The organism is Donghicola tyrosinivorans, from assembly GCF_003003355.1.
Classification (GTDB): domain Bacteria; phylum Pseudomonadota; class Alphaproteobacteria; order Rhodobacterales; family Rhodobacteraceae; genus Donghicola; species Donghicola tyrosinivorans.
Genome location: NZ_PVTQ01000002.1, coordinates 222,061 through 277,658 on the forward strand (window position 1 = coordinate 222,061; position 55,598 = coordinate 277,658).

Annotated in this window: 54 protein-coding genes (2 of these 54 only partly in view); 22 read left to right on the forward strand and 32 right to left on the reverse strand. The window is 60.0% G+C overall.

The features are described from left to right. Positions 1 to 668, forward strand: partial view of an ATP-dependent DNA helicase gene (locus tag CLV74_RS03580; protein ID WP_106262849.1) — the end only. It extends 865 nt beyond the left edge of the window; 668 of the gene's 1,533 nt are visible here — the last part of the coding sequence; its start codon lies beyond the left edge, outside the window; its stop codon occupies positions 666 to 668. Between the two features lie 78 nt (positions 669 to 746). Here the strand turns inward: CLV74_RS03580 and CLV74_RS03585 are convergent, their stop codons facing one another. From CLV74_RS03585 to trpS, 11 genes are all read right to left on the reverse strand, one after another. After that, complete coding sequence (locus tag CLV74_RS03585) at positions 747 to 1,508, reverse strand: TIGR02186 family protein (RefSeq protein WP_106262850.1); 762 nt, start codon at positions 1,506 to 1,508, stop codon at positions 747 to 749. A gap of 1 nt (position 1,509) precedes the next feature. Further along, positions 1,510 to 2,421, reverse strand: coding sequence for a sulfite exporter TauE/SafE family protein (locus tag CLV74_RS03590; protein WP_106262851.1), 912 nt, complete (start codon positions 2,419 to 2,421; stop codon positions 1,510 to 1,512). A gap of 150 nt (positions 2,422 to 2,571) precedes the next feature. Further along, the gene (locus CLV74_RS03595) at positions 2,572 to 3,537 is read right to left on the reverse strand and encodes an ABC transporter permease (protein ID WP_106262852.1); all 966 of its coding nucleotides are present in this window, start codon (positions 3,535 to 3,537) and stop codon (positions 2,572 to 2,574) included. Then, positions 3,537 to 4,628 (reverse strand): ABC transporter permease, encoded by a 1,092-nt coding sequence (locus CLV74_RS03600; protein ID WP_106262853.1) that lies wholly within the window; start codon positions 4,626 to 4,628, stop codon positions 3,537 to 3,539. The genes CLV74_RS03595 and CLV74_RS03600 overlap by 1 nt, the downstream gene beginning before the upstream one ends. After that, positions 4,621 to 6,228 (reverse strand): ABC transporter ATP-binding protein, encoded by a 1,608-nt coding sequence (locus tag CLV74_RS03605; protein WP_245888446.1) that lies wholly within the window; start codon positions 6,226 to 6,228, stop codon positions 4,621 to 4,623. The genes CLV74_RS03600 and CLV74_RS03605 overlap by 8 nt, the downstream gene beginning before the upstream one ends. An 8-nt stretch (positions 6,229 to 6,236) precedes the next feature. Continuing rightward, positions 6,237 to 7,226 carry a BMP family lipoprotein gene (locus tag CLV74_RS03610; RefSeq protein ID WP_106262854.1) on the reverse strand — a complete coding sequence of 330 codons (990 nt, stop codon included), beginning with the start codon at positions 7,224 to 7,226 and terminating at the stop codon, positions 6,237 to 6,239. 150 nt (positions 7,227 to 7,376) lie between these two features. Beyond that, positions 7,377 to 7,808: a GNAT family N-acetyltransferase gene (locus CLV74_RS03615; protein ID WP_245888447.1), complete on the reverse strand. Its 432-nt coding sequence runs from the start codon at positions 7,806 to 7,808 to the stop codon at positions 7,377 to 7,379. After that, entirely contained in the window at positions 7,805 to 8,395 is a 591-nt protein-coding gene (tsaB, locus tag CLV74_RS03620) for a tRNA (adenosine(37)-N6)-threonylcarbamoyltransferase complex dimerization subunit type 1 TsaB (protein ID WP_106262855.1), read from the reverse strand. Before tsaB ends, CLV74_RS03615 begins: the two co-directional genes overlap by 4 nt. 2 nt (positions 8,396 to 8,397) lie before the next feature. After that, entirely contained in the window at positions 8,398 to 8,961 is a 564-nt protein-coding gene (locus CLV74_RS03625; RefSeq protein WP_106262856.1) for a NifU family protein, read from the reverse strand. Positions 8,962 to 9,048: 87 nt separating this feature from the next. Continuing rightward, entirely contained in the window at positions 9,049 to 9,504 is a 456-nt protein-coding gene (locus CLV74_RS03630) for a universal stress protein (protein WP_106262857.1), read from the reverse strand. A 173-nt stretch (positions 9,505 to 9,677) separates the two neighbouring features. Further along, complete coding sequence (gene trpS, locus CLV74_RS03635; RefSeq protein WP_106262858.1) at positions 9,678 to 10,703, reverse strand: tryptophan--tRNA ligase; 1,026 nt, start codon at positions 10,701 to 10,703, stop codon at positions 9,678 to 9,680. 72 nt (positions 10,704 to 10,775) lie between these two features. On the opposite strand from trpS, the gene CLV74_RS03640 reads away from it, so the two are divergent. After that, entirely contained in the window at positions 10,776 to 11,462 is a 687-nt protein-coding gene (locus CLV74_RS03640; RefSeq protein ID WP_106262859.1) for a rhomboid family intramembrane serine protease, read from the forward strand. 29 nt (positions 11,463 to 11,491) lie between these two features. Here CLV74_RS03640 and murJ read toward each other — a convergent pair whose 3' ends face one another. Genes murJ through CLV74_RS03655 form a run of 3 tightly spaced genes read right to left on the reverse strand, consistent with a single transcriptional unit; the run spans position 11,492 to position 16,988 of the window. Further along, entirely contained in the window at positions 11,492 to 13,036 is a 1,545-nt protein-coding gene (gene murJ / locus CLV74_RS03645; RefSeq protein ID WP_106262860.1) for a murein biosynthesis integral membrane protein MurJ, read from the reverse strand. Further along, positions 13,033 to 15,783 (reverse strand): [protein-PII] uridylyltransferase, encoded by a 2,751-nt coding sequence (locus tag CLV74_RS03650; protein ID WP_106262861.1) that lies wholly within the window; start codon positions 15,781 to 15,783, stop codon positions 13,033 to 13,035. Before CLV74_RS03650 ends, murJ begins: the two co-directional genes overlap by 4 nt. A 26-nt stretch (positions 15,784 to 15,809) precedes the next feature. Next, positions 15,810 to 16,988 (reverse strand): penicillin-binding protein activator, encoded by a 1,179-nt coding sequence (locus CLV74_RS03655; protein WP_425430966.1) that lies wholly within the window; start codon positions 16,986 to 16,988, stop codon positions 15,810 to 15,812. An 83-nt stretch (positions 16,989 to 17,071) separates the two neighbouring features. Here CLV74_RS03655 and rsmI point away from each other — a divergent pair, with 83 nt between their 5' ends. The 3 genes from rsmI to gshB all read left to right on the forward strand — a co-directional run bounded on the left by rsmI (position 17,072) and on the right by gshB (position 19,292). Beyond that, positions 17,072 to 17,938, forward strand: coding sequence for a 16S rRNA (cytidine(1402)-2'-O)-methyltransferase (gene rsmI / locus CLV74_RS03660; protein WP_106262863.1), 867 nt, complete (start codon positions 17,072 to 17,074; stop codon positions 17,936 to 17,938). Between the two features lie 8 nt (positions 17,939 to 17,946). Beyond that, complete coding sequence (locus CLV74_RS03665; protein WP_245888449.1) at positions 17,947 to 18,291, forward strand: YraN family protein; 345 nt, start codon at positions 17,947 to 17,949, stop codon at positions 18,289 to 18,291. Between the two features lie 65 nt (positions 18,292 to 18,356). Continuing rightward, a complete protein-coding gene (gene gshB, locus CLV74_RS03670) occupies positions 18,357 to 19,292 on the forward strand; it encodes a glutathione synthase (protein ID WP_106263082.1) in 936 nt (311 codons plus the stop codon). On the opposite strand, the gene CLV74_RS03675 is transcribed toward gshB, so the two are convergent. Genes CLV74_RS03675 through cobU form a run of 3 tightly spaced genes read right to left on the reverse strand, consistent with a single transcriptional unit; the run spans position 19,287 to position 21,955 of the window. Continuing rightward, a complete protein-coding gene (locus CLV74_RS03675; protein ID WP_106262865.1) occupies positions 19,287 to 20,807 on the reverse strand; it encodes a YifB family Mg chelatase-like AAA ATPase in 1,521 nt (506 codons plus the stop codon). The genes gshB and CLV74_RS03675 overlap by 6 nt on opposite strands. A gap of 48 nt (positions 20,808 to 20,855) precedes the next feature. Continuing rightward, the gene (locus CLV74_RS03680; protein WP_245888450.1) at positions 20,856 to 21,434 is read right to left on the reverse strand and encodes a histidine phosphatase family protein; all 579 of its coding nucleotides are present in this window, start codon (positions 21,432 to 21,434) and stop codon (positions 20,856 to 20,858) included. Next, positions 21,431 to 21,955, reverse strand: a complete 525-nt coding sequence (gene cobU / locus CLV74_RS03685) for a bifunctional adenosylcobinamide kinase/adenosylcobinamide-phosphate guanylyltransferase (RefSeq protein WP_106262866.1) — start codon at positions 21,953 to 21,955, stop codon at positions 21,431 to 21,433. Before cobU ends, CLV74_RS03680 begins: the two co-directional genes overlap by 4 nt. A gap of 101 nt (positions 21,956 to 22,056) precedes the next feature. Here cobU and CLV74_RS03690 point away from each other — a divergent pair, with 101 nt between their 5' ends. Genes CLV74_RS03690 through coaBC form a run of 3 tightly spaced genes read left to right on the forward strand, consistent with a single transcriptional unit; the run spans position 22,057 to position 24,989 of the window. Then, entirely contained in the window at positions 22,057 to 22,935 is an 879-nt protein-coding gene (locus CLV74_RS03690) for an RNA polymerase factor sigma-32 (protein WP_106262867.1), read from the forward strand. Then, positions 22,932 to 23,738, forward strand: a complete 807-nt coding sequence (locus CLV74_RS03695; RefSeq protein WP_106262868.1) for a ChaN family lipoprotein — start codon at positions 22,932 to 22,934, stop codon at positions 23,736 to 23,738. Before CLV74_RS03690 ends, CLV74_RS03695 begins: the two co-directional genes overlap by 4 nt. Positions 23,739 to 23,795: 57 nt before the next feature. Next, positions 23,796 to 24,989 carry a bifunctional phosphopantothenoylcysteine decarboxylase/phosphopantothenate--cysteine ligase CoaBC gene (gene coaBC, locus CLV74_RS03700; RefSeq protein WP_106262869.1) on the forward strand — a complete coding sequence of 398 codons (1,194 nt, stop codon included), beginning with the start codon at positions 23,796 to 23,798 and terminating at the stop codon, positions 24,987 to 24,989. A 4-nt stretch (positions 24,990 to 24,993) separates the two neighbouring features. Here coaBC and CLV74_RS03705 read toward each other — a convergent pair whose 3' ends face one another. Beyond that, the gene (locus CLV74_RS03705) at positions 24,994 to 25,422 is read right to left on the reverse strand and encodes a response regulator (protein WP_106262870.1); all 429 of its coding nucleotides are present in this window, start codon (positions 25,420 to 25,422) and stop codon (positions 24,994 to 24,996) included. Positions 25,423 to 25,813: 391 nt separating this feature from the next. On the opposite strand from CLV74_RS03705, the gene CLV74_RS03710 reads away from it, so the two are divergent. Further along, positions 25,814 to 26,233 carry a response regulator gene (locus CLV74_RS03710; protein ID WP_170107971.1) on the forward strand — a complete coding sequence of 140 codons (420 nt, stop codon included), beginning with the start codon at positions 25,814 to 25,816 and terminating at the stop codon, positions 26,231 to 26,233. Between the two features lie 32 nt (positions 26,234 to 26,265). On the opposite strand, the gene CLV74_RS03715 is transcribed toward CLV74_RS03710, so the two are convergent. Then, positions 26,266 to 27,144, reverse strand: a complete 879-nt coding sequence (locus CLV74_RS03715) for a LysR family transcriptional regulator (RefSeq protein ID WP_106262872.1) — start codon at positions 27,142 to 27,144, stop codon at positions 26,266 to 26,268. A gap of 286 nt (positions 27,145 to 27,430) precedes the next feature. On the opposite strand from CLV74_RS03715, the gene dut reads away from it, so the two are divergent. From dut to CLV74_RS03730, 3 genes are read left to right on the forward strand one after another with little or no spacing between them, the layout of a single operon-like run. Further along, positions 27,431 to 27,910 carry a dUTP diphosphatase gene (gene dut, locus CLV74_RS03720; RefSeq protein ID WP_106262873.1) on the forward strand — a complete coding sequence of 160 codons (480 nt, stop codon included), beginning with the start codon at positions 27,431 to 27,433 and terminating at the stop codon, positions 27,908 to 27,910. A gap of 14 nt (positions 27,911 to 27,924) precedes the next feature. After that, positions 27,925 to 28,977 carry a HesA/MoeB/ThiF family protein gene (locus CLV74_RS03725; RefSeq protein WP_106262874.1) on the forward strand — a complete coding sequence of 351 codons (1,053 nt, stop codon included), beginning with the start codon at positions 27,925 to 27,927 and terminating at the stop codon, positions 28,975 to 28,977. Then, entirely contained in the window at positions 28,978 to 30,987 is a 2,010-nt protein-coding gene (locus tag CLV74_RS03730; RefSeq protein WP_106262875.1) for a M3 family metallopeptidase, read from the forward strand. Between the two features lie 60 nt (positions 30,988 to 31,047). On the opposite strand, the gene CLV74_RS03735 is transcribed toward CLV74_RS03730, so the two are convergent. Both CLV74_RS03735 and CLV74_RS03740 read right to left on the reverse strand, forming a co-directional pair. Further along, positions 31,048 to 32,628 carry a KpsE/RkpR family capsule polysaccharide export protein gene (locus CLV74_RS03735; RefSeq protein ID WP_106262876.1) on the reverse strand — a complete coding sequence of 527 codons (1,581 nt, stop codon included), beginning with the start codon at positions 32,626 to 32,628 and terminating at the stop codon, positions 31,048 to 31,050. Then, positions 32,606 to 33,265, reverse strand: coding sequence for an ABC transporter ATP-binding protein (locus CLV74_RS03740; protein ID WP_106262877.1), 660 nt, complete (start codon positions 33,263 to 33,265; stop codon positions 32,606 to 32,608). The genes CLV74_RS03735 and CLV74_RS03740 overlap by 23 nt, the downstream gene beginning before the upstream one ends. 78 nt (positions 33,266 to 33,343) lie before the next feature. Between CLV74_RS03740 and CLV74_RS03745 the strand changes: the two genes are divergently transcribed. Next, complete coding sequence (locus tag CLV74_RS03745) at positions 33,344 to 33,991, forward strand: uracil-DNA glycosylase family protein (protein WP_106262878.1); 648 nt, start codon at positions 33,344 to 33,346, stop codon at positions 33,989 to 33,991. After that, entirely contained in the window at positions 33,969 to 34,757 is a 789-nt protein-coding gene (locus CLV74_RS03750; protein ID WP_106263084.1) for an SseB family protein, read from the forward strand. Before CLV74_RS03745 ends, CLV74_RS03750 begins: the two co-directional genes overlap by 23 nt. A gap of 4 nt (positions 34,758 to 34,761) precedes the next feature. Here CLV74_RS03750 and CLV74_RS03755 read toward each other — a convergent pair whose 3' ends face one another. Beyond that, positions 34,762 to 35,163 (reverse strand): metallopeptidase family protein, encoded by a 402-nt coding sequence (locus tag CLV74_RS03755; RefSeq protein ID WP_245888451.1) that lies wholly within the window; start codon positions 35,161 to 35,163, stop codon positions 34,762 to 34,764. A gap of 51 nt (positions 35,164 to 35,214) precedes the next feature. Between CLV74_RS03755 and gltX the strand changes: the two genes are divergently transcribed. Further along, the gene (gltX, locus tag CLV74_RS03760; protein ID WP_106262880.1) at positions 35,215 to 36,549 is read left to right on the forward strand and encodes a glutamate--tRNA ligase; all 1,335 of its coding nucleotides are present in this window, start codon (positions 35,215 to 35,217) and stop codon (positions 36,547 to 36,549) included. Between the two features lie 104 nt (positions 36,550 to 36,653). Here gltX and CLV74_RS03765 read toward each other — a convergent pair whose 3' ends face one another. Next, on the reverse strand, positions 36,654 to 37,214 hold the full coding sequence (locus CLV74_RS03765) for a gamma-glutamylcyclotransferase family protein (protein ID WP_106262881.1): 561 nt from the start codon (positions 37,212 to 37,214) through the stop codon (positions 36,654 to 36,656). 104 nt (positions 37,215 to 37,318) lie between these two features. Between CLV74_RS03765 and trxC the strand changes: the two genes are divergently transcribed. Then, complete coding sequence (gene trxC, locus CLV74_RS03770; RefSeq protein ID WP_106262882.1) at positions 37,319 to 37,753, forward strand: thioredoxin TrxC; 435 nt, start codon at positions 37,319 to 37,321, stop codon at positions 37,751 to 37,753. Here the strand turns inward: trxC and CLV74_RS03775 are convergent, their stop codons facing one another. Together CLV74_RS03775 and CLV74_RS03780 are read right to left on the reverse strand one after the other, a co-directional pair. Further along, a complete protein-coding gene (locus CLV74_RS03775) occupies positions 37,754 to 40,270 on the reverse strand; it encodes an ABC transporter permease (RefSeq protein WP_106262883.1) in 2,517 nt (838 codons plus the stop codon). After that, the gene (locus CLV74_RS03780; RefSeq protein ID WP_106262884.1) at positions 40,267 to 40,962 is read right to left on the reverse strand and encodes an ABC transporter ATP-binding protein; all 696 of its coding nucleotides are present in this window, start codon (positions 40,960 to 40,962) and stop codon (positions 40,267 to 40,269) included. Before CLV74_RS03780 ends, CLV74_RS03775 begins: the two co-directional genes overlap by 4 nt. Here CLV74_RS03780 and CLV74_RS03785 point away from each other — a divergent pair. After that, complete coding sequence (locus tag CLV74_RS03785; protein WP_106262885.1) at positions 40,961 to 41,650, forward strand: arylesterase; 690 nt, start codon at positions 40,961 to 40,963, stop codon at positions 41,648 to 41,650. The genes CLV74_RS03780 and CLV74_RS03785 overlap by 2 nt on opposite strands. Positions 41,651 to 41,659: 9 nt before the next feature. On the opposite strand, the gene CLV74_RS03790 is transcribed toward CLV74_RS03785, so the two are convergent. Beyond that, the gene (locus tag CLV74_RS03790) at positions 41,660 to 42,064 is read right to left on the reverse strand and encodes an H-type lectin domain-containing protein (RefSeq protein ID WP_106262886.1); all 405 of its coding nucleotides are present in this window, start codon (positions 42,062 to 42,064) and stop codon (positions 41,660 to 41,662) included. Positions 42,065 to 42,208: 144 nt separating this feature from the next. Further along, positions 42,209 to 43,876 carry an energy-dependent translational throttle protein EttA gene (gene ettA, locus CLV74_RS03795; RefSeq protein WP_106263085.1) on the reverse strand — a complete coding sequence of 556 codons (1,668 nt, stop codon included), beginning with the start codon at positions 43,874 to 43,876 and terminating at the stop codon, positions 42,209 to 42,211. A gap of 194 nt (positions 43,877 to 44,070) precedes the next feature. Between ettA and CLV74_RS03800 the strand changes: the two genes are divergently transcribed. Both CLV74_RS03800 and dacB read left to right on the forward strand, forming a co-directional pair. Continuing rightward, a complete protein-coding gene (locus tag CLV74_RS03800; RefSeq protein ID WP_106262887.1) occupies positions 44,071 to 44,688 on the forward strand; it encodes a nicotinate-nucleotide adenylyltransferase in 618 nt (205 codons plus the stop codon). A gap of 69 nt (positions 44,689 to 44,757) precedes the next feature. After that, positions 44,758 to 46,257, forward strand: coding sequence for a D-alanyl-D-alanine carboxypeptidase/D-alanyl-D-alanine endopeptidase (gene dacB / locus CLV74_RS03805; RefSeq protein WP_106262888.1), 1,500 nt, complete (start codon positions 44,758 to 44,760; stop codon positions 46,255 to 46,257). Here the strand turns inward: dacB and CLV74_RS03810 are convergent. Further along, positions 46,254 to 46,685 carry a tellurite resistance TerB family protein gene (locus tag CLV74_RS03810; protein ID WP_106262889.1) on the reverse strand — a complete coding sequence of 144 codons (432 nt, stop codon included), beginning with the start codon at positions 46,683 to 46,685 and terminating at the stop codon, positions 46,254 to 46,256. The genes dacB and CLV74_RS03810 overlap by 4 nt on opposite strands. A gap of 117 nt (positions 46,686 to 46,802) precedes the next feature. On the opposite strand from CLV74_RS03810, the gene CLV74_RS03815 reads away from it, so the two are divergent. The 3 genes from CLV74_RS03815 (at position 46,803) to CLV74_RS03825 (ending at position 51,225) form a co-directional block, all read left to right on the forward strand. Further along, a complete protein-coding gene (locus tag CLV74_RS03815) occupies positions 46,803 to 48,380 on the forward strand; it encodes a lysine--tRNA ligase (protein ID WP_106262890.1) in 1,578 nt (525 codons plus the stop codon). A gap of 55 nt (positions 48,381 to 48,435) precedes the next feature. Beyond that, positions 48,436 to 48,834, forward strand: coding sequence for a DUF4864 domain-containing protein (locus tag CLV74_RS03820; RefSeq protein ID WP_106262891.1), 399 nt, complete (start codon positions 48,436 to 48,438; stop codon positions 48,832 to 48,834). Positions 48,835 to 48,933: 99 nt separating this feature from the next. Beyond that, on the forward strand, positions 48,934 to 51,225 hold the full coding sequence (locus CLV74_RS03825) for a glycosyl hydrolase family 28-related protein (protein ID WP_106262892.1): 2,292 nt from the start codon (positions 48,934 to 48,936) through the stop codon (positions 51,223 to 51,225). Here CLV74_RS03825 and CLV74_RS03830 read toward each other — a convergent pair whose 3' ends face one another. From CLV74_RS03830 to uvrB, 4 genes are all read right to left on the reverse strand, one after another. After that, entirely contained in the window at positions 51,226 to 52,110 is an 885-nt protein-coding gene (locus CLV74_RS03830; RefSeq protein WP_170107972.1) for a sulfotransferase, read from the reverse strand. Positions 52,111 to 52,166: 56 nt separating this feature from the next. Next, the gene (locus CLV74_RS03835; RefSeq protein ID WP_106262894.1) at positions 52,167 to 52,649 is read right to left on the reverse strand and encodes an anthrone oxygenase family protein; all 483 of its coding nucleotides are present in this window, start codon (positions 52,647 to 52,649) and stop codon (positions 52,167 to 52,169) included. 72 nt (positions 52,650 to 52,721) lie between these two features. After that, positions 52,722 to 53,411 (reverse strand): hypothetical protein, encoded by a 690-nt coding sequence (locus tag CLV74_RS03840; protein WP_106262895.1) that lies wholly within the window; start codon positions 53,409 to 53,411, stop codon positions 52,722 to 52,724. Positions 53,412 to 53,471: 60 nt separating this feature from the next. Continuing rightward, positions 53,472 to 55,598, reverse strand: partial view of an excinuclease ABC subunit UvrB gene (uvrB, locus tag CLV74_RS03845; protein ID WP_106262896.1) — the 3' portion only. It continues 69 nt past the right edge of the window; only the last 2,127 of its 2,196 coding nucleotides appear in the window; its start codon lies off the right edge, out of view — the gene reads right to left on this strand; its stop codon occupies positions 53,472 to 53,474.

A 55,598-nucleotide genomic window follows, 5' to 3' on the forward strand; every position in this document is an offset into this window, starting at 1 on the left:
TGGTTTGGGCGCAGCGGGTCGAAGTGGATCTGATGGCGCGCAGCCCCGTGCTGGTTTGGCGAAACGCGACCCGTATCCGTCTGATCAACGCCTTTCGCAGTGTCTACGGTGCCCCCGAGACCGAGCTTTTGGAAGGCGAGCCTTTGATCTGTGACGGGATCGAACTGCCTTTGAAGCATCGCAAGAAGCGCATTGATCTGGAGGCCCGTGGTCTGATCAAGGGCGCGCAGGTGGTTTATCTGGGGCCGGGGCGAAAGCCCGGTTTTTCGCGCCTACATGTGTTGGGGGCGCTGGAGCCGCAGGTGAGTGCGGCCTCGATCGTGAAGATAGAAAAGCCCGATGAGGAAGAGCCGTTTATCCCCTTCGCGGCCCGTATGGGGGCGACGTTCCTGCATGGGGCAGCAGTGACTATCCATAAGGCGCAGGGCTCGCAATGGCCCGAGGTGCAAGTCTTTGCCCCCGATATCTACGCAGCGGCCCGCATGGGGCGCACGGAGGCGGGGCAACCTTTGTGGAAGCGGCTGGCCTATGTGGCCGTCACGCGGGCATCGGATCGTTTGTACTGGGTCGTCCGTTCGCGCCTGTCCAAGCCCTCGGGGCCTCTGAGTGTTTCGGACCTGGGCGGCACGCCTGCGCCGTTGCAGCTATCGGCCGAAGAGTTCGAATAAGAGGGGCGCTGCCCCTCTCACGGGCCATGCGGCCCGTTTCACTCCCCGAGGTATTTTCACCAAGATGAAGAGGCGCGGTTAGCGGCGGATGAGGGCGAAGAAGGTGCTTGCGCCCCAACCGGCGGCGACGGCGATGGCCAGTGACATGAGGCCATAGAGGAAGGCCTGTTCGCGGGAAAGCTCATATAGCCAGCGCTCAAGCCCGACTTTTTGCACGATGATCGGGGTCTCATAGGAAGAGACAACCGCGCCGCCGCGGGTGAGGAAAATACGGGTGAGGTATTCCCCTTCGGTCAGGTTCGCGGGCAGGGCGATGTTCGCGTCAAAAAGCGTGGATTCCTTGAGGGAGGCCGTATCCGGCAGCAGTTTATAGGTACCGGTGTTTTCGCGGATGCGGATGAGGGCATCATTGAAGGGTTGGGCGTCTTGTACATCCAGCGGCGCCCCGACCGAGCGGATCGCGCGGGGGATGGAGATTTTGTGCCGCAGGTCTTCGGTCTCTGACAGGATCTCTTTGAGCGGGCCGGTCGAGGCGACTGCGTAGAAGCTGGGGGCGCGATCGATTTCCACCGATTTGGTGTTCATCCAGATGCCGAAGACCCGTTCTTTGCGCCAGACCGTGACCGGGCCTGACGGTCCTGCGACCGTGATGATGACCTCAAGCGGGGCGCTGTCATCAGCGGGTTTGTCCCGTTTCACTGCGCCGTAAATCAGGATGTCCGAGCCGTCGAAGTCCGTGGTGATGCGGATTTCTTCGTGGCTGAGGCCTAGGACCACCTCTTCGGCGTGAAGGGGGGCTGCGATGATCAGCAATAGGAGCAGGGCAAGGCGGCGGAGCATCTTAGGAGGCTCCGATCGAGTAGAGGTCCGAGGGTGTCAGCAGCAGATCAAGGGCCAGCTTGCCGCAGACGATCAGCACAAGGGCGGCAAGGGCCACGCGCAGTTGCTCGGCCCGCAGGCGGGCGCCAAGCTGGGTGCCGAACTGGGCGCCGATGACGCCGCCGATCAGCAGGAACAGGGCCAGCGCGATGTCCACAGTGTGGTTGGTGGTGGCGTGCAGCATGGTGGTGAAGGCGCTGACGAAAATGATCTGGAAAAGCGAGGTTCCGACGACCACTTTGGTGGGCATATGCAGCAGGTAGATCATGGCAGGCACCATGATGAAGCCGCCGCCGACGCCCATGATTGCGGCCAGAACGCCTACGGCTAGACCGACCAGCAGGGGCGGGATGACCGAGATATAAAGGCCCGATGCACGGAAACGCATCTTGAGCGGTAGGGTTTGGGCAAGGCCGCGGGTTTTGCGGTGGGCTTTGACAGGGCCCTGGGTGCGGCTGCGGCGCAGGGCGCGCAGGCTCTCGACCATCATGAGGGCGCCGATGATGCCGAGGAAAACCACGTAGAAGAGGTTCACCAGAAGGTCGACTTGCCCCAACTGCTTCAGAAGGTTGAAGATCCAGACCCCGAAGCCTGATCCCACAAGGCCGCCTGCCAGCAGGACCGAGCCCATCTTGAAATCGACCGTCTTGCGTTTCAGGTGCGCCATCAGTGCCGAGAAGGACGAGGCAACGATCTGGTTCGCGCCGGTGGCCACGGCCACGGCGGGTGGAATGCCGATGAAGAACAGCAATGGGGTGATCAGAAAGCCGCCGCCGACGCCGAACATTCCGGAAAGGACCCCGACCATGCCGCCTAGACCAAGCAGCAGGAACGCGTTGACTGAGATTTCGGCTATGGGAAGGTAGATCTGCATGATTCACCGTATCGCAGCCGCAGCAAACTGGGCAACAGAAGGAAGCGCTGGCGGGAATCTTTTCCTGCGAACTGGCGCGCTTACAACACCGCGGTCTGTTTGTGTTTGCGGATGCAGAAAAGGGCCCGCGTGGGGCCCTTTGTCTATGGTTCAGCGTTCTTTCACGTAAGGCTCGCCCCCCGCACGTGGCGGGATGGCCTTGCCTACGAAGCCTGCCAGAATGATCACCGTCAGGATGTAGGGCAGCGCGTCCATGAACTGTACGGGGATGACCACGCCGCCCAGATCGATGTTCTGGTAACGCAGGGCGACCGCTTGCAAGAGGCCGAACAGCAAAGTGGCCCCAAGGGCGTACCAAGGCCGCCATTTCGCAAAGATCAGTGCCGCTAGCGCGATGTAGCCGCGCCCTGCTGTCATGTCTTTGACAAAGCCCGCTTGCAGGCCGGTGGCAAGGTAGGCCCCCGCAAGACCGCACAGCACGCCACAGATGGCGACGGCCGCATAGCGCAGGCCGGTGACCGAGACGCCAGCCGTGTCCACCGCAGCAGGGTTTTCGCCCACAGCGCGTAGACGCAGGCCAAAGCGGGTGCGGTAAAGGATCCACCATGTCAGCGGCACCATCGCCAGCGCGATATACACCAGCGCCGAGTGGCCCGAGATCAGATCGCTGTAGATCGGCCCGATGAAGGGGACGCCCGCAAGGCTGTCCGCGAAGGGCAGTGTGATGGGCTCGAACCGTGCGCCGCCGATCAGGGACGGGGTGCGACCCCCTTGCTGGAACCAACTTTGGGCGATCAGCACCGTCAGACCTGCGGCCAGAAAGTTGATCGCCACGGCAGAGATTAGCTGGTTGCCACGGAAGGTGATCGAGGCCAGCCCGTGGATCACCGACAGCGCCAGTGAGGCTCCGACACCGGCCAAGAGACCCAGCCAGACCGAGCCGCTGACATAGGCGACAGCAGCCGACATAAAGGCAGCGGCCAGCATTTTGCCCTCAAGCCCGATGTCGAAGACACCAGCCCGTTCGCTGTAAAGACCGGCAAGGCAAGCCAGCAGCAGAGGTGTTGCCAGTCGCACGGTGGAATCGAGGATCTGGATGATCGTCAGGAAATCCATCACGCCTCTCCTTTCCGGCGGGTGAACAGACGCTCGACCGGCATGCGGACCATGTCATCAAGTGCACCGGTGAAAAGGATCACAAGGGCTTGGATAACGACGATCAACTCGCGCGGGATGCTGGTCCAGAGGGCCAATTCCGCACCGCCTTGGTAGAGGAAACCGAACAGCAGCGCGGCGATCAGCACGCCTGCCGGATGGTTGCGCCCCATGAGGGCCACGGCGATACCGATAAAGCCTGCGCCTTCAACGGCGTTCATGACCAGACGCTCGGCCTCGCCCATGACATTGTTAATGGCCATCAGACCCGCGAGGCCGCCCGAAATCAGCATGGCGATGACGGTGATGCGCACGGGGTTGATGCCAGCATAGACGGCGGCGGGTTCCGAATGGCCAAAGGCGCGAATTTCATACCCTAGCTTGGTGCGCCACAGCAGCAGCCAGACCACAAAGCAGGCCAGCAGACCCACAAGGAAGGTCACGTTGGCGGGCGCGGCCTTTGAGAACGCGATCCCCAGCGGGGCCAGTAGATCATGCAGTGTGGGCAGGTGGGTGGCCTCGGGGAACTTGGCGGTGGCGGGGTCCATAGACCCTTGGGGCCGCAGCAGGTTCACTAAGATGTAGTTCAGCAAAGCGGCGGCGATGAAGTTGAACATGATCGTGGTGATCACGATATGGCTGCCGCGTTTGGCTTGCAAATAGCCCGGGATCAGTGCCCATGCCGCGCCAAAGATGGCGGCGGCAGCGGCGGCGACCGGCAGGGCGATCAGCCAATGGGGCAGGGGAAGGTAAAGGCAGGCCAGCGCCACGCCAAGACCGCCAAGCATCGCCTGACCTTCGCCGCCGATGTTGAACATTCGTGCGTGATAGGCGACCGAAACCGCAAGGCCGGTGAAGATGAAGTTGGTGGTGTAATACAGCGTATAGCCCCACCCGTAGGTGGACCCCAGCGCGCCGGACACCATCATCTTGAGCGCCGCCCAAGGGTTTTCACCGATTGCCAGAATGACCAGCGCCGACAGGCCAGCGGCCAGCAGCAGCGAGATCAGGGGGATGAGAAAGACATCCGCCCAACGGGGCATCTTATCCATTTCGGGACGCCTCCTGTCCTTGGGGGCCTGTGTCGGTGATCCCCGCCATCATCAGCCCCAGTTCCTTTTCGTTGGTCTGCGCGGGATCGCGCACGCCCATGATCTGCCCGTCGAACATCACCGCGATGCGGTCCGAGAGGGCGAAAATCTCGTCCAACTCGACCGAGACCAGCAAGATCGCCTTGCCCTGATCGCGCAGGGCGATGATCTGTTCGTGGATGAATTCGATCGCGCCGATGTCCACGCCGCGGGTGGGCTGGCCGATCAGCAGCAGGTCGGGGTTCCGCTCGATCTCGCGGGCGACGACGATCTTTTGCTGGTTGCCGCCCGAAAAGCTTTTGGCCGAGAGCCAGCAATCAGGCGGGCGCACGTCGAACTTGGCCATTTTGGCCTGCGTGTCCTGACGCAAGGCATCATTGTCCATGAACAGCCCGCGCTGGTATTTCGGGTCGTCGTGATAGCCGAAGGCCACGTTCTCCCACGCGTGAAAGTCCATGATCAGGCCTTCGCGCTGACGGTCTTCGGGCACATGGGCGATGCCGCGCTTGCGGCGCGAACGGGCGTCGGATTTCAGGCCGGTCAGGTCCAGTTCCTGCCCGTTCACACGGATGCTGCCCTTGCCAGAGCGCATCCCGCCCAAGACCTGCAACAGTTCCGACTGGCCGTTGCCTGCGACACCGGCGATGCCCAGAACCTCGCCCGCGCGGATGTCCAGATCGATGCCTTTGAGCCGTTCAACGCCCGCCTCATCGCGGACCCGCAGCCCGCGCACTTCTAGCACCGTGTCGCCTGGATTGGCGGCGGTTTTATCTACGCGCAGCAGAACCTTACGGCCCACCATCAGCTCGGCTAGCTGTTCGGGGCTGGTTTCGGAGGTTTTGACCGTTGCGGTCATCTGGCCACGGCGCATCACGCTGACCGTGTCAGTGATCTCCATGATTTCCCGCAGCTTGTGTGTGATCAGGATGATGGTTTTGCCTTCGCGCCGCAGGTTCTCAAGGATGCGAAACAGGTGATCGGCCTCGGCGGGGGTCAGCACGCCGGTCGGTTCGTCCAGGATCAGGATTTCGGCCTGACGGTACAGCGCCTTGAGGATTTCCACGCGCTGCTGGTGGCCGACGCTCAGATCCTCGACCACCGCATCAGGATTGACGTTCAATTCATATTCTTTGGCCAGCGCGGTCAGTTCCTTGCGCGCCTTGGCCAGCGAGGGACGCAAAAGCGCGCCATCCTCGGCCCCGAGAATGACGTTCTCAAGGACAGTGAAATTCTGCACCAGCTTGAAGTGCTGGAAGACCATGCCGATGCCCGCCGCGATAGCGGTCTGGCTGTCGGTGATGTTCTTTTTATCGCCGTTGACGAAAATCTCGCCCTTATCGGCTTTGTAAAAGCCGTAGAGGATCGACATCAGGGTTGATTTGCCCGCGCCGTTTTCCCCGATGATCCCGTGGATCGTTCCGGGCATTACCCTGATCGAGATGTCCTTGTTCGCTTGCACCGGCCCGAAAGCCTTCGAGATGCCCCTCAGCTCGATTGCCGGAGCGCGGGACGCATCAGGGGCGACCATCTCTGGCCGCCCCGTCTGTTGGTTGTCCACCATCTGTCCGCTTACTCGACGGGGCAGGCGCTGTCAGCCATGTAGTCATGAACCAGCAGCTCGCCGCTGGCGATCTTGGCTGCGGCCTCATCGACGCTGGCTTTCATTTCGTCGGTGACCAGATCGGCGTTGAATTCATCCATTGCGTAGCCGATGCCGCCGTTTGCGATGCCCATGACCTGGAAACCGGTCGCCAGTTCAGGGCCATCTTTGAAGGCCTCATAAACGGCGTTGTCTACGCGCTTGAGCATCGAGGTCAGGACGTGACCGGGGAACATGTAGTTCTGGTTGCTGTCCACGCCGATGCCGTAGATGCCTGCATCCGCTGCGGCCTGCAGAACACCTACACCGGTGCCGCCTGCTGCGTGGTAAACCACGTCTGCGCCTTGTGCGATCTGGGCTTTGGTCAGCTCGCCGCCTTTTACGGGATCACCCCACGCGGCGGGGGTGGTGCCGGTCATGTTCTGGATGACGGTCGCATCGGGGTTCACGGCCTTCACGCCCTGAACGTAACCACAGGCAAATTTGCGAATCAGCGGAATGTCCATGCCGCCCACAAAACCCACAACGCCGCTGGCCGATTTCTGGGCGGCCATCATACCCACCAGATACGAGCCTTCGTGTTCGTTGAACACGACCGAGCGCACGTTGTCGCCGGGGGTGACCATATCGATGATGACGAACTTGGTGTCGGGATAGTCTGCTGCGACTTCTTCCAGCGCGCTGCCAAAGGCAAAGCCTGCCATCACAACAGGGTTTGCACCCGACTCAGCAAAGCGGCGCAGGGCCTGCTCACGCTGCGCTTCGGATTGCAGTTCGATTTCGCGGAACGACTCGCCGGTTTCTTCGGCCCACTTCTGGGCGCCAGCAAAGGCCGCCTCGTTGAAGCTTTTGTCGAACTTGCCGCCAAGGTCAAAGATCAGGGCGGGTTCAGCGGCCGCAGCGCCTGCGGTCAGGGCCAGCGCGGCGGCTGCGCCGAAGAATTTGTGCATAAGGGTCATAAGACTCTCCTGTTGGATGCGCACGCGACAGGTTCGATTGGTGTCACGTCTCTGGGCCGGGACTCTCGGCCCCGGTTCTATTCCAATTTAGTGCGCAGCCTTACCGGAGGGTCAACTGGTTTTTGATCGTTTGGTCATATGACCAAGCGTTCAGAAGGCAAAAGTTCGTGTCATCACCAATGCGTCGGCTTTCCGGCCGTCTTGCAGGTGGTAGTAGGCCTTACGAACGCCCGCCTTTTCCCAGCCTTCCGCTAAGTAAAGCGTTATGGCTGCGGTGTTTTCCGCCATCACTTCCAGAAAGCCCATCTCTGCGCCCATCTCCTGAGCGCGTTGGTGGAATTCCCGCAGATTAGCCCGCCCAAGGCCCTTCTTGCGATGATCGGGATCGGTCACGATCGTCAGCAGCTCGGCCTCGCCGGCGATCACGCGGCCCAAGGCAAAGCCTCGGTCGTCGCCACAGACAAAGCAGGCATCATGGGCCAGAAAGCTATCAAACTCAGCTTCAGACCACGGGCGCAGATCGTGCATCCCCTTGCGATGCAGCACGGCCAAAGTTGCCGAATTCAAAGGCGCGGCGCTCATGGAATGATCTGGGGCGGCGCGTCTTTGGCCGGAGCCGCGTCGGCTGCCCGCAGATACAGGGGCACGGGGGCCTCGGTCTGGGTCATCGCGCGGGTCAGGGCAATGCGGGCGATCCGCTCGGCCAGATCCTCAGCAGTTGAGACCTCGGCGCAAGGGATCGTGTCATCATGCCCGTCAGCCGCGGCCCGCATCAGGGGCGCTTCGGGCGCACAGCCAAAGCCTTGCTCATAGAGTTGATCGCGCGGTGCGCTGACCACGGTGCGCACAGGGCGCGGCGCATCCAGTGCCAAGGCCTCAAGGGTCGAAACGCCCACCGCCGGAATATCCAGCGCCAAGGCCAGTCCCCGCGCCGCCGAGACAGAGATGCGAATGCCGGTAAAGTTCCCGGGCCCAACGCCCACGCCGATCACAGACAGATCGGACCATGTGCAGCCGCCCTCAGCCAGAACCTCTTCCAGCAGGGGCATCAGCCGTTCTGCCTGCCCACGGGACATGGCGTCGGCACGGGCCGCGACCAACTGGTCCCCTTGCAACAAAGCGGCCGCGCAATGCGCGGCCGATGTATCGAATGCCAGCGTCCAGACCATCGTTATACGGCGACGGGACGAACTTCGGTGACTTCAGGAATGTAGTGACGCAGCAAGTTCTCGATCCCCATCTTCAGGGTCAAAGTGCTGCTGGGGCAACCGGCGCAAGCGCCTTGCATGTGCAGATAAACAACGCCGCGCTCAAAGCCGTGGAAGGTGATGTCGCCACCATCCTGAGCCACAGCAGGACGCACGCGTGTATCCAGAAGCTCTTTGATCTGGCCGACGATCTCGGCATCCTCACCGGTATGCTCTGCATGGCCCGAACCCGCAGTCGCGCCATCGTCAATCACCGGTGCGCCGGACTGGAAATGCTCCATGATCGCGCCCAGAAGGCTGGGTTTGATGTGATCCCACTCAACCGCATCAGCTTTGGTTACGGTGACAAAGTCATTGCCCAGAAAAACACCAGCCACACCGTCCACATCAAACAAACGCTTTGCCAAGGGCGACTTGGAAGCACTGTCTTGGGTCGGAAAATCTGCGGTGCCCACTTCCAGCACGGCCTGGCCGGGCAGGAACTTCAGGGTCGCGGGGTTCGGGGTCGATTCGGTCTGGATGAACATGGGCGCCTCCGTTGCTTGCCTTGGATATGCGGACCCGTCAGCAAACTGTCAAGGTTTAGAATTATTCTAATAAATCACTGGCACGCGTCAGGTGATGGCCTCAAGACGCTCTTTGCTCATGTCGCCAGGCACGATGGTGATCGGAATCGGCAAGGTTCCCGCATTCCGCGTCATCTGCGTGACCAGCGGACCAGGCCCGCCCTTGCCGGTCCCAGCCCCAAGAACCAGAACACCCACTTCGGGGTCTTCACGGACCTGAGCCAGAATTTCCGGGACCGGTTCCCCTTCGCGAATGACCAATTCGGGGTCCACATGCTGCTTGTCGCGCATCCACTTGGCAAAGACCTCGAAATGCGCGGTGATCCGCTCGCGCTCTTCCTGCCGCATGATGTCTCCGACACCGATCCAGTGGTTGAACTCATCGGGCGGAATAATCGACAGGATCGTGACTCCGCCACCCGTATGAGCAGCCCGCATGGCGGCAAAGCGCATTGCGTTCAGACATTCTCGGGAATCGTCCAATATGACCAGAAACTTGCGCATAAGCGGCCTCCAAACCTGAACAGAAACTTTGCACAAGCCCGACCGGACTGGCAAGCACCTCCGGTCGCCCCTTCATCTTGGTCCAAATACCTCGGGGGTGAATTGGCCAAAGGCCAAGAGGGGGCAGCGCCCCCTCCTGACAGGTCTCTCAACCGCCCCGAAGGGCAAATAGATTAGCGCCCGCGCAACAGCCCTACGATGTCATAGGTCTGTTGCAGGATCGGCTCGGCGATCTCTTTCGCGCGGTCCGCGCCCTGCAGTAGCAGGCGGTCGATCTCGGCGGGATCGTCCATCAGACGCTTCATCTCGCCCGAGATCGGAGCCAGCTTTTCAACCGCCAAATCGGCCAGTGCGGGCTTGAACTTGCCCCAGCCTTCGCCGCCGAATTCGGCAATCACGGTCTCATTGGTCATATCCGCCAGAGCGGCGTAGATGTTCACAAGGTTGCGCGCCTCGGGGCGTTCGCTCAGACCATCAAGGGTCTCGGGCAGGGGCTCGGGATCGGTTTTGGCCTTCTTGAACTTCTTGGCGATGGTGTCCGCGTCATCGGTCATGTTGATGCGCTCCATGTCGGACTCGCCTGACTTGGACATCTTCTTGGACCCGTCGCGCAGGTTCATCACGCGGGTGGCGGGGCCTTCGATGATCGGCTCGCACAGGGGGAAAAAGTTCTCTGCCTTGAAGTCGTTGTTGAACTTGGTCGCGATGTCGCGGGTCAGTTCCACGTGCTGCTTCTGGTCCTCGCCCACGGGAACGTGGGTCGCGTGATACAGCAGAATGTCCGCCGCCATCAGCGAGGGATAGGCATAAAGACCCAGCGAGACCTTCTCGGCGTTTTTACCGGCCTTGTCCTTGAACTGGGTCATGCGGTTCATCCAGCCCACACGCGCGACACAGTTGAAGATCCAGCCCAGTTCCGCGTGCTGCGGGACAGCGGCCTGATTGAACAGGATCGATTTCGTCGGGTCGATGCCTGAGGCAAGGAAACCGGCGGCAACTTCGCGCGTGGCATGTTTCAGCTCTGCGGGGTCTTGCCAGACGGTGATCGCATGCAGATCCACGACACAATAAATGGTCTCGTAGTCCTGTCCCTGCATGTCCACAAAGCGTTTGATCGCACCAAGGTAGTTCCCCAGTGTCAAACCGCCCGAAGGTTTAATCCCCGAAAAGACGCGGGGGGTATGGGTGGCTGCAGTCATCGGAATTCTCCGTCTGGATTTTAAGGCCTGCATCGCTTACCCCCTGCATAAAGCCCCAGTCAAGGAGCGCCCATGAGCGATCAGCCCCACCAAGGTCCCGTCAACCCGCTTCCACCGGTGATTGTGGCCCTGTTCTTTCTGATTTTCGGCATCGAGATCACCTTCTTCCTTGGCGAGAAAGGCATTGTCGGCGGCCCTGCGGCTGTGGGTTGGCGTCTGGCGGCGCTTGAGGAATACGGTTTCTCGCCCAAGATTTTCTGGTGGATGATCGAGAATGGTGTCTACCCGCCAGAGCATCTCAAGCGGTTCCTGTCCTATGCCTTTGTTCATGCGAACTTTACCCACACGCTGTTTGTGGGGGTTTTCCTTCTGGCCTTGGGCAAGATGGTGGGCGAGGCCTTTGGTGCCGTCGCGACCCTTTTCATCTTTGTGCTTTCGGCCATCTGCGGTGCAGTGGTCTACGGCCTTGTTGTGGGCGGCGAGACTTGGCTGGTCGGCGGCTATCCGGCAGTCTACGGCCTGATCGGGGCCTTCACCTACATCCTCTGGCTGCGCCTTGGCCAAATGGGCGAGGCTCAGGTGCGGGCGTTTTCGCTGATCGGGTTTTTGCTGGGGATCCAGTTGATCTTTGGCCTGCTTTTCGGCGGCCCGCCGGACTGGGTCGGCGATATCGGCGGTTTCGCCACCGGCTTTCTGGTGTCCTTCATCGTCAGCCCCGGTGGGTGGAGCAAAATTCTGGACAAGCTACGCCAGCGCTGAACGCGCTGGCTTTTTTCTTTGGCCGCGCCTTATTTCCGGCGGCGCATGTTCCGTTTCAACTCGGACAGTTTCAGGCCCCCTAGGCGGTCCACCACGATAAAGTAGGTGGCGATGCCGATGGTCACCAAGATCAGCAGCGCCAGATAGCGCAGGCCGCCTTGGTGCAGCATGTCGTCAAGGAACCGGCTGCACACTACTAAGATCACGCCCATGAACAGGCTCGCGCCGATGATGCGGGGTAGGCGTGTGGCAAAACGGGCATCAAGCTGTGCCGCCTCTCCCATCTTGCGCGAGAGGATCCAGAGGATGACAACACTGCTCCAACCCGCCAGCGTGGTGCCCCAAGCGGCAGCGATAAAGCCGATGTAAGGCGACAGGCCAATCGCGATGCCTGCGTTCACCACCATCGAGGCCAGCGCCACATAGAACGGACGCTTGGTGTCTTCGCGGGCAAAGAACAGGGGCTGTAGCACCTTTTGCAACACGAAGGACGGCAGGCCGATGCCGTAGACCGCAACCGCAAGGGCGGTGTTATGGGCATCCTCGGCGCTGAAGGCTCCGCGCTGGAACAGGACGGTTACCAGAGGCGTCGCGATGACCAGAAGGGCAACGGCGGCGGGGATGGTCAGGGCCAGACTGATCTCGGCCGCGCGGTTCATGGCGTCACGTCCGCCAGCCGTATCACCCGCCCGCAGGCGGCGCGAGAGGTCCGGCAGTAGCACAACGCCAATCGCAATGCCGACCACACCCAAAGGCAGTTGGTACAGGCGGTCTGCGTAGTTCAGCCATGCCACCGCTCCGTCAAAAAAGCTGGCAACCTGGCGGCCAATCAGCAGGTTCACCTGCACCACGCCGCCCGCCAAAGCGGCAGGGGCGGCGATCATTGCCAGACGTTTGACGTCCGGTGTCATGCGCGGCCAATGGGGGATGATCCGGAACCCGGCATTCGCGGCGCTTTTCCAGACGATAGCCAGTTGTGCGACGCCTGCGACGGGCACCGCCCAACTCAGGGTCAGGCCGGGGTCCCAGCCAAAGACGCTGCCTGCCCCCATTGCCAGAAGGAAGATCACATTCAGCGCCACAGGTGCGGCAGCCGCTGCAAAGAACCGCCCCAACGAGTTCAGCACCCCCGACAGCAGCGCCGCCAACGAGATCAGCAGAATGTACGGAAAGGCGATCCGGCCAAAGGTCACCGCCAGATCGAACCGCTCATCCGCGGCAAAGCCACTGGCCATCGCCAGTACCAGCGCGGGCATGAACAGTTGTGCCACCAGTGTGAACAGGATCAACACCGAGGCCAGCGCACTGAAGGCGTCCGAAGCAAAGCCTTTGGGGTCTTCGTCCCCTTCCAGCTTTTTCGAGAACATGGGCACGAAGGCCATGTTGAACGCCCCTTCTGCAAAGAAGCGGCGGAACATGTTGGGCAGGGAAAACGCGATTAGAAAGGCCTCGGCCACGGGGCCTGCACCAAGCATCGCGGCAATCACGATGTCCCTCGCAAAGCCCAAGATGCGGCTGGCAAAGGTCCAGACGCCGACCGTCAGAAAACCTGACATTAACCGGATGGGGTTCACGCAATTGCCCTTTCTACGCCCTTGTCGATCGCCTCACGCAGGCGTTTCTCCAAGGCTTCCCGTTTGCTCTGGCTGTAGAACTTCAGGCCGAACATGTCCTTAACATAGAAGGTATCGACCACCTGTTCCCCGTATGTCGCGATGACCGCGCTACTGATGTAGATGTTGTTGCTACTCAGCGTGCGGGCCAGATCGTACAGCAGGCCGGGACGGTCACGGGTGTCTACCTCGATGATTGTGTAGATCTCGGAGCCGTCGTTGTCGAAGGTGATCGAGGTCGGGACGCGGAACGCCTTTTCCCGTTTTTTGAACTTGTCTTTGTCCTTCAGCGCCTGACCAGCCAGAACCTCGCCCTTGAGGATTTTGAGGATCATGGTGCGCAGACGAGCCAGACGGGATTCCTCATAGGGATGGCCTTCGGCGTCCTGAACCCAGAACACGGCAGTCGCGTAGCCATCCTTGGAGGTGTAGGTCCGTGCATCCACCACGTTTGCCCCGACCAGCGCAAGCGCACCGGCAAGGCGGGCAAAGATGCCCGGGTGGTCCTGCATGGCAAAGCAGGCGCGGGTGGCATCGCGGTCCGGATCAGGATGCAGGTCGATGCGGATTTCATCGTCCTCCAAACCCTTGAGCAGGTTCGCAAAGATGACATGGGTCTGCTGGGGCAGGCCCTGCCAGTAGGGCGGATAGTGCCGCTTGGTTTCTTCGCGCAGGGCGGATTCGGTCCAATCCTTGAGGGCCGCACGCAAGGCGGATTTGGCCTCGTTCCCACGGCTTTCGCGGTTCACTTCTTCCAGACCATGTTCCAGCGCCTTGGCGGTTTCCGCGTGCAACTGGCGCAGCAGCATGGCTTTCCAGTTGTTCCACGTGTTGGGGCCAACGCCGCGAATATCGCAGACGGTCAGAACGGTTAGCAGGTCCAGCCGCTTGCGGGTCTTAACCGCCTTGGCAAAGGCACGCACCGTGCGCGGGTCCGAGATGTCGCGCTTCTGCGCCATATCGGACATCAGCAGGTGATAGCGCACCAGCCATTCCACAGTTTCGCATTCCTCGCGCTTCAGCCCCAGACGCGGGGTGATCTTGCGGGAAATCTGCGCCCCGAGGATCGAGTGATCCTCTTTCCGGCCCTTGCCGATGTCATGCAGCAGCATCGCCACATACAGAACCTTGCGGTTGATGCCTTCGTCAAAGATCGACGAGGCCAGCGGCAGCGGTTCGGTCAGTTCCTGACGTTCGATCTGGGCCATCTGGCTGATGCACTGGATCGTATGCTCGTCCACGGTGTAGCTGTGGTACATGTTGAACTGCATCATCGCCACGATGGGGGCGAATTCCGGCATGAAGGCGGCCAGAACCCCAAGCTCGTTCATGCGGCGCAGGGCGCGTTCGGGGTTGCCCCGTTTCAGCAGTAGATCAAGGAAGATCTTGTTGGCTTCCTTGCTGTTGCGCAGCTCATCATCGATCAGATGCAGGTTGGCCACCACCAGACGCATGGCGTTCGGGTGGATCAACAGGCCGGTCCGCAGGGCCTCATCGAAGAGGTGCAGAAAGTTCACCGGCGCGCTCAGGAACAGCTTTTCGTCCTTGATGCCAAGGCGGTTGTTGATCTCGACGTAGTTCGGGCTCAGCTTTTTGCGGCGACGGAAGAAGGTCGCCAGCGAGGGGCCGGCCTTGGTGTGGGTGGCTTCCAGCGCGGTCAGGAAGATGCGGGTCAGATCGCCCACCGAAGTGGCATGACGGAAATAATCCTGCATGAAGTGTTCCACCGCGCGGCGGCCGCCGCCATCGGCGTAGCCCATGCGGCTGGCGACCTCGACCTGAAGGTCAAAGGTTAGCTGTTCGGTGGGACGGTTGGTCGCCAGATGCAGGTGGCAACGGGTCGCCCAGATGAAATCCTCGGCCTTTTCCAAGCGCTGGAATTCATCCTTGGTAAAGACGCCCAAAGGCACCAAATCGGCAGCATCGTTCACGCCGTGTACATATTTGGCGATCCAGAACACCGATTGCAGGTCGCGCAGACCGCCTTTGCCTTCTTTGACGTTGGGCTCGACCACATAACGCTGGCCGCCTTGCTTTTCGTGACGCAGATCGCGCTCTTCCAGCTTGGCGGTGATGAATTCCCGCTCGGTGCCTTTGAACAGATCGTTGCGCAGACGCTTGCGCAGATCTTTGGCTAGCTCTTCATCGCCGTCCAGATAACGCTGTTCCAAAAGGGCGGTGCGGATGGTGAAATCCTCGCGGCCCAGCTTAATGCAGTCGCTGATGGTGCGGCTGGCGTGGCCGACTTTCAGGCGCAGGTCCCACAGCAGGTAGAGCATCGATTCAATGACGCTCTCGGCCCAAGGAGTGATTTTGTAGGGGGTCAGGAACAGCAGGTCGACATCCGAGAACGGCGCCATATCGCCCCGCCCGTAGCCGCCAACCGCCAGTACCGCCAGACGTTCGCCGCTGGTCGGGGTCGACAGCGGATGCGCGTAATTGGTCGCATATTTCAACACCGCATGGACAAGGCTATCGGTCAGGTAGGTATAGGCATGGATCGTGGGGCGCGCCTGAAACGGAGAAGCCCCGAAGCGCTCGGCGATCAACGTGCGACCGGCCTTCTGGGCGTCCATCAGAATTTTCAGTGTTTTGCTACGCAGGGCGGATAGATCGCCACTTGCCTCTTCGGCGGCCTTTGCAATTTCGGCATCGACCGCCGCCCGGTCAAAGATAGCTTCGGCCGGGCAGATCAGATCTTCGTACATAATAGTCCTTTGGAAGGAATGCCGGTTTAGAAACCGGCACGCGCAAAGCTGCTTGGGGCAGAATCAATCACCATGATCTGCTTGTTCTGGATGGTTGCCACGGCCAAACCGCGGTCATTGGTGCCATCGGGGTTCAGGCGGAAGATGCCTGTCACGCCTTCAAAGCCCTGTGCCTGCGTCAGCGACGGCTTGCTCAGCGCATTAGGGCGACCGCTGGCCACCAGCGCGCCGATCGCGGCAATCCCGTCATAGGCCAGACCGGCGATCGGGTGGGCCGCGGTGCCGTAGGTCGCCTGATAGCGGCCGTTGAACTGGGCCGTCCGGCTGGGATCAGGCAACGAGAACCAAGACCCTTGCACGCCGGGCAGTTCCAGCGTTTGTGCGGGAATGTCCAGACGGGTCAGGCTGACGTATTGGGTGGTCTCGGGGCTCAGGCCGCTTTCGGGCAGCAGCTGGGTCAGCAGTGGAATGGTCCCGTCGGTCGTGCCGGTCAGGAACAGGGTGTCCGAGTTGGCCGCGCTGGCTTTGATCTGCGGAACAGCCGCAATCACCCCCTGCTGCGAGAATTCGTGACGCACAGCCGCGTTCACCTGCATGCCAGCACGGCGGGCGGCGACAGAAACGGCGTTCTGACCCAATTCGCCTGCCAGATTGTCTGCATAAACGACGGTGACGCTCTGTTTGCCTTGCGCTTTTGCGTAGGTCATCAGGCGGTTGGCCGAGGTCTGGAATAGCGGCCCCAGCACGAACACGTTGTTGCCTGCAATGGTGGCGTTGTTCGAGAAGGCTAACACGTTGACACCGCGCTGCGCGGCAATGACACCTACTGCGTTGGCCGCTTCCGCATAGACCGGCCCAAGGATGATCTCAGAGCCGTCATTCAGCGCAGTGGTGGCCGCCGAGGATGCGCCCGCAGCGCTGCCACCAGTGTTATAGACCTGCAACTGGATTTGGGCGCCTTGCAGGTCGGCAATCGCCATGCGAGCCGCGTTTTCCAATGCGGTTGCAAGGATGTCATCGCTGGGCTGGCCCGACCCTGCGGGCACCAGTAGCGCGACCTTTACGGGCTTGCTGGGTGCGGTGCGCGGGCCAGATGGTGCGCTTAAATTTGTCATCCCCGGAGAACATGCCGCAACAGCAACAAGCGCAGCAGGAGCGATGGCAAGACGCGCCGCCTTGCACGCGGCTTTAAATAACTTGATTATTGTCACTTTCCGATCCCCCTGACACACAAGCCAATAACGAATGCTAATGCGGCGGATCATAAAGCAGAGGGGGCACGGGTCCAGTGGGTAATCATAGAATAGAAACAATCGCGCCGGGCTTGCATTTTGTTGCAACACCTATCGGCAGCGCCCGAGATATCACATTGCGTGCAATGGACGTTTTGGCCTCGGCGGATGTGCTGGCGGCCGAGGATACGCGTACGCTGCGCCACCTGATGGAAATCCACGGCATCCCGTTGGGGGACCGTCATCTGGTGGCCTATCATGATCATAACGGCCCGCAGGCCCGACCCAAGATCATGAAGGCGCTGGAAGACGGCAAATCCGTCGCCTACGCGTCAGAAGCGGGCACCCCGTTGGTGGCTGATCCTGGCTTCCAGTTGTCGAAAGAGGCGATTGCCGCAGGTTATCCAGTCTATGCCGCGCCGGGGGCCTCTGCGGTCCTGACAGCGCTGACGATTGCAGGTCTGCCGACGGACAAATTCCTGTTTGCAGGCTTTTTGCCAAACACCTCCTCCCAGCGGAAAACCGCCTTGGCAGAGTTGGGCCAGATCCCCGCGACACTGGTCTTCTACGAATCGCCCAAGCGGGTCGCCGCGATGGTGCGCGATGCAGCAGACGTTCTGGGCGCAGGTCGCTCCGCCGCGATTTGCCGTGAACTGACCAAGAAATTCGAGGAAACCTTGCGCGGCTCTCTGGGGGACCTAAGCGGTATTCTGGCGGAACGGACGCTGAAGGGCGAAGTCGTTGTGCTGATTGATCGCGGAAATCCTGCGGCCGTTAACGAAATCTCCATTGAACAGCAGCTAAAAGAGGCACTGACGACTATGTCTTTGCGTGATGCCAGCGAAGCGGTCGCAAATGCAAACGGCCTGCCGCGACGCAAGGTGTATCAAATGGCTTTGGCAATGGGGAAGGATGACGGATGAACGGACGGATGCGCTATGAGGCGGGTCTCGCAGCTGAAAATGTTGTTGCGGACCAATATCGCGATCAAGGCTATGACATTCTTGCCCGTCGCTGGCGCGGTCGTGCCGGCGAAATTGATATTGTCGCCAAAAGGGACGATGGTTTGGTGTTCATTGAGGTGAAGGCATCGAAAACCCACGATCAGGCAGCGCAGGCATTAGGCTATCGACAGCAACGCCGCCTTCTGTCGGCTGCAGAAGAATTTGCGGGGACACAGCCTGACGGGCTGCTTTCTCAAATGCGTGTCGATGTGGCTTTGATGGACCGTAGCGGTCAGGTCAGTATCCTTGAGAATGCGCTAATGGCGGCCTGAACCATTGCACTGGGGCCTCTTGCACGCCATGTATCATGGCAAACCTGCAGGAGATTTCGATGGCTCTGAAGATTGCCTTCATGATGGACCCGATCGGTCCGATCAATATTGACGCCGATAGCACATTCCGTCTGGCTGAAGAGGCGCAGGCCCGTGGGCATGAGCTGTTCTATTACACTCCGGACAACATGTATTACCGTGAGGGTCATGTTTTTGCACGAATGTCGTCGCTGACCGTGCGTCGGGTGAAAGGTGATCACTTTGAGCTTGGCGAAGAGAAAGAGGTCAATCTAGCGGATCTGGATGTGGTCTGGCTGCGTCAGGATCCGCCCTTTGACATGCACTATATCACCACGACGCACCTGTTAGAGCGTGTCCACCCTGATACGCTGGTGGTGAATGACCCCTTCTGGGTGCGTAATTGCCCCGAGAAATTGATGGTGCTGGATTTCCCGGAACTGACGCCGCCGACGATCATCGCCCGTGATCTGAAAGCCTTGCGCGATTTCAAGGAAAACCATGGTGATGTGATCCTCAAGCCGCTTTATGGCAACGGCGGGGCGGGCGTGTTCAAGCTGACCCGTGATGATCGCAATCTGGCCTCGCTTTTCGAAACCTTCACCGGCTTTTCGCGTGAGCCGCTGATTGTGCAGAAATTCCTGCCTGCCGTGTCCAAAGGCGACAAGCGCGTGATACTGGTGGATGGTGAGCCTGTTGGCGCGATCAACCGCGTACCTGCTGCTGGCGAGACCCGCAGCAACATGCATGTTGGCGGCCGGCCGGAAAAAGTCGGCCTGACAGAGCGCGATCTTGAAATCTGCGCCACCATCGGCCCCCGCCTGAAAGAGCGTGGTCTGGTCTTTGTGGGGATTGACGTCATTGGCGATTGGCTGACCGAGATCAACGTGACCTCGCCCACCGGAATTCAAGAGCTAGAGCGGTTTGACGGGGTCAATATCGCCGAGAAAATCTGGCAGGCGATCGAAGCAAAGCGTTCATGACTTGCGCGTGGGGGACAGGGTCAACCTGAACCCCGCGGCTTCGGCGATGTGGTGGCGCTCCACATGGTCCGCGCCTTCCAGATCGGCGATTGTCCGTGCCACCCGCAAGATGCGGTGATAGCCACGGGCAGACAGGCCGATCTTTTCGGCAACCTTTGAAATCAGCGCCTGCCCTGCATCGTCAGGTCGGGCGATTTCTTCCAAGAGTTGGCCCTCGCAGTCCGCGTTACTGCGCGTGTGATCAATGGCCTCATAGCGACGTTTCTGGATGTCATGGGCCGCACTGACCCGTGCGGCTACGTCGCCAGAGGTCTCGCCCGAGGCAGGCATTCCCAGATCAGTGTAGGACACAGGCGGAACTTCGACCCGTAGATCGAACCGATCCATCAAGGGGCCGCTGATTTTTCCCAAATAATCGGCGCCACAAGCGGGCGCGCGCGAACAGGCGCGATCGGCCTCAGGCAGGTATCCGCAGCGGCAAGGGTTGGCGGCTGCGATCAGGGTCACGCGGCTGGGGTAGCGCACGTGGGCGTTGGCGCGGGCCACCATGACGCTGCCTGTCTCTAGGGGCTGGCGCAGGGTCTCCAGCACCGAGCGGGCGAATTCGGGCAACTCATCCAGAAACAGAACGCCGTTGTGGGCAAGGCTGATCTCGCCCGGACCGGCGCTGCGGCCACCGCCGACAATTGCCGCCTTGGAGGCCGTGTGGTGCGGTTCGCGGAAGGGGCGGGCGCGGGAGATGCCACCATGATCCAGCAGTCCCGCGACCGAATGGATCATGCTGGTCTCGAGCGCTTCGGGCGCAGTGAGGGGCGGTAGAATGCCGGGCATTCGCGCGGCCAACATGGATTTGCCAGAGCCGGGGGTGCCCATCATGAACAGGTGGTGGCGTCCTGCGGCAGCAATCTCTAAAGCGCGCTTTGCACGTTCCTGTCCTTTCACATCGCGCAAACACAGATGCTGTGAAGGATGGGTCGCATCGCCCGGCGTGGCAGGGGGCAGTAGGCCTTGTCCGGTGTAGTGCCTTAATATTGTTGCCAAATCACGGGCTGCGATCACCTCGGCGTTGCCGACCCATGCCGCTTCCGAGCCGCAGGCGGCGGGGCAAAGCAGAGACTTGTCCTCCTCGGCTGCGGTCATGGCGGCGGGCAGGGCACCCGGTACTGGGATCAGGCTGCCGTCCAACGACAGTTCGCCCAAAGCAACGGTGCTTTCTGCGGCGTCAGATGGGATGATTTCCAATGCGGCCAAAAGAGCCAAGGCGATGGGGAGGTCGAAGTGCGACCCCTCTTTCGGCAAGTCCGCGGGTGAGAGATTCACGCTGATCCGTTTTGAGGGCAGGGCCACTGCTAGGGCGGACATGGCTGCCCGCACCCGTTCACGCGCCTCCGAGACTGCTTTGTCCGGCAGGCCAACGACTGAAAACGCGGGCAGGCCGGGTGTGACGGCGCATTGCACCTCAACCAGACGGGCGGTGACCCCTTCGAAAGCGACTGTGAAAACCCGACTGATCATGCCCGCGCCCTTTTTCTTAAGGCTTAAGCAGGGATGGTTGCCAAATGGTTAAAGGGCGGCAGGAAACTGGTTCACTGTGATTTCGTGAAACGCGCCGTCATAGTTGAATTGACTGACCGAGAGGGGGGCGATCACTTGCGCAAGCGCGTCATAAGCGCTGATGTCCCGCGCCCGCTGAACGACGGTCAGGATCGGTCCCATATGCGCCACGACGATCAGTCCTTTGGGGTGATGGGCCAGTAAATCAGTCAGCCTCTCATGGACCCGCTGTGAAAGTTGGTTCCAGCTCTCGCCCTCTGGCGGGGCGGTGTCGCCGGGCTGTTCGTAGTACTGCCGCAGGGCGCCGGGGGTGCTATCGTCAATCTCTGTCCAGCTGCGATCTTCCCATGCCCCCATGTGGATTTCCCGAAATTGGGCCGCATGGGGCAACCGGCGCCGCGCCCCTTGGATCGCGTCTGCCGTCTGCCGCGCCCGCAGCAGGTCGGACGAGATCACGGGCAGGTCTGGCAGAGCGCCCTTAAGCCCCGCGATAGCCTGTCGGTCGGACAGGTCGGCGGGCACATCCGTCCAACCAATCAGCTTTTTCACATGGGTTGGCCCGTGGCGGACCATGAAAAGTTGCGTCACGGCAATTGTCCCTTCAGCGTCAGTGGCAGGCCCGCGATGACGGTGACGACCAGATCGGCACGGGCGGCGAGGCGGCGGTTCAATCGCCCTTGGGCCTCGCGAAAGCGGCGGGCCAAGGCGTTTTCCGGCACGATGCCTGCGCCCACTTCGTTGGTGACGATGACCACGGGGCCTTTGGCGGCGGCAAGACCGGCGGTCAGGGCGGCCTCGGCGGCATCCAGATCGTGTTCGGCCAACAGATGATTGGTCAGCCACATGGTGGCGCAGTCCAGCAGGGCTACCTCATCCTCAGCCATTGTCCCAAGGGCAGTTTCGGGGTCCAGCGGCGTTTCCACCGTGCGCCAACCAGCGGCGGCGCGGGCGTCCTGATGGGCGCGGATTTTGGCACGCATCTCATCATCCCATGCCTGCGCGGTGGCTATATAGAGCCTGTGCGAAGATGCAGAAACGACGATTTCTTCAGCAAAATCAGACTTCCCTGAGGCGGCGCCTCCGATGACCACAGTTAGGGGGGGCAACATTTTTTCACCTCATAGTGAACTAAACCGGACCCTCGTGCGTAGACCCTACATCAACACAATGAGACGCCCGTCATCGGTGCGATAACATGGGAGTAGCACATATGGCTCTGGATGCCCAAGTGGACAAGACACTGTCTCGCGCTGCCATGAAGGCAGAACTGCTGGATGCTGAAACCGAATTGGCGCTGGCCTATGCGTGGCGCGATCATCGGGATGAAGCGGCGCTGCACCGGCTGATTACGGCCTACATGCGTCTGGCGATCTCGATGGCGGCGAAGTTCCGGCGTTATGGTGCGCCCATGAATGACCTGATCCAAGAAGCGGGTCTGGGCCTGATGAAAGCGGCTGAAAAATTCGACCCTGATCGCGGTGTGCGGTTTTCGACCTATGCTGTGTGGTGGATCAAGGCCTCGGTCCAGGACTATGTGATGCGCAATTGGTCGATGGTGCGGACCGGCTCGACCAGCAGTCAGAAGTCTCTGTTCTTCAACATGCGCCGTGTGCAGGCCCGTCTGGAGCGAGAGGCGCAGGCTGATGGGATCGAATTGGACCGTCACCAGTTGCACGAAAAGATCGCCCATGAGGTCGGTGTGCCTTTGAATGACGTGATCATGATGGAGGCGCGTTTGTCGGGGAATGATTTTTCCCTGAACGCGACGCAATCCAGCGATGAAGATGGTCGCGAATGGATCGACAGCCTTGAGGATGTTGGCGAGCAGGCAGAGCATACCGTCGCCCATCAGCACGATATGGCGCGTCTGCGCGGTTGGCTGCTAAGCGCGATGGGGGCGCTGAACGAGCGCGAGCGATTTATCATTCGCGAACGGAAGTTGGTTGATGAACCCCGCACGCTGGAAAGTCTTGGCCAAGAGTTGGGCTTGTCGAAAGAGCGGGTGCGCCAGCTTGAGGCCGCAGCCTTCCAGAAAATGCGCAAAACTCTTGAGAACGAAAGCAAAGAGGTTCATGCGTTCTTGGTATGAGAACACCAGCTTTTCTTCTTGTTTGCCTTGTCGCTCTGCCCGCCCACGGGGCGCAGATTGATGACATCACGGACCTGCCCGACGGGCAGGTCTTTGTATTAGGCGAATACCACGATTCCGCCATCCAGCACCTGAACCAAGCGCGGGCCATCAGGGCAATTTCGCCCGCTGCCGTGGTGTTTGAACAGTTGACGCCCGATGTTGCGGCCAAGCTTACCGCTGAGGATCGCGTATCGCCTGAGCAGCTGGAAAAGGTGACCGGTTGGGCCGACAGCGGCTGGCCCTCGATGGACATTTATTGGCCGGTCTTTGAGGCCGTGGGGCAGGCGGCAATCTATGGCGCTTGGGTCCAGCGTGAGGATTTGCGCGCCTCGGTCGGACAGGGGGCTGCGGCGGTCTTCGGGCCAGAGGCGGCGCGGTTCGGTCTGGATCAGAGCTTGCCTGAAGATCAGCAAGAAATCCGTGAGGCCGAGCAGATGGAGGCCCACTGTAACGCCATGCCAGCCGAGATGATGGGCGGGATGGTCGAAAGCCAGCGTCTGCGCGATGCGGCTTTGGCGCAGGCGGCGTTGACTGCGCTTGAAGATACCGGCGGGCCTGTGGCGGTGATTACCGGCAATGGTCACGCCCGTAATGATTGGGGAATGCCTTATCTGCTTGGTCTTGCAGCGCCCGATGTGCGGGTGATTTCGGTCGGGCAGTTGGAGCAGGCGCCGGATGATCAGCCCCCTTATGATCTGTGGCTGGTCACTGCGCCGACCGAGCGCGACGATCCTTGTACCACCTTTGGCACGCAGGAGTGATTGCGCTTTTCCCTGTCGGTCTTTACCAGTTGTGTAAGGACCTGAGGAGGTGGCGCTATGCTGGCTGGCAAACGCATTCTGCTGATCATCGGGGGCGGGATCGCCGCCTACAAATGCCTTGAGCTGATCCGCCTGTTGCGCGGTGACGGGGCTCATGTGACGCCTGTTATGACCAAGGCAGCGGCAGAGTTTGTGACGCCTTTGTCGGTCTCGGCCTTGGCGGGCGAAAAGGCGATGACCGATTTGTTCGATCTGACCGAAGAGGCAGAGATGGGGCATATCCAGCTGTCCCGCAGCGCCGATCTGGTGGTTGTGGCCCCTGTTACGGCGGACCTGATGGCCAAGATGGCGGGCGGTCACGCGAATGATCTGGCCTCGACCCTGCTGATGGCGACGGATACGCCGGTTCTGGTGGCCCCTGCCATGAATGTGCGCATGTGGGAACACCCCGCAACCCAGCGCAATCTGGCGACAATGAAGGCGGACGGTATCCGCTTTGTCGGTCCTGATGAGGGCGATATGGCCTGCGGTGAATACGGGCCGGGCCGCATGGCAGAACCCGCCGCGATATTCAAAGCCATCAAGGATGCGCTGATTGACGGGCCGTTGAAGGGCCAGCATGTGCTGGTGACCTCTGGCCCAACTCATGAACCGATTGACCCCGTGCGCTACATTGCCAACCGCTCGTCCGGTGCGCAGGGCACTGCCATTGCCGAGGCGCTGATGCGTCTGGGGGCAGAGGTGACCTTTGTGACGGGACCGGCCTCGGTTCCGGCGCCTTTGGGGGCACGGGTGATCCGTGTGGAAACCGCTGATCAGATGTTGCGTGCCGTAGAAAAGGCGCTGCCTGTGGATGCGGCGGTCTTTGCGGCGGCTGTGGCCGATTGGCGTGTGGCGGGCGCTTCGAACAGCAAGATCAAGAAGCAGGCGGGCAAATTGCCAACGCTGGAGTTCGCCGAGAACCCCGACATTCTGGCCCGCGTGTCGCAAATGAGCGAAGGGCGGCCCAAGCTGGTGGTGGGCTTTGCCGCCGAGACCGATGACGTGATCGCAAATGCAACGGCAAAGCGGGTCCGCAAGGGGTGTGACTGGATCGTTGCCAACGACGTGCGCCCAGAAACCGGCATTATGGGCGGTCAGGAAAATAAGGTGACCGTGGTCAAGGCCGATAGCGCAGAGGACTGGCCCCGTATGTCCAAGACAGACGTGTCGGATCGTCTGGCCGCCGAGATAGCAGCCGCGCTGGCGTGATAAATTAGGGCAGTTTGACCGTTTCGATATAGGCGCGCATCAGAGAGATGATCCGCTCCATGCCTTCGTCGATTTCGGCTTTGCGCAGGTACCCAGAGATGCCCATACGGTAGCTTTGGTCGATATCCCGCTCTTCATCCGAGGTGGATAGGATGAAAACTGGCGTTTTCATCAGGTCGGGATCTTTGCGCATTACGTCCAGAGTCTCAAATCCGTCAAGGACGGGCATGTTCAGGTCCAGAAGCACCACAAATGCGGTGTCTGTCTCTGCTTTCATAAGTTCGATCGCTTCGTTCCCGTTGGCTGCATAAGCCACCGGAACCTCAAGCCCATGTTCAGCAAGGGCGCGCAGGATGATTTCACGGTCTATTTCGTCATCATCTACGACTAATAAAGTAGCTTTGGATGTTTGTTTGGGAAACAGAGCATTCATTCCATGAACCTAAAAAAAAACATCCTTACAGATGGGCGGTCATTTTAGCGCTACTATACTGACAAGCGCAAATTTGTGGGGTGCGACGTCGTGCAAAACTGCAAGACGCATCTTGCCTGTTTAATCGATTTCCGCAGCGGAGGAAGTACACATCTAAGCAAATGCCGTCTTGCTTGTATTAAAAGATAGGAAAATAAGGCGCTTTGACATATAATATGTATTCAATAGTCAGTTTTGCATGGCGGAATGGATAATACCTAGTGATTTCTGCATGTGTTGAACTGCTGCTGAATGTCCCTTACGGTTAAGAGAGTTAAGGCATGCGTGCCTTTGGTTTGTCTTCTAGTGATTCATGGTTCGCACGCCAGAAACGCCCCCTTTGGAGACTTGTATGCACATCACCTTTATCGAAGATGATGATCTTCACGCAGAAATCGTCACCCGCTGGCTGAAGTCGGCGGACACCTATTCCGTGGAGCGCTTCAAGTCACCAAGCGAATTCATGGAGGCTGCCAGCCAAGGCACACTACAGGTCCCGGATCTGGTGTTCGTTGACTATAATCTGGGCGAGATGACCGGTGATGAGTTTATCCGCGAAATGCGTAACCTGTCCGGCGACGTTTCGGGCGCAGGTGTGGTCCTGTTCTCGGGACTGGATGAATTCTCGTTTTTGGAAATTCTCGAACAGGTGGAAGTCGATGGTTTCCTCATGAAGGATGACCTGAGCCGTGAAAAATTGTTCATGGTCATCAAAGTCGCTGCACGCAGCGCGCAGGCTGTGCGTATGGCAGCGCGGGTCGGGGCGGCATAGTCCCCGGCCTTTTGCGCTGCCTTTCCCTTGGTTCAATCGCCGACAGGTTCTGGATAGGGCAGGGTAACGTTGGCCGGAATAACCAGCTGTTCGTTCTGCATCTTGAATGCGGTTGAGACCCATTCAATGGCCAGTTGAACCACGCTATCATTGCGTCGGGTGCCATGGAAATAAGCCCAGACCGGATGCGAGACAGGTTCGAACTGGGTTAAGAGGCGCAAACCCCGTTGGCGCACTGCAAAGTCTTCGGTCAGTGTCGCAGCGAAGGGCAGCTTCTGGATAACATCTGCACAGAGCATTCCATCATTCAGAACCATCTGCTCCGGGCCCATCACGGAGGCAACTTCTTCCTGTTGCGGATCTAGCGGCGGACAGTTCTCTAATCTGATCCAGCTTTTCAGATTGTTTTGGTGGGCGGCACCGCACCAGACAGCGGTTTTGACCGCGCCAACGCGTCGCTGCACAAGGTTACCTTCACCGAACTGAGTGGTGGTGATGAAGACGTCTGTTTCCCCAAAGCCAAGGCTGGCCGTACCAAAACGCAGGGTGAACACCACGTTAGGTATGGTTTCAAAAAGACTGGAGACCGCGCCCATCACGCGGGACTGCCGGATGACGCTATCACAGTTGATCCGCAACTCTCGTGGTGCGGTATCATCGTTGTTCTCTGTTTCCAGTTTTTGCAGAACTTCTTCGGTTTGGTTGGCCAGATCGGCCAGCGCATTGGCGAAGGAAGTCGGTTTCCACTTTTGTCCCTCTTTGGTGAAAAGAGGTGCGCCAAGTTCCTCTGAGAGGCCGTGAATCCGACGCGAGACCGTGGCTACGTTGGTTTTAAGCGCATTTGCGGCACCGGACATGGTGCCATAGCGCTTTAAAGCCAAACAGTATTTCAGATCATCCCAATTGTGCATAATATCTCACAAGTGCTGTTTGGTTTCAGGGCGATCGGGGAAAACATGGCCGCATGAGTGAGAGGGCCAAAAGCACTGGGGACAAGGTAAACGAGATACGCCCATAAGGTGTACCCTAGAGTAAATCTTGAGTATGTCTAACACAATATCAAAGGGCCGTGGTGCGGGATAGTCAGGTATTCCCTGTGCCCGCCAATATTCGAGCCAGGCATATCCCGACGGTTCCGCTTGTAGTCGCCGCGTGGAACGCTAGGCTCTGCTCCATCATTTTCAGCTAGGAGAGCTTATGACGCTTTCGTCGTTCACCCCCGGGATCGAGGTTAAGGTTCTTGATCAAAGACTTCATGATTGGGGCCTGCCGAAATACCAGAGCGACATGGCCGCAGCGGTTGATCTGCACGCCTGTATCGACGCGCCTTTGCACGTGAAGCCCCAAGAGGCAGCTGTTCTGGTTCCCTCGGGGATCGCGCTGTTCATGAATAATGCCCATGTGGCTGCGATGATCCTGCCGCGCTCGGGGTTAGGGCACAAGAAGGGTTTGGTAATGGGGAATTCGGTGGGCTTGATCGATCCCGATTACACCGCCCAGATCTACGTCAGCGTCTGGAACCGCAATCCGTCGGGCGATGCGATTGTGATCGACCCAGGTGAGCGGATTGCGCAAATGATCTTTGTGCCTGTGGTGCGGCCGCAATTGGCAGTGGTTGACGAATTTTCGGGCCAGACCGCCCGTGGCGGTGGTGGCTTCGGTTCGACCGGCACCTGAGAAAGGGACAAGGGATGACGCTGTTTCTAGGCTTGGCGGCGATGATCTGGGGGATCGGGCGACTGATGAGGATGCCTTCGGGCACTCGTTGGGGGCTGATTGCCTTGCTTTATGTGGCGATTGTGCTGGCGCATCTGGTGATGCCGGAAGGGGCTGGCGTGCGCGTGGCATTTGGCGGGGACGCCAAGCCGTGGCTGATTGTAGGCGTGCTGCTGGCCACCGCGTTGACCTACCGCGTGGGCCTGCGCAAACTGCGCGCTGCCGCTGCCATGCGGGCCGTCGCCCCGGAGCCGCCCCGCGAGGGCAGTTTTTCTCCGGTCGAGTTGGAGCGCTATGCGCGCCATATCTTTCTGCGCGAGATTGGCGGCTCGGGGCAGAACGCCCTGCGTGATGCAAAAGTGCTGGTGATCGGGGCAGGCGGGCTTGGCAGTCCGGTGCTGCTATATCTGGCCGGTGCGGGTGTCGGGACCATTGGTGTGATCGATGCGGATGTGGTCGATAACAGCAACCTGCAGCGGCAGGTTCTGCACAGCGACAATGACATCGGCCGTCCCAAGGTGCAGTCAGCGGTGGACCGGATGATCGGTTTGAACCCCTTTGTCACCGTGCGCCCTTACAACCAGCGCTTCTCGCGGGCCAATGCCGAAGCTTTGATCGCCGAATATGATCTGGTTCTGGATGGGACGGATAACTTTGAAACCCGTTATCTGGTGAATGAAATCTGCGTCAAACTGGGCAAACCGCTAATCTCTGGCGCGCTAAGTCAATGGGAGGGGCAGGTCAGCCTCTTTGATCCGGCGAACGGCACCCCATGTTATCAATGTATCTTCCCCGAGGCCCCCGCCGCCCATCTGGCCCCCTCATGCGCCGAGGCCGGTGTGGTTGGGCCGCTGCCGGGGATCATCGGCTCGATCATGGCGACCGAGGCGGTGAAGCACATCACGGGTGCGGGCCAGACGTTGCGCGGGCGGATGCTGATCCACGACGCGCTCTACGCCGAGACCCGCAACATTACACTGAAGCCGCGCGGGGATTGTCCCGTTTGCGGCGCCGAGAAGGACGTTTGAATGACCACCGCTTTGATCCAACCCTGGGACGGCCCGCTGGGGTTGCCCCGTTTCGACGCCATCAGCGACGCCGATTTCGCCCCTGCGTTTGAGCAGGCGCTGGCCAGCCATAAGGCCGAGATCGAGGCAATCGCCGCGAACCCCGAACCCGCGACCTTTGAAAACACCATTCTGGCGCAAGAGCATTCGGGCGAGGAACTCGATCGGGTGCTGTCGGTGTTCTACAATGTGGCGGGCAGCGACTCGAACCCTGTGCGGCAAGAATTGCAGCGTGATTTCGCACCCCGTCTGTCGGCCCATTTCAGTGATATCAACAGCAATAAGGCGCTGTTTGCTCGGGTCGAGGCCCTGTGGAACAGCCGTGACAGCCTTGATCTGGATGAACAGGACGCCCGTCTGCTGTACCTCAGCTATCGCGGGTTCGTTCGCTCCGGTGCGGCGCTGGATGGGGATGAGGCCGCGCGGATGCGTGAGGTGATGTCGCGCCTGTCGACCCTTGGCACCCAGTTCACTCAGAACCTGCTGGCCGATGAGGCAGGCTGGAAGATGGAGCTGTCTGAAGGCGATCTGGATGGTCTGCCCGATTTCCTGACCTCTGCCGCGCGCCGCGCGGGCGAGGGTAAGCCGGTGATCACGACCTCGCGGTCTCTGATCGTGCCGTTCCTGCAATTCAGCCCCAATCGTTCTTTGCGCGAAAAGGCCTACAAGGCTTGGGCAGCCCGTGGTGCGATGGGCGGCGAAACCGACAACCGCGAGATCGCCAATGAAACCCTGAAGCTGCGCGATGAACGGGCCAAGCTGCTTGGCTATGACACTTTTGCGGCGTTCAAGCTGGAAACCGAGATGGCTGGCACCCCCGATCGTGTGCGTGAGCTGTTGATGCAGGTGTGGGAGCCCGCCAAGGCGCAGGCGAACGCAGATGCCGAGGTTCTGACCGCCATGATGCGGGACGACGGGATTAATGGTGATCTTGAGGCATGGGACTGGCGCTATTACGCGGAAAAGCGGCGTCAGGCGGAACATGCTTTGGATGAGGCAAAGTTAAAGCCTTATTTCCAGCTAGATAAGATGATTGAGGCGGCGTTCGATTGCTCGACCCGTTTGTTCGGGCTGGCCTTCAAAGAGATCGACGTACCGCTGTACCACGCTGATGCGAGGGCATGGGAAGTGACCCGTGACGGCGCTTTGGTCGCGGTGTTCATCGGTGACTATTTTGCACGGCCCTCCAAGCGGTCGGGCGCGTGGTGCAGCGCTTTCCGCAGCCAGTCGGACTACCCCGTCAAGGCGCATCCCATCGTGGTGAACGTCTGCAACTTTGCGCAGCCCGATGAGGGTCAGCCTGCGCTTTTGTCCTATGATGATGCGCGGACCCTGTTTCATGAATTCGGCCACGCTTTGCACCAGATGTTGTCTGATGTGCGCTATGGCAGCATGTCGGGCACATCGGTGGCGCGGGACTTTGTGGAACTGCCAAGCCAGCTTTATGAGCATTGGCTGGAAGTGCCTGAAGTTCTGGCCAAATTCGCAGTTCATGCCGAAACCGGCGAGCCGATGCCGCAAGAGATGGCTGATGCGGTTCTGGGGGCGGCGAATTTTGATATGGGGTTCCAGACGGTGGAATATCTGGGCTCGGCTCTGGTCGATCTGGCGTTCCACGATGGCGCTGCGCCCGAGGATGCTATGGCAGCGCAAGAGGCTGTTTTGGCGGACCTTGGCATGCCCAAGGCCATCGGGATGCGCCATGCAACGCCGCACTTTGCCCATGTCTTTTCGGGCGACGGATATTCCAGCGGCTATTACAGCTACATGTGGTCCGAGGTGATGGATGCTGACGCGTTTGAGGCCTTCAGAGAGGCGGGCGGCGCGTTCGACCCCGAAACGGCGAAAAGCCTAGAGGCGAACATCCTGTCGATGGGCGGCTCTCGCCCCGCGGATGAGCTTTATACCGCGTTCCGTGGCCGCTTGCCTGGTGTTGAGGCCCTGCTGAAAGGGCGCGGGCTGGCCGCCTGAACGCTTGCAGGTACAGCCTGAAATGAATGGGGCGCCCGATCTTGGGCGCCCCTTTTTGCTTTAGCTGGTGACCTGTTCGCGCAGGATCGAGGCCGTGAGCGAGATCATCAGGTAGATCCCCGCGAAGGCCAGAAAGCTGACCAGCGTATTTTCGAACGAACGGGGATAACTGGGTTCATCGGGTGCGACCGGCTCAACGCCGCGGGCCATGTAGCGGGTTTGGCGGCTTGCCTCTAGCTGCGAGGTCGCAAGGTTTTGCAGGGCCGCTTGCAACATCATATCGCGCGTTGTGAGGTCCAGCTGCGCCAGCTGGATTTTCGATGAAATGGCAGCCAGCGAATCCTCGCCTTGGGTGGCGTTGTTCATCCGGCCTTGTAGGTCAGCGATCGCGTCTTCCAGTCGGCGTATGTCGCCGCGCACACCGTCCACGCGGCTTTGGTTCGGGCGGGCGTTGTCCAGTAGGGCCTGAAGCTGGATTTCTTTTTCTTGCAGTTCGGTTTCCCGCGTTGTGATTTGGCCCCGCAGCCCCGAGATAACGCCTTCGGGGTCCACAATTGCGGCTTCTTGTTGCAGCGCGACCAAGGCCATCTGTGCTTCGCGGCGCTTTTGTTCTGCCTCGGTCAGAGACTTTCGGGCTTCGCTCAACTGGTCTTCGCGCTTGCGCAGGGTCTGGGTGTCAACGCGTTCTTCGGCATAGCGGATCAGCGCCTCGGAAAAGGATTTGCTGGTCTCGGGATCAACGGCGATCACCTCAAGGCCCATGACGCCTTCGGTCGGGTCATAGCCGATCAGAACCTTGCGCTTGTAAAGCGTATAGGCCTCTTCGTTGGTGGCATCGGCAGAAAGGCGCAGCAGCGGGTCGATCCACGGCTGCTGGAAATGCGCTTTGAAGCCTTCTTCGGCGTCCAGCCGCAGCATCGCTTCGCGCGATTGCAGGTAGCGCTGGACGGCCACAGCCTCGGTGTTGGCGCCAAGGCCGCCGGAAATCATCGAACCCAGACCACCGGATTCACCACCCGAATCCGCGCTCTGGATGCTGAAATCCGATGAAGTCGCGTATTGGGGCGTGGCCATCTTGTAGAAGTACCAGCCGCAAATCGCGGTCGGCAGCAGCACGAAAAAGGCCAGACGGACCAGCAGCATCGCTGTTTTCCGCTGACGGCGGCGGGCAATGTCTTTTTGGATTTCGCCGATTTCGCGGGCGCGGCGGATTGCGGGGCTTTCGCTATCGTCGGCCAGTTCGGTGCTGGGAAGGGTCTTTTTGACAGGCACGGTCTGGGGCAGCTGCGCGGGCTTTTCTTCGGGCGCGTCATTGTCCGCCACCACCAACTCTAATGAGGCTGATTTCTGGAACGGATCAATCCCGCGTTTGCGCAATTGGCGCACGGCATCGAAATCTGAGGTCGCGGGGACGTCATGTTTTTGGGCGACGCGGCGGGCCAGTCGCAATTGGCGGCCAGTCAGCCCCTCTTTGCGGATGGCGTCGATTCCATTGTCGATCTCCATCTCTGTGCCCGAGGTCACTTCGCCGGTCATGGCGGTTTGATCCTCTGCCGTGGCCGCTTGCGAGGTCATCGGGACCCCACGGGTCATAGGCTCGGGGCGGATGCGGAATTTCTTAGCTTTTGGTTTCGTAGTCATAAAGCTGCTTCGCTTCCTCAAGAGTGTCGAACATGTGGAGTTGCCCATCCATGAGAACGGCAGCCTTGCGGCAGTATTTCTCAAGGGTTTCCGGCTGGTGCGAGACGATCACGATGGTGGTCGTGCGCAATCGCTCGCGCAGCAGATCGGCGGCCTTCCGGTTGAATTCCACGTCGGTGGTCGAGGGCATCCCCTCATCGATCAGATAGATGTCGAAATCCAGTGCCAGCAACAGCGAAAACGTAAATCTGGATTTCATACCAGAGGAATAGGTGCCCAAAGGCTGGTCAAAATATTCCTCAAGACCGCAGAGCCAGCGGCAGAACGCCTCGACATAATCGGGGTCCAGACCGTAGAGGCGGGCAATGTAGCGGGCGTTTTCCATCGCGGATAGGCGACCGATCACACCGCCCATAAATCCCAGCGGGAAAGAGATCCGGCAATCGCGGATGATCTCACCTTCGTCGGGTTTTTCCAGCCCTGCCATCATGTTGACGACAGTGGTTTTCCCCGTACCATTAGGCGCAAGAATTCCCAGCGACTCTCCGAGGTCAACACGGAAAGATGCGCGGTCCAGGATGACCTTGTGCTGCGTTCCGGTCCAGAACGACTTGCTGACATTTCGGAATTCCAGCATGCCTTGCCTCAGGTGGTGTGATCTTCACTGTCACGGATTGGGGTTAACTTAAAACTAACCGCTAAATTTGCAGGAATTATGTCCAAATTCAGCAACAAAGCACAAGATGAGTTGGACGAAATCCTGTCACAGATCCGAGACTGCAGGATTTGTGCCGATCGCTTTGCCAAAACCGCCACAAAGCACGATCCAAGGCCGGTTTTGTGGATGCGTGACACGGCGCGTTTGCTGATTGCGGGGCAAGCGCCGGGGGCAAGGGTCCACGAAAGCGGCCAGCCCTTCACTGACCCGTCAGGGGATCGTCTGCGCGATTGGCTGGGGCTGGAAGAGGACAGGTTTTATGATCGCGACAAGGTGGCGATTGTACCGATGGCCTTTTGCTTTCCGGGCTATAACGCGAAGGGGGCCGATTTGCCGCCGCCCTCGGTCTGCGCCCGAACGTGGCACAAGGAAATTATCTCGGCGCTTCCGAAGGTTAGATTTACAATTCTGGTCGGCGGCTATGCCCAGAAATGGCACTTGGGCACTTCATTGCCGGTATCGGAAGCCGTGGCGGACTGGCGCAGATATGTGGATCAGGGCGTCATGCCCTTGCCTCATCCGTCCTGGCGCAATACCGGATGGTTGAAACGAAACCCCTGGTTCGAGTCGGACGTGCTGCCGGTCCTGCGTGCCAAGGTGAAAGAGGTTCTAGATGACACAGATGACACCGGACACGCCGCTTGATCACGCCCATGCCGCAATGGAGGCCGCGCCCGAAGACAGCGCGGCGCGTCTGCGGTTCTACGATGTGCTCTCCGGCTCTGAGGTCTATCTGCTGCTGGAAGAAGAACCCGAGGGCGACACGATCAAACCCCGTCTCTTTCCCGTTGAGGACCAGACTTTCGCGCTGGTCTTCGACACTGAGGCCCGATTGGCCCATTTCGCCGAAGGCGAGGCGCCCTATGCCGCCCTTTCGGGCCGCGTTCTGGCCCAGATGCTGGACGGGCAGGGGATTGGCCTTGGGGTGAACCTGACCGTCGCCCCGTCCGAAATGCTGCTGCCCCCTGATGCGGTGTCATGGCTAACCGAGACACTGTCCTCGGCGCCTGATGAGACTGAGGCCCGCATCGAAGAGGTGCAGCCCCCGCGCGGCTTGCCTGAAAATCTGTTGGTGTCGCTGGATGCCCGCCTTGCTTCGGCCGCCGGTCTGGCGAAATTCGCCTATCTGGTGGCGGTGAAATATGAGGGCGGCGCACAGGGGCATATGCTGGGTGTTGTCGATCCTGTGCCGGGCGCCGAGCCTGCCATCGCCCGTGCTGTCCATGCGGCGCTGACCTTTTCAGGTATTGAGGCCGGCATGATCGATGTCGCCTTCTTCCGCCCCTCTGATCCGGTGTCGGCACAATTGGCCAAGGTCGGCCTGCGCTTTGACCTGCCCGAGCCCGAAAAGCGTGAAATCCCCGGCTCGGCCCCCGGTATGGACCCCACCAAGCCACCGAAACTGCGCTAAGGCGCTATTCCCACCAAGGGTCGATGGCGGCTATGTCGTCATCGCTCCAGCCCAGATGATGGGCCATTTCGTGGACGGTGATATGGGCCACCAGTTCCTCTAGCGACACATTCCTCCGATCAAGTAACTCTGCCTCAATGGCCGCCCGATAGAGGTGGATTTCCGCAGGCCCATAAGGGCCGCCGTCAAAGCTGCGCTCTGTCAGGGGCACGCCGCTATATAGGCCGGTCAATTCTAGCGGATCACTCATGCCAAAGTCCGCCAGCACATCGCGGGGCGCATGCTCCATTACCAATAGGGTGATCTCACGTGCCGCCGCTTGGAACGCGGCAGGCAAGCGTTCCAGTGTCCGTTGGGCGATTTTTTCGATTTCGGGGCTGCGCACAGGCTCTGTCATAAGGCTCATATGGACATTTTCGCGCCTCTATGAAAGAGGTCGGGGCAACAGGAGAACGCTATGACGACCACCCGTTTCGCCCCTTCGCCCACCGGTTACATTCACGTGGGCAACCTGCGCACTGCGCTGATGAACTATCTGATCGCCCGCAAAGCCGGCGGTACCTTCATCCTGCGCATCGACGACACCGACCCCGAGCGGTCCAAGCAGGAATACGTCGATGCCATCAAGCAGGATCTGGAATGGCTTGGCCTGACCTGGGACAAGGTCGAACGCCAGTCCGAACGTCTGGACCGCTATGAAGACGCTGCCACCAAACTGCGCGAGATGGGCCGTTTCTACGAATGCTTCGAGACCCCGACCGAGTTGGACCTCAAGCGCAAGAAACAGCTCAACATGGGCAAGCCTCCGGTTTATGACCGCGCGGCCCTGAACCTCTCCGACGCGGAAAAGGAAAAGCTGCGGGCCGAGCGTGGCAACGGCCACTGGCGCTTCAAGCTGGATCAGCAGCGCATCGAATGGACCGATGGCATCCTTGGCGATCTGTCGATTGACGCAGCTTCGGTCTCGGACCCCGTTCTGATCCGCGGCGATGGTCAGGTGCTCTACACGCTGGCCTCTGTGGTTGATGACACCGATATGGGCGTGACCCATGTGGTGCGCGGCTCGGACCACGTGACCAACACCGCCACCCAGATCCAGATGATCCAAGCGCTTGGCTTCACCCCGCCGTCCTTCGCGCATCACTCGCTGCTGACCGGCCCGCAGGGCGAGGCACTGTCCAAGCGTCTTGGCGTGCTGTCGATCCGCGACCTGCGCGCCGCGGGCGTTCAGCCTATGGCGCTTTTGTCGCTGATGGCCCGCCTCGGCTCGTCCGATCCGGTGGAACTGCGCAGCGACATGTCCGAACTGATCGAGGGCTTTGACATCAACCGCTTCGGTTCGGCCCCGACCAAATTCGACAGCAACGATCTCTTCCCGCTGACCGCCCGCATCAACGGTGCGAAGGCTTACGCAGAGGTTGCCGGACAGATCACCGCTCTGGGTGTGCCTGCGGATAAGGCCGAACTCTTCTGGACCGTCACCCGTGAAAACATCACCACCCTTGCTGACCTCGAAGGTTGGTGGACCCTCTTCCGCGACGGCGCCGATCCGGTGGTCGAGGACGAAGACCGTGCCTTCATCGAAGAGGCAATGACCTTGCTGCCCGAAGGTGACTTTGACGCGCAAACATGGTCCGACTGGACCTCGGCGGTCAAAGAAAAGACCGGCCGCAAAGGCAAAGGCCTTTTCATGCCGCTCCGCCGCGCCGTCACCGGCCAAAGCAGCGGCCCCGATATGGGCAACGTCATGCAGCTGCTGCAAGTCGTCAAAGCCCGCGGCTTCAAAGCATAAAATAGAAAAACCGCCAGCCTTCAAAAGCTGGCGGTTTTGCTTTCAGCTTGGTGAAAATACCTCGGGGGTGAATTGGCCGTACTCCAAGAGGGGGCAGCGCCCCCTTACCGCACCGGTACAATCCCCATTGCGGCCAGACGGTCATCCACAAACCCGCGCTCAGACGCAGATAAAACGCGATGGCGGGGATAGTCTGGCGCGGCGCGATCATCCTTGATCGGTGCGTCCCAACCGTCCGTGGTGTCAAAGAACCGGTGCGCCCCGTCTTCACCGAATTCCACCAGATAGCCCTGAACCACCACATCCAGATAACTCAGCAGGATCGGGTGCCGCAGGTCGGGCACTTCCAGCCGCTCGGGCACGCTGTAAATCGCGATCTCCACCGGACGCGTGACAGGATGTGAGACCTGATGTGTGGCGGAAAGGCGGTCATAGCCGGTTTCCCGCGCATCCAATGCCTGCCAATCGCCATTTGGCACATGGGCGATCAGCCCCTCGATCTCGGTCTGCGCGCAAGGCACAGCCGTCAAGAACGGCGAGGGGTGCAGGTCGGTGTGACGCCACATCCGCCGCCAACCACGGGCTTTTGCGCGGTGGGCGTCCTCGTAGATGTGGGTCGTGCGGTTTACAAGGCTGCCATAGCCGAAGAAGAAGGGATCAGTCATAGGGATGATCTGATCATTCGGCAGGGTTTCGTCAATCCCTCCCTCTTGATCCTTGCGGATCGGCTCCCGATATATGCGTTAAGTTGAATTTGTATGAGGCTCCTATGTCCAACGATGACCGCCTGACCTGTCTTGACTGCGGCACGCCCAACCGCGTCCCGTCCGAGAAACTGGACCAGTCCCCCAAATGCGGTGTATGCGGCGCCAAGCTGGTGACCGACAAAGTGGCCGAGATTGACCCCGCCACCCTGACCAAAGCGTCAAAAGACACCACGCTGCCCCTCGTGGTGGATTTCTGGGCCCCTTGGTGCGGACCTTGCCGCGCGATGGCACCTCAGTTCGCTAGCGCGGCGAAGTCTATGCAGGGCAAGGTGCGCTTTGCCAAGCTGAACACGGAACAGCATCCGTCTGCCTCGAACCGCTACGGCATTCGTGGCATTCCCGCGATGATCGCCTTCAAGAAGGGCAAAGAGGCAGGACGCCGTGTGGGCGCGCTGCCTCAGGCCGGGATTGTGCAATTCGCCCAATCCATCAAGTGATCAGTCCTTGGCCCGCAACACGCGGGCCGGACGCACCCGCAAGGACCGCCACGCGCTAGCAAAGCCCGCCGCCAGATTGGCAAGAATACCGCCCAGAACGATCAGGATGGCCGAGCTCCACGTGATGGTGAAATCGGTCTCCATCACAAAGATGCTGACTGCCCAACCGGCGGTGATGCCTGCGATCAGGGCAACCAGACCCGCAGCCGCACCCATGATCATGGAGCGGATGGCAAAGCTGGACAGGATACGCGCCCGCGTCGCGCCAAGGGTCTTCAGCACGGCTGCCTCATAGGTCCGGCCAGGCTCGCCCGCGGCCGAGGCCCCCAGCAGCACCAGAAAGCCCGTCAGCAAGGTCATGCCCGCCCCGTAGGAGGCCGCAGCGGCGATGCTTTTTAGTACCTCTGCCACGCGCTCGACCGCGTCGCGGACGCGGATGGCGGTGATGTTGGGGTAGGCGGTGGCCAGATCCCGCAGGATCTGCGCCTCGTTCTCGGTGTCCGAATAGACGGTCGCAATATGGGTATGCGGCGCACCGCGCAGGGCAGCGGGGTTCATGGTTAGCACAAACCCGATGCCTGCGTTCGAGAAATCCACCTGCCGAAAGCTGGTGATCGTCCCTTTGATGTCCCGCCCCAGCACGTTGATGGTCAGCGTGTCCCCAAGCTTCAAGCCGATTTCTTCGGCCTCTTCGGCGGCAAAAGAAATCTGTGGCGGGCCATCATAGCCTTCGGGCCAGTATTCCCCTTCGGTGATGATGGTACGTTCGGGCAGCTTGTCGGCGTAGGTGATGCCACGATCCCCGCGCACGACCCAATGGTCGGGGGCGACCTCCAAAGCAGGGACATCGTTGATCTGGGTCACGACGCCGCGCAGCATCGGGGCGGTATCTACTTTGGTCACGCTGGGATCGGTTTCGACCCGCTGCAAGAAGCCGTCTAGCTGGTCGGTCTGGATATCAACGAAGAAATAACTGGGGGCACGTTCCGGCAGGTCACGGGCAATGGCGTAGCGCAGGTTGCCGTCGATCTGCCCTACAGCGGCCAGCACCGAGAGGCCAAGACCCAAGGACAACACGACCGAAGTCGCCTCTTGCCGTGGACCGCCAATTGCCGCCAGCGCCCAACGCAGGGCGGGTAGGCCGTGGGCGTGGCGGGACAGGCGGCGGGACAGGGCGATGATGCCCTTTGCCGCGCCGAACAGCACTAGCAGAGCGGCGGCAATGCCAAGGGCTGTCCAAAGCGTCAGCGTCGGCGCGTCAGAGAATGACACAGCCGTGCCTACCAACAGCGCCACCAATAGGGCGGTGGCGATCAGATAGGCTGGTCGGGGCCAAGCGCCTTTGCCGCCCAATGCATCACGAAACAGGGTCGCGGGGCGGATCGCCTCGGTCCGTGCCAGCGGGATCAGGGTGAATAGAAGGGCTGTCAGAATGCCGTAGATCGCAGCCTCGATCAGCGGCATGGGGTAGATGGCGAATTCGGCCGGAATGGGTAGGCTGGCGGTGATCAAGGGGGCCAGCGCCAAGGGCAGACCTGCGCCGATTATCAGCCCTAGCGCGATACCTATTACCGCGATGGCCATGACCTGAAGGAAATAGCTTTGAAAGATCGTGCTACGTGTTGCGCCCAAGGTTTTCAGGGTCGCGATTACGCCGGTTTTCCGTTGCAGATAGGCCTGCACAGCCGCCGATACGCCCACGCCGCCCACTGCCAGACCTGAGAGGCCGACGATCACAAGGAATGATCCCAAACGGTTCACAAACCTTTCGACCCCCGGTGCGCCGTTGCGGGAATCGCGCCAGCGGATGCCCGAGGCCGAGAAGACATCGCGGGCCTCTTGCTCGGTCACTTCAAGGTCGGCGGTGTCGGGCAGATCAAGGCGGTACTTGGTTTCAAACAACGTTCCCGGCCCCAAAAGGCCCGAGGTTGCCAGATCCACGCTGCGCACCAACGTTCTGGGCCCAAGGGAGAACCCTGCGCCCGCGTCATCGGGTTCACGGGTGATGATGGCCGAGAGGGTGAAATCCTGTGATCCAAGGCGGAAGGTGTCCCCAGCCACTAGCCCCAAACGGTCTGCCAGCGCCTTGGCCATCACCCCACCGGGCAGGCTGCCGTTACCGTCCAGCGCCTGATCCAACGGCATGCTGGGGTCCAATTGCATGGTGCCGATCAGCGGGTAGAGGTCATCCACAGCCTTCACCTGCGTCAGGGCGCGTTCGTCCCCGACCACAGCCATTGAGCGGAAATCGACCACCTCTGATACCCGCAGGGCGGTCTCGGTCATCCACGCCAACTCGTCCTCATTGGCGTAGCGGTAGGTTAGCTCAATCTCGGCGTCGCCCCCTAGCAGGGCTGCACCTTCACGGTCCAAACCTGCCTGAATCGCGCTGCGGACAGTGCCGACGCCCGCGATGGCGGCGACCCCAAGGGCAAGGCAGGCAAGAAAGATGTAAAAGCCCCGAAGGCCGGCGCGCAGTTCGCGGCGGGCCAGACGGGCGGCGGTTGTAAGGCTCATACAGTGGCCTCCGGTGCCAGTATTTCACCGTCGGTCAGCCGGATTTGCCGGTCACACCGCTGCGCCATTTCGGGGGCGTGGGTGACCATGATCAGCGTGGACCCGTGCCGGTCGCGCAGATCGAAGATGAGGCGGATGATCGCCTCGCCATTCTCGCCGTCCAGATTGCCTGTGGGCTCATCTGCCAGAAGGATCGCAGGGCGGGGTGCGGCGGCGCGGGCGAGGGCGACGCGCTGCTGCTCGCCCCCTGACATTTGGCTGGGATAATGGTCCATGCGGTGCCCAAGCCCCACGGCCTCTAGTTCAGCGCGGGCGCGTTCCATCGCGTCTTTGTGGCCTGCCAGTTCTAGCGGAGTGGCGACGTTCTCTAGCGCCGTCATGGTCGGGATCAGGTGAAACGACTGAAAGACCACGCCCATATTCTCGCGTCGGAAGCGGGCCAGTTCATCCTCATTCATCGCGGTCAGGTCGTGCCCCAATGCGATGACTGAGCCTTCGGTTGCCATCTCTAGCCCGCCCATCAACATCAGCAGCGATGACTTGCCGGATCCCGACTGACCGACCAGCGCTAGACTTTCGCCGCGTTCAACATCCAACGTGATCCCTCGCAGGATATTGACGGGACCGGCATTGCCATCAAGGGTGAGACCTGCTTTTTGAAGAGAAAGCACGGAGGCAGTTGAAGCGGTCATGGGCGGCACATTCCTTTTTTCGTCAATCTTTTCATATGGGAGCCAAGGCGCGCGCAGCAAGGCGTTGGCGCTGGTTCTTGCCCTTGGGGCTGTACCTGCGTGGGCTGAGCCGATCACGATTGCGGCATTGGGTGATAGTTTGACCCAAGGCTATGGGTTGCCACAGGGGCAAGGTCTGGTGCCGCAGTTGCAAGGCTGGCTGGACGGGCAGGGGGCCGAGGTGACCGTTCTGAACGCTGGTGTGTCCGGTGACACCACCGCGGGCGGGTTGGCACGCGTGGCGTGGACCCTGACCGATGATGTGGATGCGATGATCGTCACACTTGGGGGCAACGATCTGTTGCGGGGGATCGATCCGGCAGCGGCGCGGGCCAATCTGGCCGGTATCCTGCAAGAGGCGCAGGCCCGCGATGTGGATGTTCTATTGGTCGGGATGGATGCGCCGCCGAATTATGGCGCAGACTATGAGCAGGCGTTTGAAGCGATCTATCCGGAGCTTGCGCAGGAATATCACACGCTGCTCTTCCCGAACTTTTTCCAAGGGTTGCTGGATCATGGCGCAACGCCAGCGGATGCCGGAGGCTACATGCAGCCTGACGGCATCCACCCGAATGCCGAAGGAGTGGCTCTGATCGTCGAGGCCATTGGACCCAGCGTTTTGGAACTGGCCCAGAAAGCTGCGCCCTAAGGCGAAGGGTTATTTGCCTTCGGGCGCTTTGGGCTTGGCGGCGATCGATCCGCGCGGACGCACGGGTGCGATGCCTTGGGCAGTCCAAGCCACGCCTGCGCGGGCGATGCGGGTGTTGTCCCACGTGTCAAAGACCAGCGTGAACCCGTCTGCGGTTATATCTTCGCAACGGATGTTGAAACGCAGGTTCTCCGATTGCGAACTGTCGATTCCCGACAGGGCAGCGGTCACGGCAGGCGGTGCGGCGAAGGGAATGTCAAAGGTCATCTCGACACGGACATGACGGGCGCCATCGCCCGACCACATGTATTCATTGGTATCTACGTGGTTGAACAGCTCATCCTGCGCCGAGATGATCTGGAACGAGCCGGGAAGCGAAACGGTTTGTTGTACAAATCGGGTCGGAGCAAGCATGGGAACCTCTTATACACCAGACAATTAAAACGCGCTTAAGACAATGTTAACTTTATTGATCCGCATTGGTGACGCAAGCGAAACGCCCCCGCCGATCGGAAAGTTGATCGACGGGGGCGCTGAATTTAGCACAGTTGCTGTAGATTAACGGCTGAATTTCTTGTGCTTGATACGCTTGGGCTCCATCGCGTCGGGGCCAAGGCGGCGTTTCTTGTCTTCTTCATAGTCCTCGAAGTTGCCTTCGAACCATTCCACATGGGCTTCGCCTTCGAAGGCAAGGATGTGGGTACAGATACGGTCAAGGAAGAAACGGTCGTGCGAGATGACAACCGCACAGCCCGCGAAATCAACCAGAGCGTCTTCCAAGGCACGCAGGGTTTCTACGTCCAAGTCGTTGGTCGGTTCGTCGAGCAGCAGCACGTTGCCGCCTTCCTTCAGCAGTCGGGCCATGTGGACGCGGTTGCGTTCACCACCCGACAGCAGGCCGACTTTTTTCTGCTGGTCGCCGCCCTTGAAGTTGAAGGACGAACAGTAGGCGCGGCTGTTAACCTGCGCGTCACCCAGTTCGATCAGTTCTGCGCCGCCCGAGATGGCCTCCCATACGGTGTCATTGGCGTTCAGGTCATCGCGCGACTGATCCACGTAGGACAGTTTCACGGTGTCGCCGTATTCGACCGAGCCGCTGTCAGGCTGTTCCTGACCGGTTAGCATCTTGAAAAGGGTCGATTTACCGGCGCCGTTGGGGCCGATCACACCGACAATACCGCCCGGCGGCAGCGAGAAGTTCAGACCCTCGACCAGCAGCTTATCACCATAGGCCTTTTGCAGGTTCTCGACCTCGATAACCTTCGAGCCCAGACGCGGGCCGTTCGGGATAACGATCTGGGCGCGGCCGACCTTTTCGCGTTCGGATTGGCTGGCCATTTCGTTGTAGGCAGCGATACGGGCTTTGGATTTCGCCTGACGGGCTTTCTGGCCCTGACGCATCCATTCAAGTTCGCGCTCCAGCGTTTTCTGCTTGGCTTTGTCTTCGCGGGCTTCCTGCTCAAGACGCTTGGCTTTCTGTTCAAGCCAAGCCGAGTAGTTGCCCTCGTAGGGGATGCCGCGGCCACGGTCGAGCTCAAGGATCCAGCCGGTGATGTCATCCAGGAAGTAACGGTCGTGGGTGACGCAGAGGATGGTGCCTTTGTAGTCGATCAGGTGCTGTTGCAGCCACGCGATGGTTTCCGCATCAAGGTGGTTGGTCGGTTCGTCGAGCAGCAGCATCTCGGGCGCTTCCAGCAGCAGCTTGCACAGCGCCACGCGGCGCTTTTCACCGCCGGACAGTTTGGACACATCCGCATCATCGGGCGGGCAGCGCAACGCTTCCATCGCCACGTCGATCTGGCTGTCCAGTTCCCACAGGTTTTCCGCGTCGATCTGGTCCTGCAGCTGGGTCATCTCTTCCATCAGCTCGTCCGAGTAATCCTCGGCGATCTGCATGGCGATTTCGTTGAAGCGGTCGATCTTGCCCTTCTTTTCAGCAACGGCCAGCATGACGTTGTCACGAACGTTCAGTGTCTCGTCCAGCTGAGGTTCCTGCGGCAGGTAGCCAACGCGGGCACCTTGGGCTGCCCAAGCCTCGCCGCTGAAATCCTTGTCGATGCCGGCCATGATGCGCAGCAGGGTCGATTTACCGGCACCGTTGACGCCGACCACACCGATCTTGACGCCGGGCAGGAACGACAGACGGATGTTTTCGAAACATTTCTTGCCGCCGGGATAGGTCTTGGACACACCGTCCATGTGATAGACGTATTGATAGGATGCCATGCGCGTCCGCTCCTTGCAGATATCTGGATGATTTGGGGGCGAGTCATAGCCAAGGGGCAGGGCGGGGGCAATCATGGATCGCGCCTTGAGACGGGGCTTTTGCCGTTGTTACGGGCCGTAAAACCTGAGATGGGCTGTCTTGACAGTGTATCGGGTTGTCACCTTTATGTGATGGTTTCACGACGGGAACGGGTATGCCGCATCACCTGCCACATGCACGCGCTGGCCAGATTGTTGGTCTGCTGGGGGGATCGTTTGATCCGCCCCATGAAGGGCATGTGCATATCACCCGTGAAGCGATCAAGCGTTTCGGGCTGGGGCAGGTCTGGTGGCTGGTCAGTCCGGGCAATCCGCTAAAGGCCGAAGGCCCCGCCGATCTGGACCGCCGTATGCGCGCGTGCCGCGATTTGCTGGACGATTCGCGCGTTATCGTGACGGATGTCGAGCGGCACATCGGCACACGCTACACTGCGCAAACCCTTGAAGGACTGCAAAAACTCTATCCGGGTGTGCGGTTCGTCTGGCTGATGGGCGCGGACAATCTGGCCTCGTTCCACCGGTGGGATCGTTGGCGGGATATCATGCGGATGGTGCCGATCGGGGTCATCGCCCGCCCCGGTGATCGGATGTCCGCCCGCTTTAGCAAGGCCGCCCGTGTGTTCCGTCGGGATCGTCTGAAAAGTAGCCACAGCCTTGAACTGGCCCGAGGTCCCGCGCCGCGCTGGTGCTTTGTGAATATCCCCCTTCGCCGCGAAAGCTCGACCGCGCTGCGGGCCAGCGGCGCGTGGCGCAAAGGCGCAAGCGCGGAATAGGACTTTGCAAGCGGCCTCTCGGCTTGCTACCCATGCTGGATATTCTTGTAAGCAAGTTTCAAGGTTTCCATGCTTACCCGTCGATTTTTTCTAGCCGCTCTTGGCTCTGCTGCGTTGCCTGTGGGGCAGGGGATGGCGGCTGGTCTGACCCAGTCCTTGCGTCCTGTGGCCCGTGGGACCACGGCCGAGGTTGCACCTGTTGCAAAGCAAGCCCCTACTGTGGCCAAGCTGATTGCCGAGACTCGGTTCAGCGGTGATCTGGCCTTTGCCGTCTGCGATGCGAAAACCGGCGAAATTCTGGAACAGCAAGAGGTTGCGGGACATCTGCCGCCCGCAAGTGTCGCCAAGTCTGTGACGGCCCTTTATGCGTTGCATCATCTGGGACCGGCCTATCGGTTCCGCACCCGAGTTCTGGCAACCGCGCCTGTTGTGGGCGGGGTGCTGGAAGGTGATCTTGTGCTGGCCGGCGGCGGAGATCCGACACTGGACACCGACGGGCTGGCTGCCTTGGCGCAAGAGGTCAAAGCCTCGGGCCTACGAGAGGTAAAGGGGCAGTTTCTGGTTTGGGGGGATGCGGTTCTGCCGCATACCCAGATCGACACCGAGCAAAGCCCTGAGGCGGGGTATAATCCCGCGATTTGCGGGCTGAACCTGAACTACAACCGCGTTCATTTCGAATGGCGCAAGGCTGGCGCAAAATACGACATCACCATGGATGCGCGGTCCGAGAAATACCGGCCCGATGTGCATATGGCGACGATGAAGATCGTGTCCCGTGACGTGCCTGTGTTTACCTACGCCAACTCTGAAGCCAGCGACGACTGGACCGTCGCGCAGGGCGCTTTGGGCAATTCAGGCGCGCGTTGGTTGCCCGTGCGCAAGCCCGCGCTTTATGCGGGCGAGGTTTTTGCCGGATTCATGCGTGCGAACGGTATTGCAGTGAAAGCGCCCGCGATCACCCGAACCGAGCCGACAGGCGCGGTGTTGGGCCAGCACCGGTCCGAAGCCTTGTCCGATGTCTTGCGCGGGATGTTGAAATACTCGACCAACCTGACCGCCGAGATCATGGGCCTTGCCGCGTCAGAGCGGCGTTTGGGGGCCAAGGTCTCGATGCGCGTTTCAGCTGCCGAGATGAGCTTTTGGGCCGCTGATCAACTAGGGCTGGAAGGGGCGCTGTTTGTAGACCACTCGGGTCTAGGCGGCGACAGCCGTGTTCCTGCGGCGGGTCTGGCCAAGGCGCTGTCAGGGCTGACGCGGGAAGGGCTGCTGCCCGATTTGTTGAAAAACATCCCGATCAAAAAGATGGATGGCGCACCGGATAAGACCCATCCGGTCAAGGTGGTGGCCAAGACGGGAACACTGAACTTTGTCAGCGGCCTTGCGGGCTATGCGACGACCAGCAAGGGCCGTCAGCTAAGCTTTGCCATTTTCAGCGGTGATCTGGACCGCCGTGATGCCTTGGGACCGGATGAGCGGGACCGTCCCCCCGGCGGGCGCACGTGGAACACGCGCGCCAAGCAGTTACAGCAGGCGCTGATCCTGCGGTGGGATACCCTTTACGACGCTTAAAGCGTGATGTGACGGGCGCGGGCACCGCGCTCGATCGCGGCGGCGTGCAGGCGGTCGATGTTCAGCTCATAGCGCATCTCTTCCAGCATCCGCAGCTCCGGCTCATAGAGGTGCCCGTCAGCGGCGGCCACATCGCAAGCCAGCGCGTAGGCGGTTTCATTCAGACGCTCGGGCAGGGCGTCGCGGATCAAGCCGAACAATGCGTCCAGACCGTCCTCTTCTGCGAACAGGTCATAGACCAGATTCGAGACCTTGCTGATCCGGTCAACGTCGTATTCACCGAACACAGGCAGCATGTTTACGGCGTTCTGGATCTCGACCAGTTCGGCGGTGCGCATATTCTCGTCGCTGGCGGAAATGGCGACCATCAGGGCCACGAGGCAGTCTTGCGGGCTCAGCGGGGTGGTCTGGTCTTCGGACACGGGCATTAGATCCTTTTATGGTGCAGCCTTGCGCCATCAGATTATTGACGCCCACCAAGGGTCGCAATAGGGAGAGCACGACTTGCACGGCACATAGCCGTGAGAGAAAACGGAGAAACTGACATGTCTGAATTGCGCGAAGCCGCACTGCGTTCGAAAGCCTGGCCCTTTGAAGAAGCGCGCCGGCTGTTGAAACGCTATGAAAAGGCGCCGCCCGAGAAGGGATATGTTCTGTTTGAGACCGGCTATGGTCCCTCGGGTCTGCCGCACATCGGGACGTTTGGCGAGGTTGCCCGTACCACGATGATCCGCCGCGCCTTTGAGGTGATCAGCGATATCCCGACCCGTCTGATCTGTTTCTCGGACGACATGGACGGCATGCGCAAGGTGCCCGAAAACGTGCCGAACCAGGAACTGCTGTACGCGAACATCCAAAAGCCGCTGACCGCAGTGCCGGACCCGTTCGAGGAATTCGACAGCTTTGGTGCGCACAACAACGCCATGCTGCGTCGCTTCCTTGATACCTTCGGGTTCGAGTACGAATTCTATTCGGCCACCGAGTTCTACAAGTCGGGCCAGTTTGACGCGATCCTGCTGCGTGCTGCCGAGAAATATGATGATCTGATGAAGATCATGCTGAAATCCCTGCGCGAAGAGCGTGCGGCGACCTATTCGATCTTCCTGCCGATCCACCCCGAGACCGGCCGCGTTCTGTACGTCCCCATGAAGAACGTGGATGCGGTGAACGGCACCGTCACCTTTGATGATGAGGACGGCAAGGAATGGACCCTGCCTGTCACTGGCGGCAACGTGAAGCTGCAGTGGAAGCCTGACTTCGGCGCCCGTTGGGCCGCGCTGGATGTGGACTTTGAGATGTACGGCAAGGACCACAGCACCAACACGCCGATCTACGACGGCATCTGCCGCACTTTGGGCGTTCGCCCACCGGAGCATTTCACTTATGAGCTGTTCCTTGACCAGAACGGCGAGAAAATCTCGAAGTCCAAAGGCAACGGTCTGTCGATCGATGAATGGCTGACCTATGCCTCGACCGAGAGCCTGTCGTACTTCATGTACCAAAAGCCCAAGACTGCGAAGCGGATGCACTTTGACGTGATCCCCAAGGCGATGGACGAATATCACCAGCAGCTGCGTGCCTATCCGGATCAGACGCCGGATCAGCAGGTGAACAACCCTGTCTACCACATCCATGGTGGCGACGTTCCCGAATCGAAGATGGTTGTGCCGTTCTCGATGCTGCTGAACCTTGCGTCGGCGGCGGGTGCGCAGGACACCGATGCGATGTGGGGCTTTATCCGCCGCTATGCACAGGACGCGACGCCTGAAACCCATCCCGATCTGGATGCGGCGGCGGGTTTTGCTGTGCGCTATTACAATGACTTCGTGAAGCCCGGTAAAACCTTCCGTGCGCCCACGGATCAGGAACGTGCCGCGCTGGAAGATCTGCTGGGTCGCCTGAAAGCCTATGAAGGCGCGATGGACGCGGAAGAACTGCAAAGCCTCGTGTTTGCGGTCGGCAAGGACCACAACTTCGAGAACCTGCGCGACTGGTTCAAAGCCATCTACGAGGTGCTGCTTGGCGCCAGCCAAGGCCCTCGTTTCGGCGGCTTTATCGCCCTTTATGGTCTGGCCGAGACCTGCGCCCTGATCGAAGAGGGTCTGGCCGGTAACCTCGGCTAACTGGAAACGCGCTTCTCGCGCGCTAGGTCGTGTCTTCAGGTAAGGAGACACGGCCATGAAGCATCTACTTCTGGCAGTGGCGCTTTGGTTGAGTTTTGCCCTTGGCGCGACTGCACAAGACACAGACATCCGCAGCACGATCCGTCAGCAGCTTGACGCCTTCGAGGCCGAGGATGTGGAACAAGCGTTCCAATTCGCTAGCCCCACCATCAAAAACGTGTTCCGAACGCCCCAGATGTTTGGCCACATGGTCCAGCATGGCTATCCGATGGTCTGGAAACCCGGCCCCGTGGTCTTTCTAAGTCTGGAAGAGCGAGAAGGTCGTCTGTTCCAGAACGTCATGATCGAGGACCGCTCGGGCCGTACCCATCTACTGGAATACAAGATGCTGCAGGTGGATGGCGTCTGGCAGATCGATGGGGTGCGCCTGCTGAATATTGGGACGGTTGCCTGAGGGGGACCGTACGCACCTCGAAGACCCCGTTAACGATCCGTTGATACTTCCCTTTGCCGATGCGCGCAGGCGGCGCGCGATGCGGTGAAGGGAAACAACATGACGATTGCATATACCGATCCAGCGGCGCTGAAGCCGAGTGCGTTTGAGGCGGGACTTCATCTGTGGTCCGGCGGCGATGGCACCAGCTCTAGCGCGGGTCTGGACGGGGTGACTGGCGCTGTCGTGGTCACGGGGGATGGCGACTTTGGCAGCTGTCTTGAGCTGGTCAAAACCCAGAGCACCCAGTCGGTGCGCTGGTTTACCCAGTCGGAATTACAAAATGGCCAGTACCTGCGCATTCGCGTCAGCCTTAAGGCGCTGTCGGGTAGCTTGCCAACCGTGCGCGCGGCGGCAACGCCTGTGGATGGCAGTGGCGATGTGGTGGCCGGCCTGACCACCTACGGGCCGGAAAAGACCTTTGATGGCTATGGCAGCGTCATTGAGGTGTCGGCTATCATTGGCGGCGGCTCGCGCGACGGGGTTGATCTGGCGTGGGGGCAGGCGGCCCAAGCGGGGCATTTCGGCTTTGATCTGACCGGCAGCAATGGCGGCGTGCTGCGCATCGACGATGTGGTGATCGAGGATGTGACCGCCCTGTTCCTGCCCCAGATGGTCGGCACTGTGGACGTGCGCGATTATGGCGCTGTTGGCGATGGTATCACCGATGACAGCGCGGCCTTTGCGGCGGCGGATGCGGCGGCAAACGGGCTGGAAGTTCTGGTGCCAGAAGGCACTTACCGCCTGGAAAGCGATGTGACGTTTGAAAACGCTGTTCGTTTTGCCGGGCATCTGTCCATGCCGGTCGAGGCCAAACTGGTTCTGCAAAAGAACTACGATCTTCGCAGCTACATGGATGCATTCGCGGATGAGGCAGAGGCTTTTGGCAAGGCCTTCCAAGCGCTGCTGAACAACGGTACCCATGACACGCTGGATATGTGCGGGCGTCGCGTGCAGTTGGATGAACCGCTGGATGTTCAGGCGATGGCGCCTAACAAAGAGACCTACGCCACCCGCCGCGTTGTCCGGAACGGTCAGTTCGAGGCCAAGAATAGCAGCGGCTGGGATGACACCGTGGTCACGTCGCGTGCGACCTACAATCCCGCCAGCGCCTATTATCTGAGCGATGTTGAGAATGTGGCCAACATCCCGGTAGGTGCGCTGGTCGAAGGTGTCGGCGTGGGCCGCGAGGTCTATGTGCGCAGCGTCGATGTGGCGGCGGGCAGCGTCCGTATCAGCAGCCCGCTATATGACGCCGAAGGTACCCAAATCTTCACCTTCCGCCGCTTTAAATACCTGCTCGATCTCAGCGGATTCTCGAACCTTGCCAAATTCGGCCTCTCGGATATCGAGTTCCGCTGCAACGGGCGTTCCAGCGGCCTGATGATCGCGCCTGCGGGCATCGGTATGCATATCCGTGACTGCGTGTTCACGCGCCCCAAGGATCGCGGGCTGTCCTCGCCCGGCGAGGGGTGTCAGGGCATGATGGTGGACCGTTGCGTTTTCCTGTCTGACGAAAGCCCCAAGCTGGTGCAAGAGCGGACCAGCATCGCAATGAACGCCACCGGCAACGATGTGAAAATCCGCGATGGGCGCTTTGTGCACTTCAAGCACTCGATGGTGCTGGCTGGTGCGGGGAACCTGATCTCGGGCAACCACTGGTTTCAGGGGGACAGCGCCAGCAATGGCATTCGTGCGGCGGGTCTGATTATCAGCCAGACCAATTGTAAGACGACGATCACCGGCAACTACATCGACAACAACTACATCCTCTGGGCCAACGAACACGATCAATATCCTGATCAATCGAACGAGTTTTCCTTTGGCGGGCTGACGGTGAACGGCAATATTTTTACGGTGAACGATGTTTCGGACGCGTTCCGGTTCATGATCGTGCGCCCTCATGGTGAGGGGCATTTCCTGAGTGGGGTGTCGATCGGGAACAACGTCTTTCGTGCGTTGAACGGGAATATCCAGCGGGTCGACGATGTGGACACCACCTATGCCGAGCTGAACTGGGGCCGGACCTACAATGTGATGGTCGTGGGGAACGTGTTTAACGCGGTCGAGGATCAAATCCGTAATCCGCTGGTGATCAAGCACAGCCAGAACACGGCAGCGGGCACGTGGACTGTGGGTTTGGGGGCTAACCTGCCGTTCCGCGCCACTGCCCGCACGGTCGAGGCCGTCTATCCCGAAGGCCCGCTGCAGGATGATGCAGGTACCACCCGCTGGCCTCTGTCCTACGCTGAGGTCGAACAAGGCAGCAGCGGCAGCGATGTGACCGTGCATTGGGAGACCCCCGTGAAAGGGCGTGTCACCGTTACTGCGCGGATCGACAATCCGATCTGATCACGCAGTTAGTAACGCGTAACGGGCCTGCCAGGCCTCTGGCAGCCGTCCAAGATATTCTTGGGCGGCTTCATATTGGGGTAGAAGTTCCTGAAAAATGCGCTGCTGAAGGGACTTGGGCATCTTCAAACGGCGACCTTCATGGTGACGTGTTTCGGTATCGGGGGATACGAAATCAATGTCTAGAAATCTGCAAAGACGCGCGATCCCGTCACCGTCAAAGAGGTCTTCATAGAATAGTACCAGTACCTTATCAGACGGTAAAACCTCGAGTTTTCCCAGAGCTTTTGCGTAATCCCCTCTTGCAAGCAGTTCGGGAATTTTGCCCTCAAGCGCCTGTTCCGCGATGGCAAGTGCGGTCTCTTGGAACGAATCGTCCTCTTTCATCTGGCGGTCGGCGTTCATCCTAACGTGGCTCCAGAAGCGGGAAACAGGGTCCCGCATCAGATAGACGAACCGCACATCTTCGGTGACCGATACCATTCGTGCCATCATCTGGCGGGTGCAAAGTGCGTAGGACGGGGTGATGTCCGCGACCAGCGGTTGGTCTGTCCGGTCTTCGTTGAGGTAGGTCCAATAGGCGCGGTCATCGTCGTCGGGGCCACTCATGACTTCTAGCCAGTCGACGGCGTCTTTGAACCGTTCGAACACCTTGTTCTTCAACCCGCCCTTTGCTTTGCGGTGGCGCCGTTCCAAGCGGGTGGCCTGATCGCTAAGGCGCAATGCGGCCTGACGGCGGCGGTCCGGTGCCAGCGAGTCAAAGTAATGCAATTCCTTACGGGTGCGCACATGGCACTGGGGATGGTCCGCCAGATATTGGTACAGCCAAGTTGTCCCGGATTTCGTCGATCCAAGGCCAAGAAGAAGGGTCGGGGAAACAGTCATCTGGGCATCCGTCATTCTGTTCACAGGGTAACGGATAAGAGCGCAGTTGCAATAACTTAAAGGTAGATCAGAGCAAAGCCGACACACGCAAGACTGACACCCGAGGCGACCGTGCGGATGATGTTCCACAACTGCCAACGCTCTGCATAGGCGTGCCAGACTGCATCGGCGCGAGCGGGATTTAGCACAATCGTCATATTCGCCAGTGCCTCATTCATGGGCACGTTCACCAGCGCAGTGGGCATGAAGGCTCCGAACACGTAGATCAGAGCGGCGGCTAGAAATAGCCGGCCCGACCGGATGCTGCCCGAGAAATAGGCACCGCTGGCCACGGCAATCAGCGAGACCGGCGTCAGGAAGAAAGCAGGGAAGAAGACGATATTGCGGACCGAGGCATTCATGGCATTCATCGCCTTGATCGCCGCGTCAGGCGACAGCATGTTCAGGCCCCAGATCGTCGAGCAGATCCACGCGTAGAAAAATCCGAAGATTGCGCCGGTCAGCAGAAGGCTAATGACGGCAAAAACGCGCAGTACCATAAAATACCCTTTGGTTGATGTGGTTTCGCATTCTTATACGCTAGGTTTTTAGGAAACAGGCGGCAAAAATAATTAGAAGTCCTGCCATAGGATCAGCCGTAAGTTGCCGTTTCCATTGGAAATAGGCGTGGAATAGCCGACCAGCAGATGCCGCCCTTTGAGAAGCTGGATTCCAGTGACCAATTCCAGCTTTCTTTCGGTCTTCTCGGAGGTCTTATATTCTTGCAGTTGCATATAGGTTTTGGCCCAAGGGGCGGGGCTGACCCCAAGGGTTAGGTTTGACTGGTAGCGTACCTCTAACCCCTGCCAGACCTGATAGCGCGAGAGGTCATATGTCAGCCAGCCAGAGCCAATCGGGCTAGAAAAACCACGCCCGATGGCAAGGCCTAGGCGCAGCTCGGCCGGGGGCAGGTCAAGGCCCCAAACGCCTTCATAGAAATAGGTGTAGGTTGTGGGGGCATAGATGATCTGGGCGGTTCCGTTGCTGCGTTGCGCCAATCCGAAATCCAGCGCGATTTGGGTGCGCCCGAGGGAAAAGGCTTTCGACAGGACCACGGAAATATGACCGGTCGCGTCGTGATTTGCAGAGCCTTCCGCAATTGCCGTCCAATTCCGCCCCATGCCGAATTCCAGATAGAGGTCGCCGTAACTGTCTTCGGTCGCACTGATCGCGGCAAAGCCGGTTCCCTTTTCGCGCGACCACGGACCGGCGAAGGTGAGTTGGGGCAGAAAAAGTAGACAGCACAGCAGCACGATACGCATGGGGCCAAGCTGCTGTGAATTGGTTAACGCCCGATTAACAGGCGTTAACGGGGTACTGAATTACCGGCGGCGCTTCACATTGCCGCCACGCTGACCGGCACGGCCTGCGGTGCTACGGCCACGGGATTTGACGGCCTCTTCCTGCGCGGCCTCAACCGCGGACTGGCGGGCCAGCGGATCGTCGGCAACGGCCAGATCGACAGCCTCCAGACGTTTGATCTCGTCCCTCAGGCGTGCGGCCTCTTCGAATTCGAGGTTCTCGGCGGCTTTGCGCATATCCGTCCGCAGACCTTCCAGAACGGCTTGCATGTTGCTGCCCTGAAGGCCCTTGTCGATGGTCGCGGTGACGCGCGACATGTCGGTGTCGCCTTTATAGAGACCGGCCAGAACATCATCGATGTTCTTCTTCACTGTTTCCGGCGTGATCCCGTGCTTTTCGTTATAGGCGATCTGCTTTTCGCGGCGGCGGTTGGTTTCGGCAATCGCGCGCTCCATGCTGCCGGTCATCCGGTCGGCATACATGATCACCTTGCCTTCGGCGTTTCGCGCGGCACGGCCAATAGTCTGGATCAGCGAGGTTTCCGAGCGCAGGAAGCCCTCTTTATCCGCGTCCAGAATGGCCACCAGGCCACATTCGGGAATATCCAGGCCCTCACGTAGCAGGTTGATGCCCACTAGCACGTCAAAGGCCCCAAGGCGCAGGTCGCGCAGGATTTCGATCCGCTCGATCGTGTCGATGTCGCTGTGCATGTAGCGCACGCGGATGCCCTGTTCGTGCAGGTATTCGGTCAGGTCTTCGGCCATGCGCTTGGTCAGAACTGTCGCCAGCGTCCGCATGCCAGCGGCAGCCACCCTGCGGATTTCGTCCAGCAGATCGTCCACCTGCATATCCACGGGGCGGATTTCGACCACAGGGTCCAGAAGGCCGGTGGGGCGGATGACCTGTTCAGCAAAGACACCGCCCGATTGCTCCATCTCCCACGCGGCGGGGGTGGCGCTGACAAAGATCGACTGGGGACGCATGGCGTCCCATTCCTCGAACTTCAGGGGGCGGTTGTCCATGCAAGAGGGTAGGCGGAAGCCGTGTTCGGCCAGCGTGAACTTCCGACGGTAGTCGCCCCGATACATAGCGCCGATCTGCGGCACTGAAACGTGGCTTTCGTCCGCAAACACAATCGCGTTGTCGGGAATGAATTCAAACAGGGTAGGCGGCGGCTCGCCCGGAGCGCGGCCCGTCAGATAGCGGGAATAGTTCTCGATCCCGTTGCAGACGCCCGTGGCTTCCAACATCTCAAGATCAAAGTTGGTGCGCTGTTCCAGACGCTGCGCCTCTAGCAGCTTGCCGTCCTTCACCATCAGATCAAGCTGCTGGCGCAGCTCTTTCTTGATGCCGTTGATGGCCTGCTGCATCGTCGGTTTCGGCGTCACGTAGTGCGAGTTTGCATAGACGCGGATTTTGTCAAAGGTATCCGTCTTTTGACCCGTCAGCGGGTCAAATTCGGTGATCGCCTCTAACTCTTCGCCAAAGAACGACATCCGCCAAGCGCGGTCTTCAAGGTGGGCGGGCCACAGTTCCAGCACGTCTCCGCGAACACGGAAGCTGCCGCGCTGAAAAGCTTGGTCATTGCGCCGGTACTGCTGTGCTATCAGATCCGCGATCACCTGCCGCTGGTCGTACATGCCGCCCACATGCAAGTCCTGCGTCATGGCCCCATATGTCTCGACCGAGCCGATACCGTAGATACATGAGACCGAGGCCACGATGATCACATCGTCCCGTTCCAGCAGCGCCCGCGTGGCCGAATGGCGCATACGGTCGATCTGCTCGTTAATCTGGCTCTCTTTTTCGATGTAGGTGTCGCTGCGGGGCACATAGGCCTCGGGCTGGTAGTAGTCGTAGTAGGAAACAAAATATTCGACGGCGTTTTCAGGGAAAAACCCTTTGAACTCGCCATAGAGCTGCGCGGCCAGCGTCTTGTTGGGCGCAAGGATGATGGCGGGGCGCTGGGTCTCTTCGATGACCTTGGCCATCGTAAACGTCTTACCCGTGCCGGTGGCCCCCAACAGCACCTGGTTCTGTTCCCCATCCAGAATGCCACCCTTCAGCTCTTTGATGGCTGTCGGCTGGTCGCCAGCGGGCTTGAATTGGGTCTGCATGACGAACGCCTTGCCGCCTTCCAGCTTTTC

Bases quoted from the DNA above. Each gene is read 5' to 3' on its own strand.
- CLV74_RS03585 (WP_106262850.1), bottom strand. From the start codon at position 1,508: ATGCTCCGCCGCCTTGCCCTGCTCCTATTGCTGATCATCGCAGCCCCC.
- CLV74_RS03590 (WP_106262851.1), bottom strand. From the start codon at position 2,421: ATGCAGATCTACCTTCCCATAGCCGAAATCTCAGTCAACGCGTTCCTG.
- CLV74_RS03595 (WP_106262852.1), bottom strand. From the start codon at position 3,537: ATGGATTTCCTGACGATCATCCAGATCCTCGATTCCACCGTGCGACTG.
- CLV74_RS03600 (WP_106262853.1), bottom strand. From the start codon at position 4,628: ATGGATAAGATGCCCCGTTGGGCGGATGTCTTTCTCATCCCCCTGATC.
- CLV74_RS03605 (WP_245888446.1), bottom strand. From the start codon at position 6,228: ATGGTGGACAACCAACAGACGGGGCGGCCAGAGATGGTCGCCCCTGAT.
- CLV74_RS03610 (WP_106262854.1), bottom strand. From the start codon at position 7,226: ATGACCCTTATGCACAAATTCTTCGGCGCAGCCGCCGCGCTGGCCCTG.
- CLV74_RS03615 (WP_245888447.1), bottom strand. From the start codon at position 7,808: ATGAGCGCCGCGCCTTTGAATTCGGCAACTTTGGCCGTGCTGCATCGC.
- tsaB (WP_106262855.1), bottom strand. From the start codon at position 8,395: ATGGTCTGGACGCTGGCATTCGATACATCGGCCGCGCATTGCGCGGCC.
- CLV74_RS03625 (WP_106262856.1), bottom strand. From the start codon at position 8,961: ATGTTCATCCAGACCGAATCGACCCCGAACCCCGCGACCCTGAAGTTC.
- CLV74_RS03630 (WP_106262857.1), bottom strand. From the start codon at position 9,504: ATGCGCAAGTTTCTGGTCATATTGGACGATTCCCGAGAATGTCTGAAC.
- trpS (WP_106262858.1), bottom strand. From the start codon at position 10,703: ATGACTGCAGCCACCCATACCCCCCGCGTCTTTTCGGGGATTAAACCT.
- CLV74_RS03640 (WP_106262859.1), top strand. From the start codon at position 10,776: ATGAGCGATCAGCCCCACCAAGGTCCCGTCAACCCGCTTCCACCGGTG.
- CLV74_RS03650 (WP_106262861.1), bottom strand. From the start codon at position 15,783: ATGTACGAAGATCTGATCTGCCCGGCCGAAGCTATCTTTGACCGGGCG.
- CLV74_RS03665 (WP_245888449.1), top strand. From the start codon at position 17,947: ATGCGCTATGAGGCGGGTCTCGCAGCTGAAAATGTTGTTGCGGACCAA.
- CLV74_RS03675 (WP_106262865.1), bottom strand. From the start codon at position 20,807: ATGATCAGTCGGGTTTTCACAGTCGCTTTCGAAGGGGTCACCGCCCGT.
- cobU (WP_106262866.1), bottom strand. From the start codon at position 21,955: ATGTTGCCCCCCCTAACTGTGGTCATCGGAGGCGCCGCCTCAGGGAAG.
- CLV74_RS03690 (WP_106262867.1), top strand. From the start codon at position 22,057: ATGGCTCTGGATGCCCAAGTGGACAAGACACTGTCTCGCGCTGCCATG.
- CLV74_RS03695 (WP_106262868.1), top strand. From the start codon at position 22,932: ATGAGAACACCAGCTTTTCTTCTTGTTTGCCTTGTCGCTCTGCCCGCC.
- coaBC (WP_106262869.1), top strand. From the start codon at position 23,796: ATGCTGGCTGGCAAACGCATTCTGCTGATCATCGGGGGCGGGATCGCC.
- CLV74_RS03705 (WP_106262870.1), bottom strand. From the start codon at position 25,422: ATGAATGCTCTGTTTCCCAAACAAACATCCAAAGCTACTTTATTAGTC.
- CLV74_RS03710 (WP_170107971.1), top strand. From the start codon at position 25,814: ATGCACATCACCTTTATCGAAGATGATGATCTTCACGCAGAAATCGTC.
- CLV74_RS03715 (WP_106262872.1), bottom strand. From the start codon at position 27,144: ATGCACAATTGGGATGATCTGAAATACTGTTTGGCTTTAAAGCGCTAT.
- dut (WP_106262873.1), top strand. From the start codon at position 27,431: ATGACGCTTTCGTCGTTCACCCCCGGGATCGAGGTTAAGGTTCTTGAT.
- CLV74_RS03725 (WP_106262874.1), top strand. From the start codon at position 27,925: ATGACGCTGTTTCTAGGCTTGGCGGCGATGATCTGGGGGATCGGGCGA.
- CLV74_RS03730 (WP_106262875.1), top strand. From the start codon at position 28,978: ATGACCACCGCTTTGATCCAACCCTGGGACGGCCCGCTGGGGTTGCCC.
- CLV74_RS03735 (WP_106262876.1), bottom strand. From the start codon at position 32,628: ATGACTACGAAACCAAAAGCTAAGAAATTCCGCATCCGCCCCGAGCCT.
- CLV74_RS03740 (WP_106262877.1), bottom strand. From the start codon at position 33,265: ATGCTGGAATTCCGAAATGTCAGCAAGTCGTTCTGGACCGGAACGCAG.
- CLV74_RS03745 (WP_106262878.1), top strand. From the start codon at position 33,344: ATGTCCAAATTCAGCAACAAAGCACAAGATGAGTTGGACGAAATCCTG.
- CLV74_RS03750 (WP_106263084.1), top strand. From the start codon at position 33,969: ATGACACCGGACACGCCGCTTGATCACGCCCATGCCGCAATGGAGGCC.
- CLV74_RS03755 (WP_245888451.1), bottom strand. From the start codon at position 35,163: ATGAGCCTTATGACAGAGCCTGTGCGCAGCCCCGAAATCGAAAAAATC.
- gltX (WP_106262880.1), top strand. From the start codon at position 35,215: ATGACGACCACCCGTTTCGCCCCTTCGCCCACCGGTTACATTCACGTG.
- CLV74_RS03765 (WP_106262881.1), bottom strand. From the start codon at position 37,214: ATGACTGATCCCTTCTTCTTCGGCTATGGCAGCCTTGTAAACCGCACG.
- trxC (WP_106262882.1), top strand. From the start codon at position 37,319: ATGTCCAACGATGACCGCCTGACCTGTCTTGACTGCGGCACGCCCAAC.
- CLV74_RS03775 (WP_106262883.1), bottom strand. From the start codon at position 40,270: ATGAGCCTTACAACCGCCGCCCGTCTGGCCCGCCGCGAACTGCGCGCC.
- CLV74_RS03785 (WP_106262885.1), top strand. From the start codon at position 40,961: ATGGGCGGCACATTCCTTTTTTCGTCAATCTTTTCATATGGGAGCCAA.
- CLV74_RS03780 (WP_106262884.1), bottom strand. From the start codon at position 40,962: ATGACCGCTTCAACTGCCTCCGTGCTTTCTCTTCAAAAAGCAGGTCTC.
- CLV74_RS03790 (WP_106262886.1), bottom strand. From the start codon at position 42,064: ATGCTTGCTCCGACCCGATTTGTACAACAAACCGTTTCGCTTCCCGGC.
- ettA (WP_106263085.1), bottom strand. From the start codon at position 43,876: ATGGCATCCTATCAATACGTCTATCACATGGACGGTGTGTCCAAGACC.
- CLV74_RS03800 (WP_106262887.1), top strand. From the start codon at position 44,071: ATGCCGCATCACCTGCCACATGCACGCGCTGGCCAGATTGTTGGTCTG.
- dacB (WP_106262888.1), top strand. From the start codon at position 44,758: ATGCTTACCCGTCGATTTTTTCTAGCCGCTCTTGGCTCTGCTGCGTTG.
- CLV74_RS03810 (WP_106262889.1), bottom strand. From the start codon at position 46,685: ATGCCCGTGTCCGAAGACCAGACCACCCCGCTGAGCCCGCAAGACTGC.
- CLV74_RS03815 (WP_106262890.1), top strand. From the start codon at position 46,803: ATGTCTGAATTGCGCGAAGCCGCACTGCGTTCGAAAGCCTGGCCCTTT.
- CLV74_RS03820 (WP_106262891.1), top strand. From the start codon at position 48,436: ATGAAGCATCTACTTCTGGCAGTGGCGCTTTGGTTGAGTTTTGCCCTT.
- CLV74_RS03825 (WP_106262892.1), top strand. From the start codon at position 48,934: ATGACGATTGCATATACCGATCCAGCGGCGCTGAAGCCGAGTGCGTTT.
- CLV74_RS03830 (WP_170107972.1), bottom strand. From the start codon at position 52,110: ATGACTGTTTCCCCGACCCTTCTTCTTGGCCTTGGATCGACGAAATCC.
- CLV74_RS03835 (WP_106262894.1), bottom strand. From the start codon at position 52,649: ATGGTACTGCGCGTTTTTGCCGTCATTAGCCTTCTGCTGACCGGCGCA.
- CLV74_RS03840 (WP_106262895.1), bottom strand. From the start codon at position 53,411: ATGCGTATCGTGCTGCTGTGCTGTCTACTTTTTCTGCCCCAACTCACC.